The organism is Streptomyces sp. NPDC048566, assembly GCF_043199735.1.
Classification (GTDB): domain Bacteria; phylum Actinomycetota; class Actinomycetes; order Streptomycetales; family Streptomycetaceae; genus Streptomyces.
In genome coordinates this window covers 1-57671 of record NZ_JBICWL010000031.1, presented here as the reverse complement: position 1 = coordinate 57671, position 57671 = coordinate 1, and the positions used below count along the sequence as shown (strand labels likewise).

Annotated in this window: 30 protein-coding genes (1 of these 30 running past the window's edge); 10 read left to right on the top strand and 20 right to left on the bottom strand. The window is 74.2% G+C overall.

Features of this window, described 5'->3' with window-relative positions; genetic code table 11:
• The 6 genes in view from ACGFS9_RS29500 to ACGFS9_RS29475 are tightly spaced (at most 52 nt apart) and all read right to left on the bottom strand, a layout consistent with a single transcriptional unit that may run on beyond the window.
• Window positions 1-3580, bottom strand: the 5' portion of a protein-coding gene (locus tag ACGFS9_RS29500; protein WP_393257282.1) for a type I polyketide synthase. Its footprint begins 3053 nt before the window's first position; 3580 of the gene's 6633 nt are visible here — the first part of the coding sequence; the start codon lies at window positions 3578-3580; the stop codon falls past the left edge of the window.
• Between the two features lie 9 nt (window positions 3581-3589).
• Complete coding sequence (locus tag ACGFS9_RS29495; RefSeq protein WP_393257299.1) at window positions 3590-9268, bottom strand: type I polyketide synthase; 5679 nt, start codon at window positions 9266-9268, stop codon at window positions 3590-3592.
• A gap of 38 nt (window positions 9269-9306) precedes the next feature.
• Window positions 9307-12423 carry a type I polyketide synthase gene (locus ACGFS9_RS29490; RefSeq protein ID WP_393257281.1) on the bottom strand — a complete coding sequence of 1039 codons (3117 nt, stop codon included), beginning with the start codon at window positions 12421-12423 and terminating at the stop codon, window positions 9307-9309.
• Between the two features lie 52 nt (window positions 12424-12475).
• A complete protein-coding gene (locus ACGFS9_RS29485; protein ID WP_393257280.1) occupies window positions 12476-13210 on the bottom strand; it encodes a thioesterase II family protein in 735 nt (244 codons plus the stop codon).
• Window positions 13207-14457 carry a cytochrome P450 gene (locus ACGFS9_RS29480; RefSeq protein WP_393257279.1) on the bottom strand — a complete coding sequence of 417 codons (1251 nt, stop codon included), beginning with the start codon at window positions 14455-14457 and terminating at the stop codon, window positions 13207-13209. The genes ACGFS9_RS29485 and ACGFS9_RS29480 overlap by 4 nt, the downstream gene beginning before the upstream one ends.
• The gene (locus tag ACGFS9_RS29475; RefSeq protein WP_393257278.1) at window positions 14454-14768 is read right to left on the bottom strand and encodes a phosphopantetheine-binding protein; all 315 of its coding nucleotides are present in this window, start codon (window positions 14766-14768) and stop codon (window positions 14454-14456) included. The genes ACGFS9_RS29480 and ACGFS9_RS29475 overlap by 4 nt, the downstream gene beginning before the upstream one ends.
• 416 nt (window positions 14769-15184) lie before the next feature.
• Here ACGFS9_RS29475 and ACGFS9_RS29470 point away from each other — a divergent pair, with 416 nt between their 5' ends.
• Entirely contained in the window at window positions 15185-16684 is a 1500-nt protein-coding gene (locus tag ACGFS9_RS29470; protein WP_393257297.1) for an FAD-dependent monooxygenase, read from the top strand.
• A 386-nt stretch (window positions 16685-17070) separates the two neighbouring features.
• Here ACGFS9_RS29470 and ACGFS9_RS29465 read toward each other — a convergent pair whose 3' ends face one another.
• The 10 genes from ACGFS9_RS29465 to ACGFS9_RS29420 form a co-directional block, all read right to left on the bottom strand.
• Window positions 17071-17808, bottom strand: coding sequence for a thioesterase II family protein (locus tag ACGFS9_RS29465; protein WP_393257277.1), 738 nt, complete (start codon window positions 17806-17808; stop codon window positions 17071-17073).
• A 70-nt stretch (window positions 17809-17878) separates the two neighbouring features.
• Window positions 17879-21808 carry an amino acid adenylation domain-containing protein gene (locus ACGFS9_RS29460; protein WP_393257276.1) on the bottom strand — a complete coding sequence of 1310 codons (3930 nt, stop codon included), beginning with the start codon at window positions 21806-21808 and terminating at the stop codon, window positions 17879-17881.
• Window positions 21805-29553 carry an amino acid adenylation domain-containing protein gene (locus ACGFS9_RS29455; protein ID WP_393257275.1) on the bottom strand — a complete coding sequence of 2583 codons (7749 nt, stop codon included), beginning with the start codon at window positions 29551-29553 and terminating at the stop codon, window positions 21805-21807. The genes ACGFS9_RS29460 and ACGFS9_RS29455 overlap by 4 nt, the downstream gene beginning before the upstream one ends.
• 3 nt (window positions 29554-29556) lie before the next feature.
• The gene (locus tag ACGFS9_RS29450; protein ID WP_393257274.1) at window positions 29557-37332 is read right to left on the bottom strand and encodes an amino acid adenylation domain-containing protein; all 7776 of its coding nucleotides are present in this window, start codon (window positions 37330-37332) and stop codon (window positions 29557-29559) included.
• Between the two features lie 36 nt (window positions 37333-37368).
• Window positions 37369-38556 (bottom strand): NAD(P)/FAD-dependent oxidoreductase, encoded by a 1188-nt coding sequence (locus ACGFS9_RS29445; RefSeq protein WP_393257273.1) that lies wholly within the window; start codon window positions 38554-38556, stop codon window positions 37369-37371.
• Window positions 38557-38824: 268 nt separating this feature from the next.
• The gene (locus tag ACGFS9_RS29440) at window positions 38825-39055 is read right to left on the bottom strand and encodes an acyl carrier protein (RefSeq protein ID WP_393257272.1); all 231 of its coding nucleotides are present in this window, start codon (window positions 39053-39055) and stop codon (window positions 38825-38827) included.
• Between the two features lie 42 nt (window positions 39056-39097).
• Complete coding sequence (locus tag ACGFS9_RS29435; RefSeq protein WP_393257271.1) at window positions 39098-40681, bottom strand: amino acid adenylation domain-containing protein; 1584 nt, start codon at window positions 40679-40681, stop codon at window positions 39098-39100.
• Window positions 40682-40810: 129 nt separating this feature from the next.
• Window positions 40811-41521, bottom strand: a complete 711-nt coding sequence (locus ACGFS9_RS29430) for an LmbU family transcriptional regulator (RefSeq protein WP_393257270.1) — start codon at window positions 41519-41521, stop codon at window positions 40811-40813.
• A 219-nt stretch (window positions 41522-41740) separates the two neighbouring features.
• Window positions 41741-41956: an MbtH family protein gene (locus ACGFS9_RS29425; protein ID WP_393257269.1), complete on the bottom strand. Its 216-nt coding sequence runs from the start codon at window positions 41954-41956 to the stop codon at window positions 41741-41743.
• 596 nt (window positions 41957-42552) lie between these two features.
• Window positions 42553-42717 (bottom strand): hypothetical protein, encoded by a 165-nt coding sequence (locus ACGFS9_RS29420; RefSeq protein WP_393257268.1) that lies wholly within the window; start codon window positions 42715-42717, stop codon window positions 42553-42555.
• Between the two features lie 774 nt (window positions 42718-43491).
• On the opposite strand from ACGFS9_RS29420, the gene ACGFS9_RS29415 reads away from it, so the two are divergent.
• From ACGFS9_RS29415 to ACGFS9_RS29405, 3 genes are all read left to right on the top strand, one after another.
• Window positions 43492-44268 carry a thioesterase II family protein gene (locus tag ACGFS9_RS29415; RefSeq protein ID WP_393257267.1) on the top strand — a complete coding sequence of 259 codons (777 nt, stop codon included), beginning with the start codon at window positions 43492-43494 and terminating at the stop codon, window positions 44266-44268.
• Between the two features lie 63 nt (window positions 44269-44331).
• On the top strand, window positions 44332-45504 hold the full coding sequence (locus tag ACGFS9_RS29410) for a serine hydrolase domain-containing protein (protein WP_393257266.1): 1173 nt from the start codon (window positions 44332-44334) through the stop codon (window positions 45502-45504).
• 345 nt (window positions 45505-45849) lie between these two features.
• The gene (locus tag ACGFS9_RS29405) at window positions 45850-46554 is read left to right on the top strand and encodes an LmbU family transcriptional regulator (protein WP_393257265.1); all 705 of its coding nucleotides are present in this window, start codon (window positions 45850-45852) and stop codon (window positions 46552-46554) included.
• Between the two features lie 36 nt (window positions 46555-46590).
• Here ACGFS9_RS29405 and ACGFS9_RS29400 read toward each other — a convergent pair whose 3' ends face one another.
• Window positions 46591-47235 carry an FMN-binding negative transcriptional regulator gene (locus ACGFS9_RS29400; protein WP_393257264.1) on the bottom strand — a complete coding sequence of 215 codons (645 nt, stop codon included), beginning with the start codon at window positions 47233-47235 and terminating at the stop codon, window positions 46591-46593.
• Between the two features lie 336 nt (window positions 47236-47571).
• Here ACGFS9_RS29400 and ACGFS9_RS29395 point away from each other — a divergent pair, with 336 nt between their 5' ends.
• The 6 genes from ACGFS9_RS29395 (at window position 47572) to ACGFS9_RS29370 (ending at window position 53162) form a co-directional block, all read left to right on the top strand.
• Entirely contained in the window at window positions 47572-48924 is a 1353-nt protein-coding gene (locus tag ACGFS9_RS29395; RefSeq protein ID WP_393257263.1) for a lysine N(6)-hydroxylase/L-ornithine N(5)-oxygenase family protein, read from the top strand.
• A 621-nt stretch (window positions 48925-49545) separates the two neighbouring features.
• Complete coding sequence (gene argB, locus ACGFS9_RS29390; protein ID WP_393257262.1) at window positions 49546-50454, top strand: acetylglutamate kinase; 909 nt, start codon at window positions 49546-49548, stop codon at window positions 50452-50454.
• 130 nt (window positions 50455-50584) lie between these two features.
• The gene (locus tag ACGFS9_RS29385; protein ID WP_393257261.1) at window positions 50585-51631 is read left to right on the top strand and encodes a hypothetical protein; all 1047 of its coding nucleotides are present in this window, start codon (window positions 50585-50587) and stop codon (window positions 51629-51631) included.
• Between the two features lie 381 nt (window positions 51632-52012).
• On the top strand, window positions 52013-52267 hold the full coding sequence (locus tag ACGFS9_RS29380; protein ID WP_393257260.1) for a DUF6332 family protein: 255 nt from the start codon (window positions 52013-52015) through the stop codon (window positions 52265-52267).
• A gap of 137 nt (window positions 52268-52404) precedes the next feature.
• Complete coding sequence (locus ACGFS9_RS29375; RefSeq protein WP_393257259.1) at window positions 52405-52731, top strand: hypothetical protein; 327 nt, start codon at window positions 52405-52407, stop codon at window positions 52729-52731.
• Window positions 52728-53162, top strand: coding sequence for a signal peptidase I (locus ACGFS9_RS29370; protein WP_393257258.1), 435 nt, complete (start codon window positions 52728-52730; stop codon window positions 53160-53162). The genes ACGFS9_RS29375 and ACGFS9_RS29370 overlap by 4 nt, the downstream gene beginning before the upstream one ends.
• Window positions 53163-53425: 263 nt before the next feature.
• Here the strand turns inward: ACGFS9_RS29370 and ddaH are convergent, their stop codons facing one another.
• The 3 genes from ddaH to ACGFS9_RS29355 all read right to left on the bottom strand — a co-directional run bounded on the left by ddaH (window position 53426) and on the right by ACGFS9_RS29355 (window position 57241).
• Window positions 53426-54274, bottom strand: a complete 849-nt coding sequence (gene ddaH, locus ACGFS9_RS29365; protein ID WP_393257257.1) for a dimethylargininase — start codon at window positions 54272-54274, stop codon at window positions 53426-53428.
• A 208-nt stretch (window positions 54275-54482) separates the two neighbouring features.
• A complete protein-coding gene (locus tag ACGFS9_RS29360) occupies window positions 54483-55328 on the bottom strand; it encodes a 4'-phosphopantetheinyl transferase family protein (protein ID WP_393257256.1) in 846 nt (281 codons plus the stop codon).
• Window positions 55328-57241 carry a polyketide synthase gene (locus tag ACGFS9_RS29355; protein WP_393257255.1) on the bottom strand — a complete coding sequence of 638 codons (1914 nt, stop codon included), beginning with the start codon at window positions 57239-57241 and terminating at the stop codon, window positions 55328-55330. Before ACGFS9_RS29355 ends, ACGFS9_RS29360 begins: the two co-directional genes overlap by 1 nt.
• Window positions 57242-57671: the final 430 nt, after the last annotated feature.

Sequence of the window (57671 nt, the reverse complement as noted above, 5' to 3'; positions counted from 1 at the left end):
CGGTCGGCCCGGCGACGGCGTCGAGTTCGGCGCCGGACCAGGAGAACGGCATCCAGCCCTGCTCCCCGGTCACGTCGATGACGCCACCCGCGACCACCGCGTGCAGCACGGAGTCGAACAGGGCCGGGTGGAGGGCGAATCCGTCGCCGGCCGCGGTGTCGCCGGAGACCGGCAGGGTGGCCAGGGCGAAGAGGTCCTCGCCGCGGCGCCACACCTCGCGCAGGCCGCGGAAGGTCGGTCCGTAGTCGAAGCCTCCGTCGGCGAGGGAGTCGTACAGGCCCTCGACGGGGACCGCGGAGGCGCCGGCCGGCGGCCAGGCGGCGGGCACCGCGTCGGGTGCTCCGGCCGGGTCCGGCGTCCCGGGTGCGGTGTGCGGGGCGAGGGTGCCCATCGCGTGGCGGGTCCAGCCGCCGGGCGCCGCCGGGTCCCCGCCGTCCGCGGGGCAGGCGTACACGTCCAGCGAGCGGCGGCCCGTCTCGTCGGGGGCGCCGGCGACGAGGCGTACCCGTACCTCGCCCGGGTCGGGCAGGATCAGCGGCACTTCCAGGGAGAGTTCCTCGACGGCGGGGCAGCCGAGGCGTGCGCCCACCGACAGCGCGAGGTCCAGGTAGGCGGTCGCCGGGACGACGGCCGCGCCGAACACGCTGTGGTCGGCGAGCCAGGGGTGGGTGCCGAGGGACCACAGGTCGGTGTAGACGCTCTCGCCGGTGCCGGGGTGGTCGACCACGGCGCCGAGCAGCGGGTGCCCGGGGGCGGCGAGGCCCGCGGAGGCGACGTCGGCCGTCTGCGTGGCGGCCTGGAAGTCCAGCCAGTAGCGCCGGCGCTGGAAGGCGTACGTGGGCAGGTCCACGGTGCGGCGGGAGGCGAACAGGGCGTCGAGGGCGACGGGGTTGCCGTGCACGTGGAGGCGGGCGAGGGCCGCGACGAGGGCCTCGGGTCCGCCGCGGTCGCGGCGGGCCGCGGAGACCACCAGGCAGTCGTCGACGCCCTGCTGGGCGAACGCCTCCTGGGTCATGCCGGTGAGGTTCGCTCCCGGCCCGACCTCGACGAACACCCGGACGCCGGCCGTGCGGGCGGTCTCGACGGCGTCGTGGAAGCGGACGGGTGCGCGCACGTGGTCCACCCAGTGGGCGACGGACGCCAGTTCCGCGGCCGTGGCCTGGCGGCCCAGCAGGGTCGAGACGACGGGGATCGTCGCCTCGCCGGCCGTGAGCCCCGCGACGGCGCGCCCGAACTCGGCGAGGACCGGGTCCATCAACGGGGAGTGGAAGGCGTGGTCGACCGGGAGAAGCTTCGCCGAGGTGCCGGCGGCGACCAACTGGTCCCGCAGCGCGTGCACCTCCTCGCGCAGACCCGACACCACCACCGACTCCGGGCCGTTGACCGCCGCGATGCCGGTGCGCGGGTAGGGGGCGAGCAGGGCGCTCACGTGGTTCTGCGAGGCGCGGACGGCGAGCATCGCGCCGCGCTCGGTCACGGTCTGCATGATCCGTCCGCGGGCCGTGACCAGCCGGGCCGCGTCGTCGAGGCTCAGCGCGCCGGAGACGTGGGCGGCGGCGATCTCGCCGACCGAGTGGCCGATCAGCCGGTCCGGGGCGGGCAGGTGGTCGGTGAGCAGCCGGTAGAGGCTGACCTGGAGGGCGAACAGCGCCGGCTGCGCGATGTCCGTGCGCTCGCGTCCGGCCGGCTCCTCCGCCAGCAGGACGGGCTTCAGCGGGAACGGCAGGTGGGCGTCGAGGTGGGCGCAGACCTCGTCGAGGCTGCGCGCGAAGACGGGGAAGGCGTCGTGGAGCGCGCGGGCCGTGCCGGCCCACGGGGAGCCCTGGCCCGGGAAGAGGAAGGCGGTCCTGCCGGGGTCGCCGGTGACGCCCCGCACCACCGCGGGCGACTCCTCGCCCCGGCTCAGGGCGGTGAGCGCGGCGAGGAGTTCGTCGCGGGTGCGGCCGAGGACGACGGCGCGGTGCTCGAAGTGGGCGCGGCTCGACGCCAGCGACCAGCCGACGTCGGCGGGATCGGGCTGCGCGCCGTCCGCGACGGCCTCCAGCAGCCGGTCCGCCTGGGCGCGCAGTGCCTGCTCCGAGCGGGCGGACACGAGCCACGGGATCGGGGCGCGGGGGGCGGAGGCCATCGCCTCGGCTGCCGGGCCGTCCGCCGCAACCGTCTCGCCCGTGGCGGAGGCGGACTCCTCCTCGGGCACCTGCTCCAGGACGACGTGGGCGTTGGTGCCGCTCGCCCCGAAGCTGGACACCCCGGCGCGGCGGGGGCGGCCGTCGCGGGCGGTCCAGTCGCGGGGCTCGGTGAGCAGTTCCACCGCGCCGGACGTCCAGTCGACGTGGCTGGAGGGGCGGTCGACGTGCAGGGTGCGCGGCAGCACGCCGTGCCGCATCGCCATGATCGCCTTGATGATGCCGCCGACGCCGGCCGCCGCCTGGGTGTGCCCGATGTTCGACTTCAACGAGCCCAGCCACAGCGGCTCGTCCGCCTCCCGGCCCTGCCCGTACGTGGCCAGGACCGCCTGCGCCTCGATGGGGTCGCCGAGCGTGGTGCCGGTGCCGTGGGCCTCGACCATGTCCACGTCGGCCGCCTGGAGCCGGGCGTCGGCCAGCGCCGCGCGGATGACGCGCTGCTGGGCCGGCCCGCTGGGCGCGGTGAGGCCGTTGGACGCGCCGTCCTGGTTGACGGCCGATCCGCGGATCACCGCCCAGACCCGGCGGCCGGCCCGCCTGGCGTCCGACAACCGCTCCAGGACGAGCATGCCGACGCCCTCGGCGAAGCCGGTGCCGTCGGCCGCGTCGGCGAACGCCTTGCACCGCCCGTCCGCCGACAGGCCGCGCTGCCGGGACATCTCCCGGAACACCTGCGGCATCGCCATGACGGTGACCCCGCCGGCCAGCGCGAGGGTGCTCTCGCCCCTGCGCAGCGACTGGACCGCCTGGTGCACGGCGACGAGCGAGGAGGAGCAGGCGGTGTCGGTGGAGACCGCGGGGCCCTCCAGGCCGAGCGCGTAGGACACCCGGCCGGACGCCACGCTGAGCAGCGAACCGGTCTGCGCGTAGCCCGAGATGCTCTCCGGGGTGGAGAAGTGGTTGCCGTAGCCGAAGTAGGCGAGCCCGGCGAACACCCCGGTGCTGCTGCCGCGCAGCGAGTGCGGGTCGATGCCGGCCCGCTCCAGCGACTCCCAGGAGGTCTCCAGCAGGAGCCGGTGCTGCGGGTCCGCGGCGAGCGCCTCACGCGGGTTGATCTCGAAGAAGTCCGCGTCGAAGTCGCCCGCGTCGTACAGGAACCCCCCCTTGGCGGTGGAGGAGGTGCCGCTGCGGTCGGGGTCCGGGTCGGCGAGGCCGGCCAGGTCCCAGTTGCGGTCCTCGGGGAAGCCGGACACCACGTCCGCGCCGTCCCGCACCAGGTCCCACAGGGCTTCGGGGGAGGTCGCGCCTCCCGGGTAGCGGCAGGCGACGCCGACCACGGCGATGGGCTCGGCGGCTGCCTCCGTCACCTCCTTCAAGCGCTTGCGGGTCTCGATCAGTTCGATCGAGGTCCGCTTCAGGTAGTCGAGGACGTCGGCGTTGCTGTCGTTGGTCATCGCTCTCCCCTAGCCGAGCTCGCGGTCGAGCAGCGCGAGCAGGTCTCCCGCCGACGCCGCGCTGATCCGGTCGGCGACACCGGCCGGTGATCCGGCGCCCGCCAGTGAACGGACTCGGCCCTGGAGCTCGCCGAGCAGAGTGGAAATGGTGGTCTGGTCCTGCTCCCCGAGGCGGACGAAGGCGTCCTCCAGGCGGGCGCCCAACTCCTCGATGTCGCGCGCCAGATGATCGGCCGGCGACTCGGGGGCGGCATCGGGTGCGGGAGCGAGACAGGTCGTCAGGAATCCGGCGAGGTCGCCGGGGTTGGGGTGGTCGAACACGAGGGTCGCGGGCAGTTTCACGCCGGTTGCCGCGGCGAGCCGGTTGCGCAGCTCCAGCGCGGTGAGCGAGTCGATGCCCAGCTTCCTGAAGGTGGCCGCGGGGCCGATCCTGGTGGTGTCCGGGTGGCCGAGCACGGCCGCGGTCTGCGTCCGGACGGTGTCCAGGAGCAGGGCCTGTGCCTCGGCGGGCGGCAGGGCGGAGAGCTGTTCGGCGAGGCCCGCGCCGCCCGGGTCGCCGGCAGGCGTGCCGTCCGCGGCCGGTGCGCCGCTCAGGGCCCGCAGCAGCGGCGATCCCATGGGCGCCGTGCCGTGCGCGGGCAGGCACAGCCGGGTCGGCACCAGCACCGGCCGGTCCGTGCGCAGGGCCGCGTCGAACAGGGCGAGTCCCTCCGCCGACGCCATGGGCTGCACGCCCTGGCGTCGCAGGCGGACGATGTCCGCCTCCGCGAGGTCGGCGCTCATCTCGCTGCGCTGGGCCCAGAAGCCCCAGCACAGGGAGGTGGCGGGCAGTCCGGCGGTGCGGCGGGCCTCGGCGAGGGCGTCCAGGAAGGCGTTGCCCGCCGCGTAGTTGGCCTGTCCGGCGGTGCCGAGGGTGCCGGCGACCGAGGAGTACAGCACGAACGCCGTCAGATCGAGATGCCGGGTGAGTTCGTGCAGGTGCCAGGCGCCGTAGGTCTTGGGCGCGAGGACGGCGTCGGTCCGGTCCTCGGTGAGGGACTCCACGGTCCCGTCGTCGAGGGCACCGGCGCAGTGGATCACCGCGGTCGGCGGGTGCTCGGGCGGCAGGCCGTCGATCAGCGCGGCGACGGACGCGCGGCGGGTGACGTCGCAGGCGACGATCTCGGCGTGGGCGCCCGCCTCGGCGAGGTCACGGGCCAGCCCTGCGGCCTCGGGGGCGTCCGCGCCGCGCCGGCTGGTCAGGACCAGGCGGCGAACGCCGTGCCGGGCGACGAGATGGCGGGCGAGGAGGGCGCCCAGGCCGCTGGTCCCGCCGGTGATCAGGACGGTCCCGGTCCCCAGGTCGGGCGTGCCCGGCCGCTCGTCGGGCGCCGGGGACGGGCCGGTCAGGGCGGGGGCCAGGGCGGGGATGGTCACGGCGCCCTCGCGGATGCGGAGTTGGGCCTCGCCCGTGGCGGCGGCCCGCACGATCAGGGACTGGGAGGCGGGCAGGCCGTCGGTGTCGACGAGGGTGAAGCGGCCGGGGTTCTCGGTCTGCGCGCTGCGCACCAATCCCCAGACGGCCGCCGCGACGGGGTCCGGGGCCGCGCCCGGCCCGCCGCACGCGTCGCGGGTCACCACGACCAGCCGGCACCCGGCGAACCGGTCGTCGGCCAGCCACTCCTGGGCCCGGCGCAGCACCCGGCGCACGGCCCGGGAGGCGGCGGCGGGCGTGTGGTCGCCGGAGTCGGCTCCCGGGTGGTCCGGGTCCGCCGGCCCGCCGGGGCCAGCGTCCTGGTCCGCGGGGACGTCCGCGTCAAGACCGGTGAGGACGTACGCGGGAACGCCCGCGTCCGATGCGGCGAGTTCCGCGAGGGTGGCGGCGTGGACGCCCGCATCGCGGGCGGCGACGGCGCCGGGGGCCGCCAGGACCGCGTACGGTTCCGCGGCGGTGTCGGCCGGCAGCTCACGCGGGGTCCAGTCGACCTGGAACAGCGCGTCGCGGACGTCGAAGCTCAGCTCGGTCAGCCGGGCGGCGTCGGCGGGGCGCAGGGTCAGTGCGGCGACGGACGCGACCGGCTTCCCGGTGGTGTCGGACAGGCTGACCGACACGGCGTCCGGTCCCGCGGGCGCCAGCCGGACGCGCAGGGTTCCGGGGCGGGCCGGGGCCAGCCGCAGTCCCTCGTAGCGGAAGGGCAGGCCGCCCTCCGGCGCGGAGGAGGCGTCGGCGGCCGGGGCGAGGCCGGCCGGGAGCAGTGCCGCGTGCAGCGCCGCGGGGTGGATGCGGAAGCGCCCGCTCTCCGCGCCGTCGGCGGGCGGTTCGACCTCCGCGAACAACACGTCGCCCTGACGCCAGGCGTGTTTCAGGCCGCGCAGCAGCGGGCCGTGCCGGAGGCCGAGCGCCTCCAGGCGGGCGTACTCGGCGTCGAGGGGAATCTCGGTGGCGCCGGCGGGCGGCCAGGCCGCCGAGGGGTGGCCGGCCGGCGCGGCGTCGGTGGCGGCGCCCGTGCCGATCCTGCCCACCGCGTTGCGGGTCCAGCGGCTCTCGCCGTCGCCGCGCGAGTACACGCTCACGCTGCGGTCGGCGCCGACGACGACCCGCAGGTCGCGCTCGGTGCTGCGGGACAGGACCAGCGGTGTCTCCAGGGTGAGGTCCTCGACGACCGGGCAGCCGGACTTGTCCGCCGCCCAGGCGGCGAGTTCGGCGGGCACCGAAGCGGGCGCGAGGATCGCGCCGTGGACGGTGTGGTCGGCGAGCCAGGGGTGGCGTTCGAGCGAGAGCCGGCCCCGGGCCACCAGCCCCGTGCCGCCGGCTTCGGCGGCGTCGCCGGTGCCGCCGGGGAGGTCGATCACGGCGTCGAGCAGCGGGTGGTCCGAGGTGCTCGCCGTGGTGGACTCGGCGGGGGTGTCCAGCCAGTAGCGGCGGCGCTGGAAGGCGTAGGTGGGAAGTTCGGTCCAGGTCTCCTCGCGGCCGGGGAAGGCCGCCTCCCAGTCCACCGGGGTGCCGGCGACGAAGATCTCGGCGGCGGACCGGTAGAGGCGGGCGAATCCGCCCTCGCCGCGCCGCAGCGAGCCGACCGCGCGGCCGTCGGCGTCGGGCGTGGTGTCGATGATCTCCTGGATGTTGAGCGTGAGCAGCGGGTGCGGGCTGATCTCGACGGCGGTGCTGTCCCGGAGGTCGGCGGCGAGGCATCGCATGGCGGCCTCGAAGCGGACGGGTTCGCGCAGGTTGCGGAACCAGTAGGCGGTGTCGAGGTCGGCGGGGTCGACGAGGCCGCCGGTCACGGTGGAGTAGATGGGGACCGGTGTCGGCCGGGGCGTGATGCGGCCGAGCCCTTCGGTGAGGCGCTGTTCGAACCGGTCCATCAGGCGGGAGTGTCCGGGGACGCTGGACTTCACCAGGCGGGCGCGGGCGCCTTCCGCCTCGCAGGCGGCGACGAGTTCCTCGACGGCGGTGTTCTCGCCGGACACCGTCGTGGAGTTGGGCCCGTTGACGGCGGCGATGCCGACCCGGCCCGACCACCGCTCCAGCAGCCGGGCCACCCGCCGCTCGGGGAGCAGGACCGCGGCCATGGTGCCCTCCCCCGCGGCGGTGGCCAGCAGCCGGGACCGCAGGGCCACGATCCGGCAGGCGTCCTCCAGGGTGAGGGCGCCCGCGACGTGGGCGGCGGCGATCTCGCCCTGGGAGTGGCCGACGACCGCGTCCGGCGTCACCCCGAGCGAACGCCAGACCTCGGCCAGCGAGACCATCACGGCGAACAGGGCCGGCTGGACGACGGCGATGTCCTCCAGGTCGGCCGCCTCCGGGCCGCCGCACACGGTGTCGATGAGCGGCCAGTCGACCCAGGGTCGCAGCGCTTCGTCACAGGCGCGCAGCCGTTCGGCGAAGACCGGGGAAGTCTCGAAGAGTTCGCGGCCCATGGCGGTCCACTGGCCGCCCTGGCCGGGGAAGACGAAGACGGTGCGGCCGGGCTGTCCGGCGACGCCGGACACGAGGGAACCCGCGGTGCCCTCCTCGCCCGCCGCGGCGGCGGCGAGACCGGCGAGGAGTTCGTCGCGTCCGCCGCCGATCACCACCTGGCGGTGGTCGAAGAGGGAGCGGGTGGTCACCAGGGCGCGTCCGACGCCGTCGAGCGGTCCGGTGGAGGAGGCGACGGCGTCGTGCAGCCGGCGGGCCTGCTCGCGCAGCGCCTCCGGCGACTTGGCCGACAGCACCCAGGGCAGGGCGCCGCGAGGCGTGGCCTCCGCGGCGGCGGTCGCCGGCAGTCCCTCGGGGCGGGCCGGTGCCCCCTCGGCCGCCGACGGCCGTCCGGGGGCCGCGGGTGCCTGTTCGAGGATGAGGTGGGCGTTGGTGCCGCTGATACCGAAACTGGAGACACCGGCGCGGCGCGGGCGGTCGTCGCGGGCGGTCCAGTCGCGCGGCTCGGTGAGCAGTTCCACCGCGCCGGACGTCCAGTCGACGTGGCTGGAGGGGCGGTCGACGTGCAGGGTGCGCGGCAGCACGCCGTGCCGCATCGCCATGATCATCTTGATCATGCCGCCGACGCCGGCCGCCGCCTGGGTGTGCCCGATGTTCGACTTCAGCGAGCCCAGCCACAGCGGCTCGTCCGCCTCCCGGCCCTGCCCGTACGTGGCCAGCAGGGCCTCCGCCTCCATCGGGTCGCCGAGCCGGGTCCCGGTGCCGTGCGCCTCGACGGCGTCCACCGCGCCGGCCGGCAGCCCGGCGTCGGCGAGGGCCGCCTCGATGACGCGTCGCTGCGCCAGTTCGTTCGGTGCGGTCAGGCCGTTGGACGCGCCGTCCTGGTTGACGGCCGAACCGCGGATCACCGCCCACACCCGCCGGCCGTTGCGCACGGCGTCCGAGAGCCGCTCCAGGACGAGGACACCCGCCCCCTCGGAGAAGCCGGTGCCGTCGGCCGCGTCGGCGAACGCCTTGCACCGGCCGTCCTGCGACAGCCCCCGCTGCCGGGCGAGTTCCACGAACATCCCCGGAGTGGGCAGGGTGGAGACTCCGCCCGCCAGAGCCAGCGTGCACTCCCCCGACCGCAGCGACCGTACGGCCTGGTGGACGGCGACGAGCGAGGAGGAGCAGGCGGTGTCGGTGGAGACCGCGGGCCCCTCCAGGCCGAGGACGTAGGCGACCCGGCCCGACGCGACGCTGGTGTAGGTGCCCGCGATCGCGAACCCCTCCACCTCGCCCGCGGCCCCGCCGCCCATCCGCGGACCGTAGTCGACGGCGTACAGCCCGGTGAACACCCCGGTCGCCGAGCCGCGCAGGCGGGCCGGGTCGATCCCGGCGCGCTCCAGCGCCTCCCACGAGGTCTCCAGCATGAGCCGCTGCTGCGGGTCCATGGCCAGGGCCTCGCGCGGGCTGATGCCGAAGAACGGCGCGTCGAAGTCCGCGAGTCCGGGCAGGAAGCCGCCGGTGCGGGTATACGTCCTGCCGTGCGCCTCGGGATCGGGGTCGTACAGGGCGTCCAGGTCCCAGCCCCGGTCGTCGGGGAAGCCGCCCATCGCGTCGACCCCGTCGGACACGAGGTCCCACAGGGCTTCGGGGGACTCCACGCCGCCCGGGAAGCGACATCCCACCCCCACCACCGCGATGGGCTCGCGCGCGGACTCCTCCAGCTCACGTACCCGCTCGCGCAGGTCCCGCGCGTCGCCGACGGCGCGTCGCAGATAGGACCGGAGCTTGTCGACTTCCTCCACCAGGGCCTCCCCAACAGTTGACATGACGAACGGTGTTGCTACACGTATCCGCGGTCGATCAAGGCGTACAGGTCGTCGTCGCTGCGGCTCTCCAGGGCCAGGCCAGCGGCCTCCTCGGCCGCCTCGACCGCGCGCTGCGCCGGGTCCGGGGTGTCGGGCGGCGGCTGGACGAGGGAGAACAGGTGGAGCGAGAGCGCCCGCGGGGTCGGATGGCTGAACGCCACGGTGGCCGCGAGCCGCACCCCGGCCGCCGCGGCGAGCCGGTTGCGCAGCGCCACGGCCGTCGACGACTCGAAGCCCAGTGCCTTGAAGGTCTCGTCGGGCCGGGCGGCCACCTGGTGCGCCGTCACATCCCGCTCTTGCGTACTCATCAAGGCGGCCGCCTCGGCGCACACCAGCGCCAGGGCCGCGGCCGGCGAGTCGGGGCGGTCGGTCGCGGAGCCCGCCGCGGGTTCCCCCGCCGCGCCGTGTCCGGCCGCCGGGCCGTCGTCGGGCGCGGTCAGCCAGTACCGCGAGCGCTGGAAGGGGTAGTGGGGCAGTGCGATCCGGTGCGGACGGGAGGCGGCGAACGCGCTCTCCCAGTCGACCGGGACACCGCGCACGTGCAGCCCGGCCAGCGAGCCGAGGATCTGGCCGGCGCTGCCGTCGCCGCGCTGCAGGGTACTCGCGAGCAGCGGTGGGACGGCCAGCGCGTCGGCCGCCTCCTCCATCGCCACCTGGAGCACGGGGTGCGGGCTGACCTCGACGAACACACCGCCGGCCGACCGCATGAGGGAGCCGACGACGTCGCCGAAGCGGACCATGGAGCGCAGGTTGTCGTACCAGTAGGAGCCGCCCAGCGCGCTGGAGTCCAGGACGTCGCCGGTCACGGTCGAGTGGAAGGTGACCGCGCAGCGGCGGGGCGTGACCTCGGCGGTGTCGGCGAGCACCCGCTCGCGGATGCGCTCGACGTGGTGGGAGTGGGAGGCGTAGTCGACCTTGACGCGCCGCACCCGCACGCCCTCCTCGGCCGCCGCGGCGGCGAACGCGTCGAGCGCCTCGTCGTCGCCCGAGATCACCACGGATGCGGGCCCGTTCACGGCGGCGACCGACAGGCGTCCGGACCAGCTCTCCAGCCGGTCGGTCACCCAGGCGCGGGGCGCGGCGACCGCGCTCATCCCGCCGAGGCCGGCCAGTGAGATCAGGGCCTGACTGCGCAGCGCGACGATCCGCGCCGCGTCGGGGAGGGAGAGGGCGCCGGACACGCAGGCGGCGGCGATCTCGCCCTGGGAGTGGCCGACGACCGCGTCCGGCGTCACCCCGTGGGAGCGCCACACCTCGGCCAGCGACACCATCATCGCGAACAGCGCCGGCTGGACGACGTCCACCCGCTCCAGGGAGGCGGCCGACGGCTCGCCCCTCACCACGTCCTGCAACGACCAGTCCACCCAAGGCCCGAGGGCACGGGCGCAGGCGTCGATCGAGCGGGCGAACACCTCGGACTGGGCGTACAGCAGCCGTCCCATGCCGGCCCACTGCGATCCCTGGCCGGGGAACACGAACACGACCGGTCCGGCCGGTGCGTCGACCGTGCCGCGCACGACGCGTGCGCCGTCGCGGCCGTCCGCCAGCAGGCCGAGACCGGCCAGCGCCTCGGCACGGTCGTCGGCCAGCACGACGGCGCGGTGCTCGAACAGTGTCCGGGTCGCCAGCAGCGAGTGGCCCACGTCGGCCCGGGTCGCGGAGTGGTCGGCGGCCAGCCGGTCCCGCAACCGGGCCGCCTGCTGCTCCAGGGCGCCGGGCGAGCGGGCGGACAGCAGCCACGGCAGTGTTCCCCCGGCGCCGGCCGCGCCCGGTCGCGCGGGGGCGGCGGCCGGTCCGGGCTCCGGGGCCTGTTCGAGGATCACGTGGGCGTTGGTGCCGCCCATGCCGAACGCGGACACCCCCGCGCGCCGGGTCCGGCCGGCGGGCTCGGGCCAGGGCCGCGTGGCGCACGGCACGTCGAAGTCGTCGCCGAAGGAGGGGATCGCCGGGTTCGGCGTCGAGAAGTTGAGACTGGGCACCAGCTGCCCGTGTTCGAGGCACAGCGCCGTCTTGACGAAGCCGGCGATGCCCGCGGCCGGCTCCAGGTGGCCGATGTTCGTCTTGACCGAGCCGATGGCCAGCGGGCGGGTGCGGCCGTCGGGCCCGGCGGCCGCGCGGAGTCCGGCGATCTCGGCCGGGTCGCCCATCCGGGTGCCGGTGCCGTGGGCCTCGACGTAGTCCAGGCTGTCGAAGGGGACGTCGGCGCGGCGCAGTGCGGCCCGCACGGCCGCCGCCTGGCCCTCGGGGCTGGGGTCGGGCATCCGGGTCGTGGCTCCGCCGCTGCCGACGCCCCAGCCGCGGACGACGGCGTGGACGGGGTCGCCGTCGGCGAGGGCGAGGTCGAGCCGCTTGAGGACGACGAACGCGCCGCCCTCGCCGCGGGCGAAGCCGCTGGCCCGCTCGTCGAAGGTGAAGCAGCGGCCGTCGGGCGACAGGGCGCCGAGGTTGGCGAGGCCGAGGCCGGCCCGGGGGTCGGTGATCAGGTGCACGCCGCCCGCGATCGCCATGTCGACGGCGCCGGATGCGATCCGCTCGCAGGTGAGGGCCAGCGACACCAGCGAGGAGGACTGGCCGGAGTCGGCGCAGAAGCTCATGCCGCGCACGTCGAACAGGTTCGAGATGCGGTTGGCGATCAGGGCGCCGCTCGAACCGAGCGCCGCGTAGTGGTCGTCCTGGTCGCTTCCGGAGAGGGTGCGCAGCAGTTCGTAGCCGGAGGGCGCGGTGCCGACGACGACGTCGACGTCCCGGCCGGCGAGTGCGCCGGCCGGCATGCGCGCGTCCTCCACGGCCTCCCAGGCGAGTTCGAGGGCGAGTCGCTGGGCGGGGTCCATCGCGGCCGCCTCGGCGGCGCCGATGCCGAAGAAGCCCGCGTCGAAGCCGTCGACGGCGTCGAAGAAGGACCCGGTGGTCACGGTGGCGGCGTCCGGGTGGGCGGTGAGGTCGCCGCGGGCGTCGGCGGCCCGGCTTTCGGGGAACCTGCCCAGCGTGGAGCGGCCGTCGGACAGCAGGCTCCAGAAGGCGTCCAGGTCCTCGACGCCGGGGAAGCGGCAGGACATGCCGACGACGGCGATTCCGGTGGCTCGGCCACTCATGCGATTTCCTTCCCGTTCCCTCGGTGCGCCGCGGCGGCGCAGTGCACGGCGCTCACCGCTCGCGGGCGAGCGTCGCGAGCAGGTCCGCGGGCGCGTCCATGAAGTCGTAGTGGCCGCCCGGGACGACGTGGATCTCGACGGAGTCCGCGTAGCGGCGCCAGCCCTGGAGCTGCTCCAGGCTCACGTCGGGGTCCTCGCTCCAGTGCAGGACGACGACGGGGCAGTCGATCGCGGCGGGCTCGGTGCGCCGGTAGGCGGCCGCCGCGGCGTGGTCGCGCGCCAGGACGAACATGCCCATGTCGATCATGTCGGGGCGGGGCTCGATGCCCCGGCCGCGCAGGAACGCCGCCAGTTCGGCGCGCAGGCCGTCCTCGCCGAGGGTGAGCATCCGGTCGCCCGCGGCCTCGTGGGGAGCCGGCTGGCCGGAGACGAACAGGCGCTCCGGCGTGGGCAGGCCGAGTGCGGCCAGCCGCAGCACGGTCTCGTAGGCGGGCAGCGCTCCGGCGCAGTGGCCGAAGAAGGCGAACGGCTCGTCGAGCAGGGGGGCGAGAGCCTCGGCGAGCGAGGCCGCGAGGTCCTCGTAGGTGCCGTAGTGGGGGTGCGCCAGCCGGTTCTCCCGGCCGGGGAACTGGAGCGGGACGACCTCGGCGTCGCCCACCGTGGCGGGCCAGGCGCTGAAGGCGGACGCTCCGGACCCGGAGAAGGGGAAGCAGAACATGCGCGGCACGCCGGGTGTGGGCGGCCGGACGAACCACGGCGAGGTGGCGAGGGTGGATGCCTGGGTCATGGTGTCGGCCGTTTCTGGGCGGCGATCGGCAGGTGGGTCATTCCGGCGATGAAGTACGACCGCAGGTGCTGGGCCTCGCCGGCCGGTTCGACGGACGCGAACCGCTGGAGGAGTTCCTCGAAGAAGACGCGCAGGGTCAGGCGGGCCAGGGGGGCGCCGATGCAGAAGTGCGGGCCGAAGCCGAAGGCCACGTGCCGTTTGGCGTTGTCCCGGGTGATGTCGAAGGTGTGGGGGTCGGCGAACCGGGAGGCGTCCCGGTTGGCCGAGCCGATCCACGCGACGACCGCGCCGCCGGCCGGGATGGTGCCGCCGGCGATGTGCACGTCGTCGACGGCGTAGCGCATGAAGTTGCAGGCGGCCGAGGTCCAGCGCAGCCCCTCCTCCACCAGCTGGGGGACGAGGGTGGGGTCGGCCTGGGCCTTGTCGAACTGCTCGGGGTGCTCCATGAGGGCCTGCACGGTGCCCGAGACGGTGTGCGGCGTCGTCACGTTGGCCCCGAGCAGGATGCTGTAGCCGTCGAGGGCGATCTCCTCGTCGGTCAGCGGGGCGCCCCCCGGGCGGACGCTCATGAGGTGCTGGAGGAGGCTGTCGTCCTCCTGACCCGACGCCCGCCGCCGCTTGACCCAGTCGGTGACGTAGGTGACCAGTTCGTGGTGGGCGATGGCGAGGGTGGCGGCCTCGCTGCCCAGCAGGAAGTGCCGGTCCGACGGCGCCGTCACCATCGCGGTGAGCTGGACGAGTTCCTCCCAGTCCCGGCTCGGGATGCCCAGCAGGGGGCCGGTGACGATGGCCGGGAGGAGCAGGGCCCGCTCGGCCAGGTCGAACGGCTCGCCGTCGAGGGCCGGTTCGAGGAAGCGCACCACGGAGGCGCGGATGGACTCCTCCCAGGACCGGACGGCCCGGGCGGTGAGCTTGGCGCCCAGCGGCCGGCGGACCTCGGTGTGCCGGGGCGGGTCGGTGGAGGTGAGCAGGACCCCGGCGGCGACGTCGTCCTGCCCGAGATGGGTGGGGACGGTGCCGCGCTCGGAGGTGAACTCCCGGTGATCGCCCAGGACGCGGCACACGTCCTCGTAGCGGGTGACCGACCAGAACTCCCGCCCGTCCGGCAGGACCTGGTGGTGCAGGGGCGCCCGGTCGCGCATCACGTCCCAGACGGGGTGCGGGTCGCCGGAGCTGTAGAGGTCCAGGTCGAACAGGTCGAGGGCGTCGAGGTCGACGTCGCGCGCGGGCCCCGGCGTGAGCCTCACGCCGCCGCCCTCCCCTGCTCGATCAGCTCCGCGACCCGGGTCGGGGTCTGCGCGAGGTAGAAGTCGCGCACGGACAGCTGGACGCCGTAGTCCTGCGCCACCCGCTCGATGATCTTGATGCCGCTCAGCGAGTTGCCGCCGAGGGCGAAGAAGTCGTCCTCGGTTCCGACCTCGGGGCAGCCGAGCACGTCCGCCCACAGCCGGGCGAGATCCGCTGCCAGAGGGGCCTGCTCGTCCGGGGGCGCGGTCCGCCCTTGCGTGGTCGCGTCCTGTCCGTCCTGCGGGTGGATCACCTGCGGCGCCGATTCCATTCGACCGTGTTCCCTTCTTCCGCCGATCGGGAGTGCCAGCCCGCGACTCCGGCGCGATGCGCATCTGACGCACCGTCATTGAAGTCGCGGTCGCGGGAGGTCCGGTGCGCCGTCCCGCCGGCGAGACACTTCGCCGCGTGGCCGAAGGGAGTGTCACCCGCGGACGGCCCGGACCACACCGGGGTCGGCACCCCTCCCCCTGACCCGAGGTCCGGGTGGCGGACGCCGCGCATCTCCCGCGCCCCGCGGCCGGCCGGGCCCGTCCCGCCGGCGGGACGCGGCAAGGCACCCGGTGCGCCCCGGGCAGGGCCCCGCCCACCGCGTTGACCACCCGGTGCCCGCGCCCGAACGTGGGCACGGAACAACGACGTTGAAGGCCAGGCGGAGGCGAGGGGAACGACGTGACGGAGACCGGCATGGACGCCGAGGTGGTGATCGCGGGTGCCGGGCCGACGGGCCTGATGCTCGCCTGCGAGCTGCGGCTCGCGGGCGTCGACGTGATCGTGGCCGAACGGCTCGCCGAGCGCACGGGCGAATCGCGGGCCGGCGGGATTCATTCGCGCACCCTGGAGGTGCTCGACCAGCGCGGCATCCTGGACCGCTTCCTCGACGAGGGCGAACTCCAGCCGGTGGGGCACTTCTCGGGCCTCTACCTGGACTTCGAGGAGGCCGAGTCCCGGCACCCGTATCCGCTGATGATCCTTCAGTCCGCCATCGAGCGGCTGCTGGAGGAACGCGCCGCCGAACTCGGCGTCCGGGTGCGCAGATCCAGCGCCGTGAGCGCGATCGCCCAGGACGCACACGGCGTGCGCGTCACCCTGGAGACGGAGGGCGACGAGGCCGTCACGCTGCGCGCCCGCTACCTCGTGGGCTGCGACGGCGGACGCAGCACGGTGCGCAAGCTGGCGGGCATCGACTTCCCCGGCACCGAGGCCACGATGACCGCGCTCATCGGCGACGTCGAACTGCCCGACCTGCCCGAGGACTACGTCTGGATCCGGCGCTGCGCGGGCGGCGACTACTCGGCGATCGCCTTCGAGCCCGGCTGGTACCGGGTGATCACCTCCGAGTACGACCGGGTCGCGGACCGCGACGAGGCGCCCACGTTCGAGCAGCTGCGCGCCTCCCTGGTCCGGCTGGCGGGCACCGACTTCGGCATGCGCGCCCCGCGCTGGATCTCCCGGTTCAACGACGCGGCCCGGCAGGCCGACCGGTACCGCAGCGGGCGGGTCCTGCTGGCCGGCGACGCCGCGCACATCCACTTCCCGGCCGGCGGCCAGGGCCTCAACATGGGCGTGCAGGACGCGGTGAACCTGGGCTGGAAGCTGGCCTCGGTGGTGCGCGGCCGGGCGCCTGAGAGCCTGCTGGACAGCTACCACGCCGAACGCCATCCCGTCGCCGAGCGCGTGCTGAACAACACCCGCGCCCAGTCGGCGCTGGCCCGCCCCGGGCCGCAGTCGGACGCGCTGCGCGAGGTGTTCGGCTCCCTGATGGTCTTCGACGACGTGAACCGGCATCTGCGGCACATGCTGACCGCGCTCGACCTCCGCTACCCGGCGGACGACGGCCACGTGCTGTCGGGCCGCCGGGTCCCCGACGCCGACCTCAAGAGCCCGCAGGGCGCCACGGCCGTCAGCGAGCTGCTGCACGCGGGACGGCCCGTCCTGCTCGACCTGGGGGCGGGAGCGGCGGTGCGGGCGGCCGGCGAGGACTGGGGGGACCGCCTCGACGTGGTGGAGGCGCGCAGCGAGGACGAACACTGGTTCGTCCCGGCGGTCGGTGAGATACCCGCGCCCGCCGCGCTCCTGATCCGTCCCGACGGCCACGTGGCCTGGGCGACCGGTGACGGCACGCCCGACACGGCCGCCCTGCGCAGGGCGCTGACCACCTGGTTCGGGCCGGGCGGGAGCATCTGACGGCACCCTTGGCGAAGGCGGCCGGCGCGACCTCCACGGGTCGCGCCGGCCGCCTTCGCCGTGCCCGGACGGGCACGGCGCGCACTGCCGGGGCGGGGTGGCTCCGTGTCCGCGACCCGGCGGGGCGGCACCGGCGGGCGGCGCACGCACCGGCTGCCGGTCGGCCCGCCCGGGTACGCGGTCGGCGTTCCGTCCGAGAGGCGACGGATCGCCGCCGGCATGCCGGAGCCGTCCCGGCACGGCACGCCGGGACGGCTCGGTACGGACGGGGGCGGACGGCCGGGCGGGTCGGCCCTCCCGGGACGCGGCGCCGAGGCGACCGTCCCGGCCGGCCCCGGCCTGCGGGTCCGGACGGGACGGTGGCACCAGCCGGTGGAAGCCGGCTCTCAGGCCCCGTCGGCGGCGGACTGCGCCGCGATGGCGTCCAGTACCTCGCGCCCCTGGTCCACGAGGTACATGTGGTCGCCCGGGAACTCGGCGTAGTCGAAGCCCGCCGTGGTGGCCGCCTGCCACTGCCGGCCCTCCTCGGCGGTGACCAGGCCGTCCCAGGCTCCGCGCAGCGAGAGGATCGGCACGGAGACCGGAGTGTCGGTGCTCGGGACGTAGTTCTCGTGCATCTCGCAGTCGGCCTGCAGCACCGGCAGGATCAGTTCGCGCATCTCCGGGTGGTCGAGCGCCTCGTGACGGAAGCCCGCGAACTCCTCGACACGGGCGAGGAACTCCTCGTCGGGCAGTCCCGTCGCCCGGCGCTCCCGCTGGGTCCACGGGCCCGGTGAACCGCTGACGACGAGCCCTTCCACCCGCACCCCGCGGCTGCCCAGCAGATGCACCAGCTCGTAGGCGAGGACGGCTCCGAGGCTGTGCCCGAAGAGCACGGTGCGGGCGCCCTCGCCGAGGTCGGCGACGATGTCGTCGACGGAGCCCTTGGCGGCCTCCACGACGTTGCGGTACGGCGTCTCCAGGATGCGCCGTTCCCTGCCGGGCAGTTCGACCGACGTCACCCGCCACCGGCCGGCGGACAGGTCCCGCCAGGGGTGGAAGAACGACGGTCCCGCTCCCGCGAACGGCACGCACAGCAAAGTGGTCTCTTCCCGGCTCTGCGCCGGCGTTCCGGCTCCGCTCACCGCGGGCCACCCCCATCGGGTCGATGTGTCGGTCGGACGGACCGGTGCGGGGCACCGGGATGCCGGTGCCTCACGCGAGCCGGTCGCGGGCGACCGCGAAGAACTCGGTCACCGGCTGCGGCATGTGCATCTCGTGGTGCGTGGCGTTCAGGCTGTGCACGTCGAGCGAGCCCCGCACGTAGGGCCGCCACAGGTGGGCGTAGGAGGTGTCCTCCTGGCCGGCGTCGAAGTAGAGCACGTCACCGCCGTAGACGGGCGACTCGAAGTCCATCATCAGCGCGGCGTTGTTGGCGAGGATCGTGGCCATGGTGTCCAGGAAGCCCTGCCGTCCGCCCATGCGGATGTACTGGGTGAAGTCGTCCTCCAGCTCGGCCCGGTAGTCCTCCGACTGCTTTCCGGCGTGGACCTCGCGGAAGCCGTGCCCGCCGGGCTGCGCGTCGAGGACGGCCACCAGGGCGACCTCGTGGCCGAGCCCCTCCAGCGCCGCGGCGACGGCCTGCACGACGGTGCCGCCGTAGGACCAGCCGATCAGGTTGAACGGCCCCTCGGGCTGGATGCGCAGGATCTGGGCGACGTAGTCGTCGATCATCTCCCGTGCCGAGCCCGCCGGCGTCTCGACGCCGTCGGAGCCGCGGGACTGCAGGGCGTAGGCGGGCCGGTCCTGAAGGTGGGTCACGAAGCTGTAGTAGGCCCATCCCAGGCCGCCGCCCCCGTGGAAGAACCACACGGGCGCCTTGCCCGTGCCGGGGTCCTCGTTCAGCGGCAGCACCACCGCGAAGGAGTCGGCGTCGTCGGCGGGGACACCCCCGGCGAGCATCAGGGCGGCCAGCTCGGCGACCGTCGGGTACTTGATGATCGTCCTGATCGGGATGTCGATGTCGAACTCGCCGCGGATGCGGACGCTGAGCCGGGTGGCCAGCAGCGAGTGCCCGCCCAGGGCGAAGAAGCCGTCGTCGACGCCGACCCGCTCCACGCCGAGGAGCTCGGCGAACAGGGCGCACAGCCGTTCCTCGTAGGAGTTGCGGGGCCCGGAGCCCTTCGCCGCGAGGGCCGTGTCCTCGGTGGGCAGGGCCCGCCGGTCGAGCTTGCCGTTGGGGGTGAGCGGGATGTGCTCCAGCGCGATCAGCGTCGCGGGCACCATGTAGCCGGGGAGCCGCTCGTGCAGGTGGTCGGTGAGGTCCGCCGGTACGGTGCCCGCTGGTGTGGCGCCGGATTCGGGGACGACGTAGCCGACCAGGCGCCTGTCGCCGTCGCCGTTGTCGCGGACCAGCACGGCCGCCTCGGCCACGCCGGGGTGGGCGGCCAGGGCGTGCTCGATCTCGCCGAGCTCGATGCGGAACCCGCGGATCTTCACCTGCGAGTCGGCGCGTCCGACGTACTCCAGGTCGCCCTGCTTGCTGTAGCGGACCAGGTCCCCACTGCGGTACATCCGTTCGCCGGGCGCGCCGAACGGGCAGGCGACGAAGCGCCCGGCGGTCAGGCCGGGGCGGCCGTGGTAGCCGCGCGCCAGGCCGTAGCCGCCGACGTAGAGTTCGCCGGTCACACCGGCGGGGACCGGCTTGAGGCCGGCGTCCAGGACGTGGGCGCTGAGGCCCGGGACGGCCGGTCCGATCACGCTGGCCCGGAAGCGGGCCGCGGAGCCGGCGTCCAGGTCGACGCGGGTGACGTGCACGGTGGTCTCGGTGATGCCGTACATGTTGACCAGGACCGGGGCGTCGTCGGCGTGCCGGTCGTACCAGTCGGCGAGGCGGTTCAGGTCCAGGGCCTCCCCGCCGAACACCACGTACCGCAGCGCCAGGTCCCGGCCCGGTGTCCGGGCGTCCGCCTGGACGAGCTGGTAGAACGCGGAGGGGGTCTGGTTCAGGACGGTGACCCGTTCACGGTCCAGCAGCCGGAGGAAGTCCTCCGGCGAGCGGGAGACGTCGTAGGGGACCACGACCAGGCGCCCGCCGTGCAGCAGCGGGCCCCACAGTTCCCACACGGAGAAGTCGAACGCGAAGGAGTGGAACAGCGTCCACACGTCGTCTTCGCCGAAGCCGAAGTCCCGTGTCGCGGTGAGCAGTCCGACCACGTTGCGGTGCGGCACGAGCACGCCCTTGGGCCGGCCCGTCGACCCGGAGGTGTAGATCACGTACGCCGGGTGCCCGGGGCGCAGGGCGCCGCGGCGCTCGGCGTCGGTGAGGTCGGCGTCGGCTCCGGTGCCGCCGCCGGCGGGATCGGCGGCCGCCCCGCCGGTGGCCGTGTCCGGCTGTTCGAGGTCGAGGCGGGGCAGGCCGGGGGCCAGGTCCCGGGCGGCGGCGGTGGTGCTCGTCGTGAGCAGCAGGACCGGTGCGGCGTCCTCGATCAGGTAGGCGGCCCGGTCGGCCGGGGAGTCGGGGTCGATGGGCAGGTAGGCGCCGCCCGCCTTCAGGACCGCGAGGATCGCCACCACGAGGTCGGCGGAGCGGTCCAGGCAGACGCCGACCAGGGACTCGGGGCCCACTCCCATCGCGACCAGGCGGCGGGCGAGGCGGTTGGCGCGGGCGTTGACCTGCCCGTAGGTGAGGGTGGTGTCCTCGCAGACCACGGCGGGGGCGTCGGCGCGGCGGGCCGCCTGCCGCTCGAACAGTTCGACGAGCGTGACGTCCGGGATGGCGTCGCCGGCCCGGTTCACGTCGGTGAGGCGGCGGCGTTCCAGCGGGCTGAGGACGTCGATCTCGCTGACCCGCAGTCCGGGATCGGCGGCGAACTGCTCCAGGACCCGGGTGAGGCGGGCCGAGATCTCCTCGGCCGTGTCCCGGTCGAACAGGTCGGTCGCGTACTGGAGGTCGCCGCGCAGCGCCCCGGTGTCGTCCAGCGCGAGGAAGAAGGTGAGGTCGACCATCGCGGTCGCCGGGATGGCCTGCTCGAAGCGGACCTGAAGGCCGTCGAGTCCGAAGTCCGGCTTCTCGTAGCTCTGCCAGGAGAAGATCACCTGGAAGAGCGGCTGGTAGGCGGCGGAGCGTTCGGGGTTGATGGCCTCCACGATCGCGTCGAAGGGCACGTCCTGGTGCTCGTAGGCGGCCAGGGCCTTGTCCCGGACCTGGGCGAGCAGGCTGGTGAAGGTGGGGTCGCCGGTGAGGTCGGTGCGCAGCACCTGGGTGTTGACGAAGCATCCGATGAGGTCGGCGAGCGCCTCGTCGGTGCGGCCCGCGATGGGCGAGCCGATGGTGATGTCGTCGCCGCCGCCGAGCTTGCAGAGCAGCACCGACAGGGCGGCCTGGAGGAGCATCGACATGCTCGTGCCGCGCTCCTTGGCGAGGGACTGCAGGGCCGCCGCCGTGCCGGGCTCGACGTGGAGGCCCACCGTGTCGCCGTGGGAGCCGGCCTCGGCCGGCCGCGGCCGGTCCAGCGGGAGGTTCAACGGCTGGGGCACTCCCGCGAGTTCCTTGCGCCAGTACTCGACCTGCGCTGCGGCCAGGCTCTCCGGGTCGGCGACGTCGCCGAGGACCTCCCGCTGCCACAGCGCGTAGTCCTTGTACTGCACGGGCAGCGGCTCCCAGGCCGGTGCGCCGCCCTCGGCGCGCGCCGCGTAGGCGGTGAAGAGGTCGCGCATCATCGGGGCGCTGGAGGCACCGTCGGAGGCGATGTGGTGGATGACGAGGACCAGCACGTGCTCGCGTTCCGAGCAGCGCAGGACGTCGGCCCGCCAGGGAAGCTCCGCGGTGAGGTCGAACCGGTGCGCCACGGCCTCCTCGATCACGCCGGGCACCTCGTCGGCCGCCACGTCCACCACGCGCACCTGCGCGGCCGTGTCCGCGGCCGGCAGCAGCCGCGAGCACGGGGCGCCGGAGGCGTCGAGGGCGTACAGGGTGCGCAGGATCTCGTGCCGCTCGGCCACGTCGCGCAGGGCGGCGACCAGGGCCTCGTGGTCGAGGGGTCCGGTGAGCCGGAACGCGGCCGAGATGTTGTAGGTCGCCGCTCCGCCCTCCAGTTGGTGCAGGAGCCACATGCGGCGTTGGGCGTAGGACAGCGGGATCATTGCTTCACTCCTCTGGACATCTGGAGCAGGCTGGGGCGGCGCGGAGCGGCCGACTCCTGCGACCACGCGGCGAGCGCGGCCACCGTCGGCAGGTCGAAGATCTTGCGGATGGGTATCTCGATCTGCGCCTCGGCGCGGACGCGGCTGATGAGCCGGGTGGCGAGCAGGGAGTGGCCGCCGAGGTCGAAGAAGCCGTCGTCGACGCCGACCCGCTCCACGCCGAGGACCTCGGCGAACAGGGCGGCCAGCAGCTCCTCGCGCGGGGTGGCGGGCGCCCGGTAGGGGGCGCCGCCGTACTCCGGCTCGGGCAGGGCGGCCCGGTCGAGCTTGCCGTTGGGCATCAGCGGGAGCCGGTCCAGCAGGACGAGGGCGGCGGGGACCATGTACTCCGGCAGCCGCTCGGCCACGAAGGCGCGGATCTCACCGACCGTGGTCTCCCCCGCCGGGACGACGTAGCCGACGAGCCGGGTGGCGCCGCCGCCCCGGGTGACCACGGCGGCCCGGGCCACCTCAGGGTGCGCGGTGAGCACGGCCTCGACCTCGCCGGGTTCGACGCGGAAGCCGCGCACCTTGACCTGGGCGTCGCCGCGGCCCGCGTAGACGAGCCGGTGCCCGGCGTCGAGGCGGGCGAGGTCGCCGGTGCGGTACATCCGGGTGCCGGGCGGCCCGAAGGGGTCGGGCACGAAGCGGCCCGCGGTCAGGGCGGGCCGGTCGTGGTAGCCGCGGGCGACGTGACCGCCGACGTACAACTCGCCCACCGCGCCCGGCGGCAGGGGGGTCAGGTCCGGTCCGAGGACGTAGGCGCGCATGTTGCCGAGCGGGGTGCCCAGCGGGATGTCGCCCGCGGGGTCAGGGGTGCCGTCGACGGTGTGCGTGGTGGCGTAGAACGACTCGCTCTGGCCGTAGGCGTTGACGACCCGGACGCCGGGGAAGGCGGCGCGGGTGCGTTCGGCCAGTGCGGCGGGCAGTGCCTCGCCTGCGAAGACGACACTGCGGACGTCCGCGCGGCCGGCGAGCCGGTCGACGATCTCGGCGAAGGCGGACGGCACCGTGGACACCACGCCGCCGCTCCACTCCCCCCGCTCGCCCAGCACCAGCACGTCGCGGACCAGTTCCACGGTGCCGCCGGTGGCGAGCGTGGTGAAGATCTCGAACGCCGAGACGTCGAAGTTGACCGAGGCGCCCGCCAGCATCCGGGTGCCCGGGGACAGGCCCACCTCGTCGGCGAGCCGCAGGACGCCGTTCACCACGGTGGCGTGGCTGATCGCGACGCCCTTGGGCCGGCCGGTGGAACCGGAGGTGTACATCACGTACGCCAACTGGTCCGCGTGGACGCGCCCGTGGAGCGGCGCGGCGTCGTCGGAGGGGTCGAGCGTGTCCAGCAGGAGCGTGGGCACCCCGTGCTCGGGCAGGACCGCGGCGGTGACGGTGTCGGTGAGGACGAGCGCCGGCCGGGCGTCGTCCAGGATCGCGGCCAGCCGCCCCCCGGGATAGCGGGGGTCGACCGGCAGGTAGGCGGCTCCGGCCTTGAGGACGGCCAGGAGGGCGACCACCAGGTCGGCGGAGCGGGGCAGCGACAGCGCCACGAGGGACTCCGCCGCGACGCCGCGGGCCGCGAGCGCGCGGGCCAGCCGGTCGGCCCGGACGTCCAGCTCCCGGTAGGTGAGGGTGGTGTCCCCGGCTTCGACGGCGACGGCCTCCGGAGTGCGCGCGGCCTGCTCCGCCACCAGGGCGTCCACGGTGAGGTCCGGAGTGCCGGGGACCGCGGCGCCCGAGCCGTCGAGCAGCATCGCGCGTTCGGCCGGGCTGAGGATCTCCAGCCGGGCCGCGGGCAGTTCGGGGGTGGCCGCGATCTGCGCCAGGACACGGGCCAGCCGGGCGGCGTGGCCCTCGACGGTGGCCCGGTCGAGGGCGGCGCGCGCGTACTGGAGGGTCAGGCCGAGCCGCGGTTCGACCAGCGCCGTCAGCGTCAGCGGGTAGTTGGTCCCGGTGGCGTGGCGCAGGCCGGTGACGGTGAGCCCGCCGGTGGCGTCCGCCGCCGCGCCGAGGCCCTCCTGGTCGACGGGGTAGGACTCGAAGACGACCAGGGTGTCGAAGAGGGCGGCGAGGCCGGTGGGCTGCTGGATGTCGCTGAGCCCGACGTGGTGGTGCTCGGAGAGGGCGGCCTGCCGGCTCTGGAGGCGGACCAGGACGTCGGCGAGCGTGTCGCCGGGGGCGTGGGCGACCCGGACCGGGAGGGTGTTGATGAACATGCCGACCATGGACTCGACGCCGGGGACGTCGGCGGGCCGGCCCGAGACGGTGGCGCCGAACATGACGTCCCGCCGGCCGGTGAGCCGCCCGATGAGCAGCGCCCAGGCCCCCTGGAGCAGGGTGTTGACGGTGACGCCGAGGCCGGCGGCGCGGCGGCCCAGATCGCGGGCCACCTCCGGCGGGAGGTCGACCTCGACCTCGCCGAGCCCCTCGTCGCCAGCTTCCTCGGAGCCGGGGGCCAGCAGCGTCGGCTCCTCGACACCGTCGAGTTCGGCGGCCCAGGCGCGCGCGGACGCCGCGTCGTCCCGGCCGGCCCGCCAGCCGAGGAACGCGCCGAAGTCGCGTACCGGGGGCAGGCCGGTGGGATCGCCGCCGGCCGCGTAGAGCAGCAGCAGGTCCTGGAGCAGCAGGGGGGTGGACCAGCCGTCGAAGAGGGCGTGGTGGGCGGTCAGGACCAGTTCGGCGCGGCCGGGCTCCACGGTGACGAGCGCGAGCCGCATCAACGGGGGTGCCGTCGCGTCGAAGTGGTCGGCCCGGTCCGCGGCGAGGAAGTCCTCGAACGCCCGCGTCCGATCCCCGGGGGGCGCGGTGGTGAGGTCGAGATGCCGCCAGGGCAGGTCGACGTGTGCGGGGACCACCTGGACGGCCTGGCCGTCGGCGCGGTCCACGAAGGCCGCCCGCAGCCCGGCGTGACGGTCCAGCAGGGCCTGCCCGGCCCCGCGCATCCGCTCGGGGTCGGCCTCGCCGCTCAGGTGGAAGACGAGCTGCATGTGGTAGGCGTCGAAGGAGGACGCCGCGGAGAGCCGTGAGTGGAACAGCATCCCGGACTGCGCCGGGGTGACCGGCCACACCTGGTGCAGCGGACCGAAGCGGCTCTCCCAGCCGTCGATCTCCCGCTGGCCCACCTCGGCGAGGGGTGCGTCGCTCGGGGTGAGCCCGCCGGCGCCGGCGCTGCGCGCGTGCCGGGCCAGGCCGGCCAGGGCCCGCACCCACAGGTCGGCCAGCTCGCCGGCCTCGGCGCGGGAGAGGACCTCGCCGGCGTAACCGAAGTACGCGGTCAGCTCCTCGCCCTCGGGACCGGCCGCGGCGACCGCGTTGATCTCCAGGGCGGAGAGCACGGGCAGGTCCGGGTCGGGCGCGGCGATGAGGTCCGGGAGGCTGGTGTCCGGGGTGAAGCCGAGGCCCCGCAGGTGTTCGGGGACGTCCGCGGCGGAGGAGCGCCCGAGGTAGTTGAAGCCGATCTGCGGCTCGGGCAGGTCCGCGAGTTCGGCGCCGGTCTCGGGATTGAGGTGGCGCAGCGGGCCGTAGCCGAGGCCGCCGCCGGGGATCGCGCGCACCTGCTCCTTGACGGCCTTCAGCACGGCGCCGGCCGACGGGCCGCCGTCGAGGGCGTCCGCCAGGTCGATGCCGTCGAGGTCGAGACGGACCGGGAACATGGCGGTGAACCAGCCGAGGGTCCCGGACAGGTCCGCGCCGGGCACCAGGTGCTCGTCCCGGCCGTGCCCTTCGAGCCGGACGAGTGTCGCGGACCGGTCCTCGCCGCGGTCGCGCCGCCACTGGGCGACGGCGAGGGCGAGTCCGGCGAGCAGCGCGTCGTCGGCCTTGCCGCGGTAGAGGGCGGGCAGGGTGGTGAGCAGGGCGTGGGTGTCGGCCGCGGGCACGCCGACGCGCAGGGTGCCGGCGGTGGCGGCGACGTCGCGCCGGGGGTCCGTGCGGCGTGATCCGAGGGGCGGCTCGGTGTCGCGCAGGATCTCGCGCCAACGCGGGAGTTGCCCGGCCAGCTCCGGGGAGGCCGCCTGTTCGGCCACGGCGTGCGCCCACCGGCGCAGCGAGGTGGACGCCGGCGCGATCTCGGGGGTGCGGCCGTCGCGGACCCGCTGCCAGGCGGCGACGAGGTCCGGGAGCAGGATGCGCCAGGACACCCCGTCGACGGCGAGGTGGTGGACCACGATCAGCAGCCGGCCCGCGCCGGTCCCGCCGGCGAGGTGGACGAACTGGGCCATGACACCGGCGTCGGGGTCGAGTCGGCCGGCGGCGGCGTCGAGTTCGGCCTGGACGTCGGCCGACGCGTCGGGGACCCGGCGCAGCAGGGCGGCGGCCTCGACGGCGCCGGGGGGTTCGGTCCGCAGCCCCGGCGTGTCGCGCTCCAGGCGGGAGCGCAGCACGTCGTGCCGGTCCAGGACGGCCTGGAGCGTGGCCCGCAGTCCCGCGTGGTCGATGTCCTCGGGGAGCGTGAGCAGCGCGGACATGCAGAAGCGCCCGATGGTGCCGCCGAGGCCGAGGACGTGTGCCGCGGTCGGCGGCAGCGGGGCCCATCCGACGCCGCCGCCGGGGAGTTCGGCGAGGTGCGGGCCGGTCTCCTCGTCGCGGCCGTCGACCAGTTCGGCGAGCCGCGCGACGGTGCGGTGCTCGAAGATCTCCCGGGTGCTCACCGACAGGCCGCGCGCCTTGGCCCGGGCGACCACCTGGATGGAGCGGATGCTGTCGCCGCCGACGGCGAAGAAGTCGTCGTCCGCGCCGATCCGCCGGCCGTCGAGGACGTCCGCGTACACCTCGGCCAGGAGCCGTTCGGTGGCGGTCCGCGGGGCGCGGTGGCCCACGGCGGTGAACCGCGGGGCGGGCAGCGCCGCGCGGTCGATCTTGCCGCTCGCGGTCAGCGGCAGCCGGTCCAGGACCACGAGGGCCGCGGGCACCATGTAGTCGGGGAGCCGGCCGGCGGCGAAGGCACGCAGTTCGGTCTCGGAGAGCGCGGCCGGCGGTGCCGGGGTGCCCTGCCCGGCGGCCGGGGGCGCCACGTACGCGACGAGCCGGGGGCTGCCGGCGAGGTCGTCGCGTACGGTGACGGCGGCCTGGCCGACGTCCGGGTGCCCGGCGAGGACGGTCTCGATCTCGGTGGGCTCGATGCGGATGCCGTTGACCTTGACCTGGGTGTCGGCGCGGCCCGCGTAGACGAGGTGGCCGTCCCGGTCCCAGCGGGCCAGGTCCCCGGTGCGGTACATCCGGGTGCCGGGCGGCCCGAAGGGGCAGGCGACGAAGCGTTCCGCGGTCGCCGGAGCGTTGTCGTGGTAGCCGCGGGCGAGCAGACCGGCGACGTGGAGTTCGCCGGTCACGCCGGGCGGGACGGGGCTGAGGTCGGGGCCGAGGACGTGGGCGCGCAGGTTGGCCAGCGGCCGGCCGACGGGCAGGGCGCCGGCGGGCGGCGGCCCGGGCGGCAGGGTGTGAGTGGTGGCGTAGAAGCTCTCGGTCTGGCCGTAGGCGTTGACGATCCGGACGTCGGGCAGCACCCGGCGGACCTTGCGGACCAGGTCGGCCGAGAGGGCCTCGCCCGCGAAGACGAGGGTGTCGACGGTGAGCGGGAGGGTGTCGGGGTCCTGGCCGAGCTGGTCGAGGAGGGCGGAGAACACCGCGGGCACGGCGCTGACGGTGGTTCCCGACCAGGCCGGGCGCTCGGCGAGTTCCAGGACGTCCCGGACGATCTCCACACTGGCGCCGGTGGTGAGCGCCGTGAAGATCTCGAACACGGAGACGTCGAAGTTCACCGAGGTCGCGGCGAGCATGCGATCGCCGGGTCCGACCCGCACGACGCCGCTCAGGTCCTGTACGCCGTTGACCACGCCGGCGTGGGTGACGGCGACGCCCTTGGGCGTTCCCGTCGAGCCGGAGGTGAACATCACGTAGGCCAGGTCGTCCGGGGCCGCCTGGCAGCCGGCGGCGGGGGCGGGGGCGGCGCCGTCCGCGAGGTCGAGGTCGTCGAGGAGCACGGCGGGCGTGCCGTCGGAGGGGAGCGTGCCGGCGACGGCGCGGTCGGTCAGGACCAGGGCGGGGCCGGCGGTGCCGAGGAGCAGTTCGATGCGGGCGGCCGGGTAGCCAGGGTCGACGGGCAGATAGGCGCCGCCGGCCCGCAGGACCGCGAGGAGGGCGACGACGAGGTCCGCCGACCGGGGCAGGGCGACCGCGACGAGAACGCCGGGGCCCACCCCGCGGTCGCGCAGCGTCGCGGCGAGGCGGGCGGACCGGGCGTCCAGTTCGCGGTAGGTCAGCTCCGTGCCGCGGCAGACGACCGCGGTGGCGTCCGGCGTGCGGGCGGTCTGCGCGGCGACGCGTTCGGGCACCGTGGTGCCCGCCACCGGCGCCGTGGTGTCGTTGAGCCGGGCGAGCCGGTCGCGTTCGGCGTCGGTGCGGACGTCGAGGCGGGCCAGGGGGGCCCGCGGGTCGGACACCACCTCGCGCAGCAGGCGCACGAAGCGGTCCGCGACGCCGGCGGCCGTGTCGTGGTCGAAGAGTTCCGCGGCGTACTCCAGGCGCCCGTAGGCGCCTCCCTCGGCGTCCGGGACGACGTTGAAGAACAGGTCGAACTTCGCGGAGCGGGTGTCGGCCGCGACCGGGGTGGCGCGCAGGCCGGGTATCTCGATGCGCGGCCACACGAACTGCCAGGCGAGCATCACCTGGAACAGCGGCTGGTAGGAGGTCGCGCGGTCCGGGCCGAGGAGCTCCACCAGGCGCTCGAAGGGCATGTCCTGGTTGTCGTAGGCGGCCAGCGCCTTCTCCCGCACCTGTTCCAGCAGGTCGGTGAAGGCGAGGCCGGCCGAGAGGTCGGCGCGCAGCACCCAGGTGTTGACGAAGAAGCCGATGAGGTCGTCGAGCTGTTCGTCGGCGCGGCCCTCGATGGGGCTGCCGATCGTCACCTCCCGGCCGCCGCCCAGTTTGTGCAGGAGCAGCGCGAGGGCGGCCTGGGCGGCCATGGGCGCGGTGGCGCCGTGGTCGGCGGCCAGCTTGCCGAGACCGGTGAGCAGGTCGCGGTCGAGGGCGAAGGACACATGGCCGCCCCGGTGGTCCGCCAGGGTGGGGCGGGGCCGGTCCAGCGGCAGCTGGACCGGCTGGGGAACGCCCTCCAGTTCACCGCGCCAGTAGTCGATCTGCGCGGCGGCGATGCTGTCCGGGTCGTTCTCGTCGCCCAGCAGCTGGCGCTGCCACAGCGTGTAGTCCTTGTACTGCACCGGCAGCGGTGTCCAGCGGGGTGCCTCGCCCCGGCCGCGTGCGGTGTAGGCGTCCACCAGGTCGCGCAGGAACGGCGCCATGGAGGCCCCGTCGACCGCGATGTGGTGGAACACGAACGCCACGACGTGCTCGTCCGCGGACAACCGGAACACGGTGGTGCGCAGCGGCGGTTCGGACTCCAGGTGGAAGCCGCGGCGCAGTTCCCCGTCGAGGGCGTCGTCCAGGTCCCGGGCGGTGACGTCGGTGACGCGGTACGCCAGGGGGGTGTCCGGCGCGGGCAGGATCGTCTGCTCCGGTGTCCCGTCGGCGCTCTCCGTGATCAGGGTGCGCAGGGTCTCGTGGCGGGTGACGACGTCGGTGACGGCCGTGGCGAGGACTGCGGTGTCCAGCGGTCCTTCCAGCCGCAGGACGAAGGGGATGGTGTAGGTCGCGGACGGACCCTCCAGCCGGTGGAGGAACCACAGGCGGCGCTGGGCGAACGACAGCGGAATCATCGGTTACTCCTGCCCGGTCATCTGACGCAGCTGGGGGCGGTTCCGCCGGCGTGGACGCTCCTGCTCCCCCTCGGTCAGCTCCTGTATGTGCAGCGCCAGTTGGGCGACGGTCGGGTTGCGGAAGACCATCGTGACCTTGGAGTCGACGCCGAACTCGCCGCGGATGCGGCCGCTGAGCCGGGTGGCCAGCAGGGAGTGGCCGCCGCAGGCGAAGAAGTCCTCGTCGACGCCGATCTCCTCGCGGCCGAGGAGGTCGGCGAACAGCCGGCACAGCACCTCCTCGTGGTGGTTGGCCGGCGCCCGTCCGGTGGCGGCGGTGCCCTGGTCGGGGGCGGGCAGTGCGGCCCGGTCGAGTTTGCCGCTCGGTGAGGTCGGCAGCGCCGCGAGGGCGACGACGGCGGCCGGGACCATGTAGTCGGGCAGCCGCTCGCGGAGCAGCGCGGTGAGCGCGCCGGTGTCGAGCGAGGCCGGGTCGGCCTTGCCGCCGGGCACCACGTAGGCCACCAGCCGCTGGTCCCCCTCGCGGTCCTCGCGGACGACGGCGACGGCCTGGGCGACCTCGGGGTGCTCGGCCAGGACGTGCTCGATCTCGCCGAGTTCGATGCGGAAGCCGCGGACCTTCACCTGGAAGTCGGTGCGCCCGATGTAGTGCAGGAGGCCGTCCTCGCCCCAGCGCACCAGGTCGCCCGTGCGGTACATGCGGGTGCCGGGCGCTCCGAACGGGCAGGCGACGAAGCGGGGCGCGGTCAGGTCCGGCCGGCCCTGGTAGCCGCGGGCGAGGCCGTCGCCCGCGATGTACAGCTCGCCCTGGACCCCGCGGGGCACGGGGGCGAGCCGGGCGTCGAGGACGTAGACGCGGGTGTTGCCGATGGGCGCGCCGATCGGCGGCACGCCGCCGTCGGAGCCGACCGGCGCGCTCGTCGACCAGATCGTCGTCTCGGTGGGGCCGTAGACGTTGGCGACGTCGGCCGCCTGGGCGGCCAGGGTCCGCGCGAGCGTGGGCGGCAGGGCCTCGCCGCCGACCAGGACGCGCAGGCCGCGTGCTCCCTGCGGTTCCTCCATGAGGAGGATCTGCCAGAAGGCGGGGGTCGCCTGGACGACCGTCACGGCGTGCCGGCGCATCGTGTCGACCACGGCGGCGGGCTGGGCCACCGTGTCCTTCCCGGCGAGGACCACCGCCGCGCCGCAGATGAGCGGGAGGTACAGCTCCAGGCCCGCGATGTCGAAGGAGACGGTGGTGACGGCGAGCAGCCGGTCGGCGGGACCGAGCGGGAAGCGCCGGCGCATGGTCGCCAGGAAGTTGGCCAGGCCGCGGTGGGTGACACTGACGCCCTTGGGCTTTCCGGTCGAGCCGGAGGTGTAGATGACGTAGGCCGCCTGGTCGGGCAGGAGCCGTGTGCCCGGCGGGGTCGCCGGGAGCCCGGAGACGTCGGCGGCGGCGAGGGTGTCCGCGTCGAGGACCAGGGCGGGCCGGGAGTCCTCCAGGATGTGCTCGATGCGGGAGCGCGGGTGCTCGGGGTCGATCGGGACGTAGGTGGCGCCGGCCTTCAGCACGGCCAGCAGGGCGACCGCGAGGTCGGCGCAGCGGGGCAGCCGGACGGCGACCAGCGCCTCGGGGCGCACCCCTTGGGCGGCCAGCCAGTGCGCCAGCCGGTTGCTCTCCTCCTCCAGTTCGCGGTAGGTGAGCGTACGGTCCTCGGCGGCGACCGCGAGTGCGTCGGGGGCGGCCTCGGCCTGCCGTGCGACGGTCTCCACCAGGCCCGGGTCCAAGGTGGGCTCCGCGGTGTCGTTGACCTCGCGCAGCAGCCAGTCGCGTTCGCCGGCGCCGAGGACGTCGACGGCGTCGATCGGGGTCCGCGGGTCCTTGAGGAGCTGGTCGAGGACGCGGACGAGACGGGCGGCGATCTCCTCGGCCTCGGGACGGCCGTAGAGGTTGTTCTGGTAGTCGAGCGAGAGGCGCAGGTAGGGGTCGGCGGAGTTGAGGGTGAGCGGGTAGTGCGAGCCGGCGAACGGGCGGATCCGGTCGATGGTGAAGCCCGCCGAGGTGTTGGCGTCGACGATGCCCTCGCGGTCGATGGGGTAGTTCTCGAAGACGATGAGCGTGTCGAACAGGGCGGGCAGCGCGACGTCCCGCTGGATGTCGGCCAGTCCGTAGTGGTGGTGGTCGAGCAGCGCGGTCTGACGGTCCTGGAGGTCGGTGATGACCTCGCCCATGGTGCGGCCCGACGTGCAGCGCACCCGCGTGGGCAGGGTGTTGATGAACAGTCCGACCATCTCGTCGGAGCCGGGCAGGTCCGCGGGCCGGCCGTTGACGGCGGCGCCGAACACCACGTCCTGCTGCCCGGTGAGCTGGGAGAGCAGGATCGCCCAGGCTCCCTGGAGCAGGGTGTTGAGGGTGACGCCGAGCTGGGCGGCGCGCCGTGCGAGGTCCCGGCCCTTGTCGATCGACAGCGGCACCTCGACGCGGCCGAGGGCGGAGGAGGTGCCCCGCAGAGCGGCGTCGGGGGCGACCAGCGTCGGCTGGTCGAAGCCCGCGAGCTCCTCCTTCCAGCGGGCCGAGGACGCCTGCTGGTCCTGCGCGGACAGCCAGGTCAGGTAGTCGCCGTAGCTGCGCGCCGGTTCGAGGTCCCCGGTCGCGGAGTACAGCCGGATCAGGTCGGTGATCACCATCGGCGACGACCAGCCGTCGAAGAGGGTGTGGTGCGCGGTGACGATGAGCTTGGCCTGCTGCGGTCCGCAGGTGAGCAGGGCGAGGCGGATCAGCGGGGGCCGGGCCGGGTCGAGCTGGTCGGCCCGGTCGGCGGCCAGCGCCCGGTCCAGGGCGGCGTCCTGCTCGGCCGGAGTGCTCCCGGTCAGGTCCAGGTGACTCCACGGGAGGGTGACGTGGTCGGCGATCACCTGGACGGGGTCGCCGCTGTCGGCGGCGACGAACGCGGCACGCAGGTTCGGGTGGCGGTCCAGCAGGGCCTGGCCCGCCGCGCGCATCCGCGCCGGGTCGACGTGTCCGCTCAGATGCAGCACGAACTGCATGTGGTAGACGTCGAAGGTGCCGTCGGCGAGGGCTGCCTGGAACTGGATGCCGGACTGTCCCGGGGCCTGCGGCCACACCTCGCTCAGCGGGCCGTAGGTCTCCTCCCACGCCTCGATCTCCTCCTGGCGGACGGAGACGAGCGGGGCGTCGGACGGGGTGAGTCCTCCCGTGCCGGGCCGGGCGGCGTGCGCGGCCATGCCGTGCAGCACCTCCACCCACAGGCGGGCCAGTTCGCGGGTCCGGTCCCGGGTGAGGACGCCGGTGGGGAACATGAACGCGGCCTGCAGCCGGGTCCCGTCGGGTCCGTCGGTGGCGACGGAGTTGACCTCCAGCGCGGAGAGCGCCGGCAGGTCGGGGTCGGGCGCGGGGACGAGGTCGGCGGACCAGGAGGAGGGGCCCCATCCGTCGGCGCGCAGGTGCTCGGGCACGTCGGCGGAGGAGATGCGGCCGAGGTAGTTGAAGCCGATCTGCGGGGCCGGGTACTCGGCGAGCTGGTCGGCGGTCTCGGGGTTGAGGTGGCGCAGCAGCCCGTAGCCGATGCCCTTGTCGGGGACGCCGCGGAGCTGTTCCTTGACGCGCTTGACGGCCTGGCCCGCGGCGGCGCCGCCGGCCAGCACCTCGGACAGGTCCAGTCCCGCCACGTCGACGCGCGCCGGGTACATGCTGGTGAACCAGCCGACGGTGCGGGAGAGGTCCGCGCCGGGCACGGCGTCCTCCTCGCGGCCGTGGCCCTCCATGCGGACCAGGGTGGAGCGGTCGGCGCCGCTCCAGCGGTTCAGGGCGAGGGAGAGCGCGGCGAGCAGCACGTCGGTGCCCGTGCCGTTGTACGCGGCGGGCAGCGTGGTCAGGACGGCCTCGGTGACGTCGGCGGGCAGCTCCACCCGCACGGTGTCCAGGGTGGACATCACGTCCACACCGGGATCGAGGAGGCGGCTGCCCAGCGGGGGGTTCGGCGCTTCGAGCAGGTCGCGCCAGTAGTCCAGTTCCGCCTCCCGCTCCGGGGTGAGGGCCGCGTCCTGGAGGGCCTGCGCCCAGCGGCGGGCCGAGGTGCCGACGGCGGGCAGTTCGGGGGTCCTGCCGTCGCGGACCTGCTGCCAGGCCTCGGCGAGGTCGGACATGAGGATGCGCCAGGACACGCCGTCCACGACGAGGTGGTGCAGGACGACCAGCAGCCGGCCGGCCCCGGAGTCGGCGGCGAACCACACGAAGTCCGCCATGACGCCGGCCCGCGGGTCCAGCCGGCCCACCGCGGCGTCGAGTTCGGCCTTCGCCGCCTCCAGTTCGGCGGGCTCCTCCCACCGTCCCCGGCAGGCGACCCGGCGGATCAGCCCGGCGGCCCGGACGGTACCGGCCGGCCGCACCACCAGGGTGGGGTCCGTCCCCGGTTCGAGGTGGGAGCGCAGCAGGTCGTGCCGGTCCAGGACGGCGTCCAGGGTGGCGGCCAGGGAGTCCGCGTCGATCCCGTCGGGCAGGTCGAGGGCCATCGCCATGGCGAACCGGTCGGTGCCGCCTCCTCCCTCGAAGATGTGGCGGGCCACCGGCGGCAGCGGCACCGGGCCGACGCCGCCGCCCTCGGGCTCGGCGAGGACGGGCACCGTCTCACGGCGCGCGGCGGCCGTCTCGGCGAGCCGGGCGGCGGTCCGGCACTCGAAGATCTCCCGGGTGGTCAGGTGCAGGCCCTTGGCGCGGGCGCGCGCCACCACCTGGATGGAGCGCAGGCTGTCGCCGCCGACGGCGAAGAAGTCGTCGTCGATGCCGACGCGCTCGACGCCCAGCACGTCGGCGTAGGCGGCGGCGATCACCGTCTCCGCCTCGGTGCGCGGCGGCCGGTAGGCGGCGCCGAGGAACTCCGGCTCGGGCAGGGCGGAGCGGTCCAGCTTGCCGGTCGGCCCGAGCGGCAGCCGGCCGAGGGCGACGAACGCGGCGGGCACCATGTAGTCGGGCAGGCGCTGGGCGACGAACTTGCGCAGCTCGGCGGCCGAGGCGCCCGACTGCACGTCGACGTCGCCGATGCCGCCGGCGCCGTCGTCGCCGACCGCTCCCTCACCGGTGTGCACGACATAGCCGACGAGCTGCCGCCCGCCGGAGGCCACCTCGCGGCTGACGACGACGGCCTCGCTGATGCCGGGATGGCGGGTGATCGCCGCCTCGACCTCGGCGGTCTCGATGCGGAAGCCGCGGACCTTGACCTGGCCGTCGCCGCGGCCCACGCATTCCAGGCGTCCGCCGGCGCCTCTGCGGGCGAGGTCGCCGGTACGGTACATCCGCTCGCCGGCCGGGCCGAACGGGTCGGCGACGTAGCGGTCGGCGGTCAGGGCGGGGCGGCCGTGGTAGCCGCGGCCCAGGCAGGAGCCCGCCACGTACAGTTCGCCGATCACGCCGGGCGGCACCGGGGCCAGGCCGGGGCCCAGGACGTAGGCGCGCATGGTGCCCAGCGGGGTGCCGATGGGCGTGACCTCGTCGTGGGCGAACTCCTCGCCCGCGCCGAGGGAGAACGCGGTGGCGTAGAAACTCTCGCTCTGTCCGTAGGAGTTGACGATCCGCGCGTCGGGCAGTGCCTCGCGGACCTGCCGGACGAGCCGGGCGGGCAGGACGTCGCCGGCGAAGACGACCGTGCGGACGTCCGGAGTCCTGTCCAGGTGGCCGACCAGCTCGCCGAGGACGGAGGGCACGGCGCTGAGGATGTGGCCGTCCCAGCCGTCGCGCTCGGCGAGGGCCAGCGCGTTGGGCACCAGCTCCGCCGTGCCGCCGGTGGTGAGAGCGGTCAGCAGCTCGAACACGGACACGTCGAAGTTGACGGAGGTGCCGGCGAGCATGCGGCGGCCCGGGGCGGCGTCCACGATCCGCGCCAGCTCGCGGACGCCGTCGACGACGCCCCGGTGGGTGATCGCGGCGCCCTTGGGCTTGCCGGTGGAGCCGGAGGTGTACATCACGTAGGCGAGGTTGTCCGGGGCCGGCGCGCGCAGCGCCACCGCGTCCGGGGTGTGCCACGCCTCCTGCTCGTCGAGGCGCAGGGCCTCGACGGAGTTCGGCGGCATGTCCTTCCAGGTCGCGCCGTCGGTGACGGCGAACCGCGGGGCCGCCTCGGCGAGCACGGTCGCGGCCCGCCCGCTGAGGTACTGCGGGTCCATCGGCACGTATCCGGCACCGGATCGCAGGATGCCGAGCAGGCCGACGACGAGGTCCTCGGTGCGCGGCAGCGCGAGCAGTACCAGGTCCTCGGGGCCGGCGCCGCGACGGGCCAGCTCGCGGGCGAGGCGTCCGGCGCGGTCGTCGAGTTCCCGGTAGGTCAGGGTCCGCCCGTCGCACACGAGCGCCGGGGCGTCGGGTGTGCTCCGCACCTGGCGTGCGAACAGGTCGGGGACGGTGAGCCCGGACTCGTCGGGCGTGCGCGGGGCGGACGGCGCGAGCAGTTCCTCGCGCTCGGCCCCGTCCAGGACGTCGATGCTGCTGACGCCGCGTCCCGTGTCCGAGGTCAGGCGGCCGAGGACGCGCACGAAGCGGGCGGCGAGGGTCTCGACGGTCGCGCGGTCGAAGAGGTCGGTGGCGTACTCCAGGCGGACGCCCGCGCCGCCGGCGCTGTCCGGGATCATGTTGAAGAACAGGTCGAACTTGGCGGTGCCGGTCTCCAGCGTCTCGGACGTCACGTCGAGGCCGGCGAACTCCAGGTCTCCCAGCGGTTCCTGCCAGGCGAGCATGACCTGGAAGAACGGGTGGTAGGCGGTGGAGCGGTCGGGGTTCAGGCGCTCCACGAGGCGTTCGAAGGGCATGTCCTGGTTGTCGTAGGCGGCCAGCGCCCTGTCGCGCACGCGGCGCAGCAGCTCCGGGAAGGTCGGGTTGCCCGAGAGGTCGACCCGCAGCACCCAGGTGTTGACGAAGAAGCCGACGAGGTCGCGCAGTTCCTCGTCGGTGCGGCCCGCGATCGGCGCGCCGAGCGGTACGTCGTCGCCGCAGCCGAGGTGGTGCAGCAGGACCGCGAGCGCCGACTGCATGACCATCGAGACGGTGATGTCCTGCTCGGCGGCGATCTTCTCGACGGCGCGCAGCAGGCCCGGCTCCACGGGGAACCGGACCAGGTCGCCGCGGGAGCTCGTCACCCGGGGGCGCGGCCGGTCCGTCGGCAGCGCGAGCGGCTGGGCCAGGTCCGCCAGGGCCTCGCGCCAGTAGGCGAGTTGCCGGGCGGCCAGGCTGTCGGGGTCCGACTCGTCGCCGAGGACGTCCTGCTGCCACAGCGTGTAGTCGGCGTACTGGACCGGCAGCGGCTCCCACTGCGGGGCCCGGCCCTCGCGGCGGGCGGCGTAGGCGGTGGTGAGGTCGCGCAGCAGGGGGCCGAGGGACTCGCCGTCCAGCGCGATGTGGTGGACCACCAGGACGAGGGTGTGGTCCCGCGGCGCGCAGCGCACCAGGCGGGCCCGGATCGGCACGTCGCGGGCCAGGTCGAAGGTCTCCTTGGCCACCCGGTCGACGGCCGCGGCCCGCTCCTCGTCCGTGACCTGGACGACGGGCAGGGTGACCTGCTCACGGCCGGAGGACAGGACCTGCTGGTGCGGGACGCCGTCACCGCCTTCGACGATCACCGTGCGCAGCACCTCGTGCCGGTCGACGACGTCGTGAAGCGCGGCGTGGAGGGCCCCCACGTCCAGATCACCGGTCAGCCGCAGGGCGAACGCGCCGTTGTAGGTCGGCGAGGGGCCTTCGAAACGGTCCACGAACCACAGCCGGCGCTGCGCGAACGACAACGGGATCATTGTGTCTCCAAATCGGGCGAACCAGGGGGCGGGTCGTCAGCTCTGGTCGAGCAGGGTCAGCAGTTCGTCGTTGTAGAAGTCGTCGATGGAGCACGCCCCCGACAGCGTCGAGAAGTAGCGGTCGATGTGCTCCTGGTGGCCGACCAGCTTGCGCAGCATCTCGGTGCGGCCCTCCGGCTTGAGCTCGGCCACGTTGAGGGCGCCCTGGTAGTGGTTGAGGGCCTCGTCGCCGAGGCTGTTCTCGTAGCGGCGCAGCGCCGACCTGAGCGCGGTGTCGTCGTGCAGGTTCTCGCCGATGGCGTCGGTGAGCGTCTGCGACTGCACGAACGCCTCGGTGATGCCGCGGGCGGTGATGGAGTCCTTGTGGTTGACCGCGTCGCCGACCAGGACCCAGCCGGGGCCGTACGCCTTGCGGAAGTAGTTGTCCTGGTGGCCGGTGCCGTAGAGCTGCTCGACCCGCTCGCCGGCCTGCATCCGTTCGTACAGCTCGGGCGCGGTCGTGCGGAAGGCGTCGAGGTAGGCGGGCTCCACCGCCTTGCGCACGTGCCCGAAGTCCTCCTGCGGGAAGTAGGCCATGAGGAGGGTGAGGTCGTCGTTGGTGGGCAGGACGCCGATCCACCGTCCGGGACGCTCGTAGAGCTCGAAGTCGGCGGGCACGCCGGCCCAGTAGCTGTAGTACGTGCACGTCATCCGCGGGTGCTCGATGACGTTCTGGGCGCCGGTCTTGCGCGCCACCAGCGAGCGCATGCCGTCCGCGCCGACCACCAGGCGGGCGCGGTCGGTGGCCTCGGCTCCGCCGGGGGTGGTGTAGCGGACGCCGACGACCCGGTCGTCCTCGAACAGCAGGTCGTTGACCGCGCAGCCCTCGCGGAAGTCGACGCCGGCCGCGACGGCGCCCTGCGCGAGGATGGGGTCGAGGACGTAGCGGCGGGGGGCGTAGGTGGTGCGCAGGCCGTCGATGGGCAGCGAGAAGCCCTCGATGCGCACGCCGGGGCCCTCGTAGCGCTGGTGGGTGATGGGCTGGGCACCGGAGTCGCGGATCGCGTCCAGCAGTCCCCAGCGGTTCAGCAGCGCCACGCCCTGCTGATGGAGGTAGTGGGAGGACAGGGTGTCCTGCGGGAACCGCGCCTTCTCCAGGAGCAGGACACGGTAGCCCTGCCGTGCGAAGAGCATGGCCGTCGGCGATCCCGCACAACGGGCACCTATGACAATCACGTCGTACATGGCGCCTCTCTTACCGAATAGTTTTGGGCACAACGCGGCCGCAGCCGGAAAGCACGACCAAGGAAATGCACGGTTCCCCAGGGGCGGGCGCGTATCAGCCTTCGCCGGGAACTCGATCGAGGTTATCGGCCCCCGACCCGCCCCATAAAGGGGATCGGGGGTCGGGGTGGGAGTGCGTCAGCGGGTGGACCGACGGCAAGTGCGGTGGGGGCTTCCGTGTGTCCCGCCGGCGGGACACGCGGGCCCCTCGCGGCGGGAATGCCCGCTTCTACCGGGTGAGGGCGCCGGTGGAATCGATGTAGGCGGCGATCGACGCCACCGTCGGATTGCGGAACATCTGGTCCATGGGAACCTCCGCGCCCATTTCCTCGATGAAGGCGCTCTGGATTCGGACCATGATGAGGGACTGGCCGCCCAGGGCGAAGAAATCGTCGTCGTCCGCTATGGCGTCGCGGTCGAGTTCCCGGCACCAGATGGCACGGACGCGTTCGGTGGTCATCACATTCCTCTCGGTCGTCGACAAGGATTCGCCGCATCCGCTCTAGACGGGGGAGCCGGCGGCGGACCGCTCGCGGCAGATGTCGGTCAGCGCCGCGCGGTCCACTTTTCCGTGCGGGCTCAGCGGAATGCGCAGGATGCTGGTGAACCGCGTCGGGACCATGTTCCGCGGCAGGGACCACAGCAGGCGGGTGCGCAGGTCGTCCTCGGCGAGGTCCTTGCCCGAGGGCACGACGAACGCGTTCAGTTCGGCCTCGCCCGCGTCGTTGCGGGTGACGACGACGGCGGCCTCCCGCACGCCGGCCAGCCGGCCCAGCGCGCGCTCGACGTCGGTCGGGTCGATGCGCATGCCGCGCACCTTGACCTGGGCGTCCATCCGTCCGGCGACGACGAGTTCACCGCTCTCGTCGACCCGGCCGCGGTCTCCGGTGCGGTACAGGCGGCGCGGGGAGCCGTCCACGTCGATCGTGGTGAACTTCGCGTTCTCGGGGCCGCTGCCGTTGAGGTAGCCGGCGCCCACGCTCACCCCAGAGATGCAGATCTCGCCGTACTCCCCCGCCGCGACCTCGCGGAGCCGGTCGTCGAGGAGGTGGATGTCGGTGTTGTGGGCGGGCCGGCCGACCGGGGCGATGTCGTGCTCGCCGGGACGGTAGTGGGCCAGGTCGTAGGAGGTGGCCACGTCGGTGCACTCGGCGACCCCGTACTGGTGCAGCAGCGTGCAGGTGTTGCCCTCGCGGCGGGCCCAGCGGGTGACGCGCTCGGTCTTCAGCGGCTCGCCGCCGAACAGGATGTAGTCGAGCCGCGCCAGGGCGTCGCCGCCGCGCGCGTTCTCCCAGTCGACCAGCAGGTACAGGGTGCTGGACGCGCAGTGCACGACGCGGATGTCGTGCCGGTCGAGGGTGCGGTAGGTCAGCATGGCGTCGAAGTTGCGGGTGTCCATGAGGTGCTGGGTGGCCCCGCAGAACAGCGGTGTCATCAGGGCGCGCTGGGACAGGTCGAACCCGAAGGCGCTGACGACCAGGTTGTGCGAGCCGCGGTGCAGGCCGTATTCGAGCTGGAGCCAGTTCATGAGGTTGAACCAGCCCTCGTGGCGCACCGCCGTGAGCTTGGGGGTGCCCGTGGAGCCGGAGGTGAACACCGCGTAGCACACGTCGTCGCCGGTGACCTCGACGTCGGGGCGGGTGGCCGGGAGCGCGGCGAGCTCGCCGGCCAGCAGGTCGAGGTCGACGACATCGGTGCCGGCGGACTCCACCATCGCCGCGGTGGCGGGCGAGGCGACGATCAGGGCGAGGTCGGGCACCTGGCCGAGCAGCAGTTGGAGGCGGGCGGCGGGGTAGGCCGGGTCGAAGGGCACGTAGGCCGCGCCGGCCTTCAGCGTCCCGAGGATCGCGACGACCATGTCGACGGAGTAGTCGAGGCAGACGCCGACCTTCGCGCCGCGGCCGTGTCCCCGCCCGGCGAGGAAGTGGGCGAAGCGGTTGGCCCGCACGTCCAGTTCGGCATAGGTGACCTGTGTTCCGGCGTGGACGACGGCGACGGCGTCGGGCGTGTCCCGGACGTGGTCCTCGAACCGGCGGTGCACCACGGGTGAGGGTGGCAGGTCGACCCGCTTTCCCTGAAGGATCATCAACTGGCTCCGATGTGTGAGGTGTCCTGTGGGGCGTACGCCGGATGCTCGTCCGGCGCTGAGGGGCGGCCGCTCGCGTTCGATCCCGGCGGGGTGCGGCCTTGCGGGACGGGACGTCCGCAGGGGGGCTCAGGCGCTCTGCCGCTCGTCGGCCTCGAGCATGCGGGCCACCCACTTGTCGACCGACAGGCCGTGCGCGGCGGCGGCCTTGGAGAGGTCTTCGAGCCGGTGGGCAGGCAGCTCGATGGTCAGCCGGGTGACGCCGGTCTTCCCCGCGTCGGCCGGGCCGCCCGCAGGGGCCGCGTCCTTCTTCTCTCCACCGGCCGCCGGGAGCTCGGCCTCGTCGTTCTGCACCGCGAGGCTGGCGCGCACCGCGCGGCGCAGTTCGTTGCGCGACCACTTCTGCTGCTCCGCCTTGCGCAGCCAGTAGTCCTGCTCGGGCGGGGACAGCCGGGTCACCTCCGCATGGTGGGCGAAGCTCAGGCCGTCGCGCCGGCGGTGCTGCTCGAAGCGGCGGGCGACCCAGGCGTAGTTGCGCAGGGTCTGGTAGTCGAGCCCGGTGCGCTCCACGGCTTCCTTGTAGCGCCGCCAGCCGTAGGTGGTCTCGCCGTAGATCAGCCAGTCGGCGAGCCACCAGGCGGAGGAGTTCACGAACTCCCGCAGATTGGTGCCGATCTGCTCCCAGGACCGCTCCGAGAGGTTCTGCGGGAAGACCATTCCCGACTTCTGCACCGTGGCGTGCGCCCCCACGAAGGACAGGACCCCGTCGCACCGGGACGGCTCCCCCGCCGCGTGCGGCCTCGTCTTGTGCCTGCTCGCCGTACTCACAGCGCCCGTCACAGCCCTCATCTCCCAACTCACAGTGCTTGCCCTGGGTGTGGACCGGTCCCCGGTCCCCCGGCCGAGCGGCCGGACGGTGTTCGTCGTCGTGGTGTCCGCCGGCCCGGACCGCCGGCACGCGTACTCGGCGGCGGCGCGGGCCGGCAGACCCGTACGGCCCGTGTCCCGCCCGCCCCCCGTAAGTGACGGTTCGTCAGACACAAGGCCGGGGTGTGGACCTCAGTCCGCCGCCATCGCCTCGCGCAGACTGCGCGGGCGCAGGTCGGTCCAGTTCCGCTCGACGTACTCCAGGCACTCGGCGCGACCGGCCGCGCCGTGGACCACGCGCCAGCCGGCGGGGACGTCGGCGAACGCCGGCCAGAGGGAGTGCTGCTCCTCGTCGTTGACCACGACGTGGAAGCGGCCGTCCTCGTCGTCGAAGGGGTTCGTGCTCACCTGGCACCGTCCTAACCGTCATGAGGTGACTGGGATGTGCTGCGCCGGACCGGGTGCGGGTGCACCGGGCGGGGGTTCGCCGTTCGGGCCGTCCCGTCGACGGGACGTGGGGCTGTCCTGCCGACGGGACACTCGGCGGTCCTGTCGGGGGTGGGACACCCGGCGTCGGAGGCGACCCCGGCGCTGCCCCATCACCGTAGAGACCGTCCGGACGGCGGAACAAGGGTCGCCGGACCGCCGCCGACGGCGGGCGCCCGGCCTGCCCGTCCGCCCTGTACCGGAGCCGGTCGGTGTGCCACGATGCCCGGCCGTCCGCGCCGGGGCGAGGCGGCCGGAGTCCTGGTGGAGGGCGGGTTCAGCGCGACTGGACGACGGGGTGAGCGCGACTCGCGACCACCACCGCGCGAGGGCCGCCGGCGCCCTCCGGCACCCGGTACCGGACACCGGCTCGCGGCACTCCGCGCCGGCAACGCACGGTCGCGGGTCCCGTCCACCCGTCCCCCCGCCCCCGTCCCGGCGTCCCACCGGGAGACACGACAAGGGCACCTCGACCGGGGTGCCGGTCGAGGTGCCCTTGTCGCCACGGGGAGCCGAACTCAGTCGATGCCGCGGATGATGTGCGTGTCGCGCGCGGTCGCCGCGTCGTCGTCGGCCCCCGCGAGCTGGAGCGGCGGGGCAACGGCCTGAGCCGCGCCGCGGAGGTGGCCGGGGCCGTGGTTGTGGCGCGCCGGCCGGTCGGTCTCTGCGCAGTCGTCGTTCACCGGTTCGTCCCTTCGCCGGACTTCACTGTCCTGGGCGCGGATCCGCCGATCGGGCACCACGGCGTCGCGGGGCGCTCGGTCGGACTCGGGAGCGGCCCGGTCCGGGGCGCTGCCTCCGGACCGTGACGTGCGCGGTTGCGAGATCGTCTGCCTCGCCGTGCTGGAGCGGGAAAAGTGCGGTGGCCGGGCCTGCCCGCCGTCCGCTCGGATGAGAGCGATGGGGCGCGACCTCGGGCCTCGTGGGTGGAGTCGCGGTGGTGATGCGAGCCCGGCCGACCGCGTCGCTGGCGCCAACACGGCCACGCTAGCGAGCCGGTATGGGGGGCCGGTGGAGTGCGGGTCGAGCAGCAACGCCGACACCCGTCCCGTTCGCACGGACAAGCGACCCACCGCGTCGGCACGTACCTCTCCGCCCGGTGGGCGGGCCGCCCGACACCGCCGCCGGGCCGCCGAGCCGACTCACGGCCCCGGACCCTCCGGTGTCGGGCGGGCCCGCCGCCCGAGGCTTGGCGCCGCGGACCGGGAGCCGGCCGCGGGGAGCGGGCCGCCCGCGAACGAGGCCCGCTCCCGCCCGTCCCGTACGAGGCGGAAGCGACCGTCCGGCGGCCCGCGCCTCCGACGGACGGCCCGCCCGCGGGGCGGGTCCGCGGCCGGGTGCCTGAAGGCCGCTCAAGAGCCGCCACAGTCGCGGCGGAGGTGGCACCGTGCCCGCGCCACCACGGGCGCGCCCCGTTCTATGGTCCCGGAACGTGGCTTGATCCGAGGGGGAGAACGATGGCCGGCACACCACCAGTCCTGCGCCTGTTCGTCCTGCACCACGCGGGCGGCTCCCATCTGTCGTACCGCCGGTGGCCTGCGGGCCTGCCCCGCTCCTGGGACGTGCGACTGCTCGACGCTCCCGGTCACGGCATGCTGCTCGACCAGCCGCGGATCACCGACGCCGGAAAGCTCGCCGACCGGCTGTTGGCCGACATCGAGCGGGAACTGACCGCTCCCTACGCCCTGTTCGGGCACAGCATGGGCGGCCTGCTGGCGTACGAGGTCACCCGGCGGATCGTCGCCCGGCGTCTGCCCCTGCCGGTGTGGGCCGGGATCTCGGCACGGCCCGCGCCGCAGTTCGCCGGTCTCGGCCGGACCCTGCACACGCTGTCCGACGAGGAACTGCGGTTCCGGCTGCGGCACCTCGGAGGCACGCCCGGCGCGGTCCTCGACGACCCGGACCTGTGGGCCCTGTTCGCGCCGCTCGTCCGATGCGACCTGCGTCTGGTGGAGACCTGGCGGCCGGCGGCGGACGCCGGTCCGCTGCCCGTGGCGCTGTCCGCCTACGCGGGCGGCACCGATCTCTCCGCGCCGCCCGCCCGGATGGCGGGCTGGGCGCGGCACTCGGACCGCTTCCTGGGCCTGCGGGTCTTCGACGGCGGTCACTTCCACTTCGACGGCGACCCCTCGGCGCTGTTGCGGCAGATCCGGCTGGACGCCACCGCGGCCCTCGACGGGGCCGCCGTCCGGCGGTCCGGCTCCCCTGCCCCGGACCACTTTGGCGCCGCGTAGAAGCGGCGCCCCACCCACTTCGTGCGGCGACGGTCCGTGCGGACGACTCCCAGGAGCGAGAACATGACGATACGCAAGAGATCCCGGGCCGCCGCGGTCGGCGTGGCCGCCCTCGCGCTGACGGCGACCGCCTTCAGCGCCCCCGCCCAGGCGGCCCGCCACGCCGCTCCCTCCTCCCACCAGGCCACCCGGGAGGCGATCGAGGCGGCCGTCGCCGCGGGTGTTCCCGGGGTTACCGCCGAGGCGCGGGACACGGGCGGCGTGTGGAAGGCGGCTTCCGGTGTCGGGGACCGCAGGACGGGCGCGCCGCGCGGCAAGAACGACCGCTTCCGCGTCGGGAACATCACCGACACCTTCGTGGCGACGGTCCTCCTCCAGATGGAGGCCGAACACCGGCTCAGCCTCGACGACACCGTGGACCACTACCTGCCGGGACTGGTGAGCGGCAACGGCAACGACGGCCGTGCGATCACCGTGCGGCAGCTCCTCAACCACACCAGCGGCCTGTTCGACTACGTATCCGACGCGCGGTACGGCCAGACCTACCTGGCAGGCGACGGCTACCTGACCCACCGCTACGACACCCTGACGCCCGAGGCGCGCGTACGGGTCGCCCTGGCCCACCAGCCGCCCTTCCAGCCGGGTGAACGCCACTGGTTCTCCAACACCAACGACGTCCTGGCCGCGCTCGTCGTCGAGAAGGTCGGCGGCAGGACGTACGAGGACGAGGTGCGCCGGCGCATCATCAAGCCGCTGGGTCTCGACGCCACGTCGAACCCCGGCGAGCGGACGGGGCTGCCCGGACCGAGCAGCCGCGCCTACTCCAGGCTGTTCGCCGACCAGCCGGAGCGGATCGACGACGTGACGGCGGTGAACGGCTCGCAGAGCTGGGGCAACGGCGACATCATCTCCAGCGCCGGGGATCTGAACCGCTTCTTCGGCGCCCTGCTGAAGGGCCGGCTGCTGCCGCCGCGGCAGCTCCGGGAACTCACGACGACGGTCGACAACCCCGACTTCCCCGGCTCCTCGTACGGACTGGGCATCGAGCGGCTCACCCTCGGCTGCGGCACCACCCTCTGGTACCACGACGGAGGCGCCGTGGGGTGGCTCTCGCTGACCGCGCTCAGCGAGGACGGCAGCCACCGGTTCACCTTCAACTACAACGCCAACTGGGGTGCGGAGACCGTCCTGCCCCTGCTGGACGCCGAGTTCTGCGGAGACTCGTCCACCGGGTGAGGTGCCGCCGGCCGGGTGGTGCGTCCCGCCGGACGGGAGCACCACCCCCGCCCCGGTGACCGTGCCGCGCGGTGCCCCGGTGCGGGTACCGCCGTCGGAGCGCTCCGCGCGGCACGCCCCTCCCCCGCGGCAGGTCCAGTACCACTCCGCTTCGTCTCCAGCCCGCGCTGGAACAGTTCTCGCCGATTCTGCGCACCATCTACTTCTGGAGGCACGATGGAAGGTCAGGCCGGTCGAACCGCGGGGTCGGGTGGCGGCCCGGCGTCCACTCCAGCGCCGCCGGGAAGCCGGCAGCCACGAGCCGACGAGGCGGGTCCGCGCCGGGGCCAGGTACTCACCACCCGCGTGGGTCTGCAGATGCCGGCCCTGATGGCGTACGACGAGTGGGAGCGGGCCGGACGCCAGCTCGCCGACGTCCTCGACTCGTCCTCGTGGTGGCTGGGCGACTGGCTCGTCTACGGCAAGGACCACTACACGGACCGCTACCAGCGCGGGATACGCGCCGTGGGCCTGTCGTACCAGACCCTGCGCAACTACGCCTGGGTGTCGCGGCGTTTCCCCCTCGCCCGGCGCCGCCCGGCGCTGAGCTTCCAGCACCACGCCGAACTGGCCTCGATGCCGGTCGACGAACAGGACCGCTGGCTGGACCGGGCCGAGCTACAGCAGTGGACCACCAAGCAGCTGCGCAACGCCCTGCGGGCCGCCCGCCGCGGCGAGCCGCGGCCGGCTGCCGCGGAGGCCGAGCCGAACGAGCGGCTGGACCTGCCCGGCAGCCGCCTCCAGTGGTGGCATCAGGCCGCCGAACGCCTGGGCGTCGACTTCGAGCAGTGGGTGACGGCGGCCCTGGACAGCGCGGCCGCGCACGCACTGGAGGACTCCGGCGGACCCGGCCACGCCCCGCAAACCCCCGCCGGCCCGGCTGCGACCGCCGCTTCGGGACCGGCCCGGACCCGCACGGCGGCCGTCCCGCAGTCCGGCGCCACCGGGGCGGCCGTGCCCGTCGCCGGTGGCGGGCACGGCCGGATGCGGGCGGTGGCCGTCGGCGCCTGAGGACGCCGACGGCACGCCGGGCCGCTCCGAGTCCCGTCAGGGCAGCCGGTTCATCAGACCGGCGGTCTCGCGCTTGTACGCGCACGCGCTCTGCCCGAAAGAGTCCCTGACCCGCTCCCGGACCTCACCCGACTGCTCCTGGCTGAGCTTGAACATGCCCTCGGCCCCGGTGACCGTGAACCGGAAGGCGCCCACGGCGGGCACGATCTTGCGGAAGTAGCCGAGGGAGGCGGTCATGTCCCACCCGTCGCCGAACCTCCCCTCGAAGGCCCGCACCGTCGACTCCACGACGCCGAGGGTCTCCTCGACCGAGTCGATCTTCTCGATCACTCCCCGCACGTGCACGGCGGTGAAGTTCCAGGTCGGCGCCGCCGGCGAGATGTCGTAGACGGTCGGCGAGACGTAGGAGTGCGGGCCGGTGAACGTCAGCAGCAGCACGCTGCCCGACTCCAGCGCCGTCCAGTGCGGATTCGCGCGATTCAGGTGCCCGAGGAGGGTCGCTCCGGGGAGGTCGCCGGTCCAGTCGCCGGAGGACTCCGGGTCGAAGATGACCGGCAGATGGGTGGCGAACGGACCGTCCTCGGGGCGTCCGTTGGAGACCGCGAGGGCCAGGGGGTTGGCACGGATCAGGTCCACCATCCACGAACTGTCCGGTTCGCGGTAGAACTTGGGCACGAACATGCGGATTCACCCTTTCGGTAAGAGATGCGGGACGCGACGGCGGCGCGGAGCACGGCTCCGAATCGGGCAGGACCGATCGAACGGCGCGCTGGTCGCATTGCTCCGGGCACCTGCTCCATCGGCGGTGTCGCGCGGAGATCCGGAAAATCCGCGCCGACCATATCGCCGTCCCGCCGGCAGGACAACGCTTTCCCGGCGCCGTCGCCGAAGTGACCTTCTCGATCGCCCTTCATGCCATCTTCGAGTTGCCTTTGAGACGCTCCGCTGAGCACCACTGCAGAACGGTCTCTCGGGCCGACGGCCGAGTTTTCCAGACGCACAGCGGGAGAGTTTTCTATGGGCATAACGGGCAGGCGCAGCCAGGAGATCTACGACGTGGTCGGAATCGGGTTCGGCCCGTCCAACCTGTCGCTCGCGATCGCCTTGGAGGAGCACGGGGCCAGCGCTCCCGAGCATCCGGTCACGTCCCACTTCTTCGAGCGGCAGCCCACGTTCGGCTGGCACCGGAACATGCTGCTGCCGTCGACGACCATGCAGATCTCCTTCCTGAAGGATCTCGCGACCTTCAGGAATCCCATGTCGCGGTTCAGTTTCATCTCGTATCTGCACTCCGCGAACCGGCTCGTGCAGTTCGTGAACAACCAGGACTTCTTCCCCACCCGGCAGGAGTTCCACCAGTACCTGGAATGGGCGGCCGGGTCCCTGAGCGACCGGGTGACCTACGGGGCCGAGGTCGTCGCGATCCGGCCCGGCACCGAGGGCGGGGCACCGGCGCCCGACCTGGTCGAGGTCGAGGTACGCACGGGCGACGGCACGGTCAGCCGGGTCACCGCGCGCAACGTGGCCATCTCGACGGGCCTCGTGCCGCGACTGCCGGAGGGGATCACCGCCGACGAACGCGTCTGGCACAGCTCCCAGTTCCTCGGCCGCTTCCACGAGCACGATCCCGCCACGCTCAAGAGCGTGATGGTGGTCGGCGCCGGCCAGAGCGCCGCGGAGATCACCCGGTTCCTGCACGACGCCCTGCCGCACGCCCAGGTGTCGGCGGTCATCCCGTCCTACGGATACTCCGTCGCGGACGACACGCCCTTCGCCAACCAGATCTTCGACCCGGCGGCCGTGGACGACTACTACTTCGGAGCGGAGCGCGCCCAGGACGCCTTCTGGCGGTACCACCGCAACACGAACTACTCGGTGGTGGACGCCGACGTCATCCAGTCCCTGTACCAGCGCCTGTACGACGAGGAGGTGCGCGGCAGCAAGCGCCTGCACTTCCGCAACCTGACCCGGGTCGCGGAGGTCAAGCGCGCGGGGACCGAGACACGGGTCGCACTGCGGTCGCTGCTCGACGACCGGACGGAGGAAGCGGCCGTGGACGCCCTGGTGTTCGCCACCGGATACGACGGCCTGGATCCGGCGGGTCTGCTGGGGGACTTCGACCGGCACTTCCAGCGGGACGCCGCGGGCCGGCACAAGGTGGAGCGCGACTACCGGCTCGTCCCCGCCTCGGACCTGACCTGCGGCGTCTACTTGCAGGGCGGCACCGAGCACACCCACGGACTGTCCTCGGCACTGCTGTCGAACATCGCGGTGCGCAGCGGTGAGATCGCCGACTCGATCGTGCTGGGGCGCACCGAACGGGAACTGGACCGCGGCTGCCCGGTGCAGGCCGCGCCGTCCTCCGTCTGATCCGTACGCCCGCACGGCGGACCCGGTGCCGTCGACGCACCGGGCCCGCTTCCCCGGCCCTCGTTCTCCGTGCGACCCTCGCGTGCGGTCCCCGGCCTGCGATCGGACCGCGTACGCGCTCGCCTTCCGTCCACCCGATGCACTGTCCACGCCTTCCACGACTCTGCTTCACCACCATGGAGTCGGGGCGAGCGGGCACGACACCGGACCGCATTCCACCTTTCCTCTTTCCTCCATCGACCGGCGCACCCTTTCCTCGGGAAATCCGCTTCCACGCAAACACCCGTGGGAATACCCCGGATTCCGGAGAGCCGTTCGAGAGGAATCCGGCGTCCGCCGACGGCTTTTCCGCCCACGCGCCTCCACGGATCCCCGGCGCAAGCCACCGGGGACGGCGTGTGTGCGGACACCCCGCATCGGGCGCCGTCTCCGCACGGCTCGGGCCGGCGTCCGCACGGCGGGCACCGTCCGGTGCCGCCACGTCGCCGCCCACCGTCCCCACGCATCGGTCCACCGCTCACCCGGCCTCGCTCCGCGGACCGGGTCCCGCACAGAAGGAGTCGTGCCCATGAGCGCCATCCGCCCGGCCGGCGGTCCCTCCCTCCGGCCCAGGAGGTTTTCGTGACCTCGCCCGCGGAAGCCGTCCTGGCCCAGGCCCACGCGGTCTCGGAGGCCCTGCCGTGGCTCGCCCGCCACCAGGGGCGCACCGTCGTCGTCAAGCTCGGCGGCCACGCCATGGTGGACGGCGGCCTGACGGCGGCCTTCGCCCGTGACATCGCCTTCCTCCGCTGCGCCGGGCTGCGGCCGGTCGTGGTCCACGGAGGCGGTCCGCAGATCGACGCCGAGCTCGCCCGGCGCGGACTGGAGCGCGAGTTCCGCGCCGGTCTGCGGGTCACCTCACCGGCCGCGCTGGAGGTGGTCCGGATGGTGCTCGCCGGCCGGGTGCAGCGTGAACTGGTCGGCCTGATGAACCGGTTCGGCCCGCTGGCGGTCGGGCTCACCGGCGAGGACGCCGGCACACTCGTCGCCGAGCGCCATGTGCCCTGGATCGAGGGCGAACCGGTGGACATCGGCCGGGTGGGCGACATCAAGGCCGTCGACACCCGTCTGGTGGAACGACTGCTGGCCGACGGGCTCGTCCCCGTCGTCTCCCCGCTCGCCCGCAGCGCCGAGGACGGTCTGGCGCTCAACGTCAACGCCGACACCGTCGCCGCCGCGCTCGCGACCGCGCTCGGCGCCGACTCCCTCGTCCTGCTGACCGACGTCGCGGGCCTCTACGCGGGATGGCCGCACAGCGAGGAGGTCATCGAACGGCTGACGGCGGGAGAACTGGAGAAGCTCCTGCCGGAGCTGAGCGAGGGCATGCTGCCCAAGATGACGGGCTGCCTGGAGGCCGTGCGCGGCGGTGTGGGGTCCGCCCGGGTCGTCGACGGCCGGGTGCCGCACGCGGTGCTGCTCCAGATGTTCGACGCCGACCGCAGCGGAACCCTCGTCGTCGCGGACCCGGACGAGGCGGAGTCGCGGCCGTGAACGCGCGGCGGCGGTACCGCACGCACCAGCGACCGGGCGGCGCGGGGAGTCCCGGCAGGAGACACGCCGGGCCGGCCCGTCCGACCCGTTCGGTCGAACACGACACGCGAGCGAAGGCGAGGAAGTGCCCGTGACGACCGGTTCCCTGGCCCCTGCTCGGGCCGACGCCCTCCTCCCGGGCCCGGCGCCCGAGGCGCACGTGCGGCACTCCGTACGGCCGCCGGCAAACGCCCCCGTCCCGCACCCGGCCGGGCCCCGGGACACGGCGCCCGCCCCCGGCCTCACCCCGCTCGCCGCCGCCGAACTGGCCGTCGCCGCGGAATCCGGCGACGAGGCGTCCCGGACGCTGGCGCGCCGCCTGGTCCTCTCGCTGTCCCCCGAGGCCAGGTGCGTCCTGCTCGGCGCGCTCGCGGAGACCGGGACCCCTCTGACATCACCCGCCCCGCACGGGCCCGCCCGCGGCACGGCCTACCCGGTCGGCGACGACGGGGGCGGCGACGGCAGAGGGGACCCCTACGGCGACTTCCGGGGCCGGGCGGAACGCGCCGTCACGGACGTCCTCGACGACAGGGACGGGTGGGACGCCGGCCTGGCCCCGTACGGCGACCGCCGCGGCGAGGCCGCTCGCGCCGGCGGTGGCACCGGCAGCGGCCTCCAACGCGCCGACGACGCGCCGCCGTGCGCGCCGCCAGTGCCGCCCGTGCTGCCCGTGCCGAAGCCGGTCGCCCCCGCGGCCCTGCGCCTCGTGCCGTCGCCCGCCACGCGACCGGCGCATGAGAGCGCGCTGCCCGGGTGGCCGGAGGGCGAGGACGTGCCGCCCGGACGGCCGGGCCTCCGGTCGGGGTCCGGCACGCCGGCGCCCGGTCCCTGGAGTGCCGGAGCGTGGGCGATGCGCGTGGACGAACGGCCGCCGGAGGGTGTCGTGAGGCTGCGGTTCGCCGACGAGGCGACCCTGGAACGCGCCAGGGCGGCCTTCGCCGCCGGGCCGGGGCAGGCACCCGGCGGCCTGCGGACCGACCCCGGCTCGCTCACCCTCCAACTCGACGGGGAGGCGGGCACCGACACACTGCGCGCCGTCCTGCACGTCCTGGACACAGCCGCGGTGGACGCCCGGTCGCTGACGGTCCACTCCCGCGAACTCGGCGACATCGTCGCGGCGTTGACCTGGCCGTCCTGACGTAGGAGTCTCATGAAACCCGTCTGACGACGTGCTCGGGCCGGGGCGAGGCGGTCGGGCGGGGCGGCTCGTAGCCTGCACACGCCCCAGGGGATCGTCGCCCCCGTCCGGCGGGTACCTCAGGGAAGCGACGTCTCTGACGGCACATCAAATGTGCTCCGAGCCAGCTCGGATCACGACCGCCGAGGCCGGCAGCAGTCCATCCCCGGCCGTGGAGGGACGCTCGCAGTGATGATTCCCGCGGTCCTGCAAGAGGACCGCGGGCCTCCGCGCCGGGTATGACCGTTGCCCCTGATCTCCCCCGGCACGTACTCATCCGCGCGTGAGAGCCAGGTTGTCCGGTCAGGTGTCACCGCCTGACCGCGATGCGAAGATCGCAGCATGGACATGGGGCGTGAGTCGCGGTGGGAAAAGGACGCCATGACCGTGGAGATCGGTTTCGCGTTGGTGACGGCCGCCGCACTGGCCGCGTCGGTCTTCGCCGTCGCGCCGGCGATCGCGCTGGCCTTCGGCATCTCTGGTCCGGCGAGAAGGGTCGTCCTGGTGGGGGGTGCCCTGCTGGGAGCGACGGCCGGGATGTGGCGTCTGGTCCGGGTGCTGCTGCGGTTCGACAAGCAGCGCCGAATGGGCCGCTGACCGCGGACCTCTTCCTGGCGTCGGTCTCCGCCTTGCGGACGTCGCGCGGCCGCGTCCGGAACAGGCCGAGACAGCTCTCGCCGGACCTGCGGCTTCGCGCCTTGCTCAGATCGGTCACAGCGGTCGATCATGCGGAGATGAGACCCGAGGTTCAGACGTTCGTCGGCGATGGCCGCCTCCCTGACGGGGACGCCGACGAGGAGGAGATCGACCGGCGAGTCGAACAACTCGACGCCATAGCCGCTCCCGTCACACGCGACGAGGCGCGGGCCCTGGGTGCCTGCTTCGGCCCCGACGACTGCTACGGCGTCGCCTGGTCGCTGCTGCACCTGATCGAGACCAGTCCAGGCCCGGTACCGGCGATCGCACCCCCCGGACCGGATGCCGATGACTGGCACCACACACTCTGGAACCGCTGGGGGAACAACGGGCCCTCCGATAAGGACTACCTTCCTGAGCCATGACCGACAGCGTGTATGTGGGCAACGCCGGCAGGGACGCGGCGCTGGACCGGGGATGGTTGCTGGGACACTTCGTGGACACCTCCGATCCTCGCCACAGCGAGGACGTGGAGATCAAGTGGGGCGTCCACCCGCAAGGCGATGAGCGGGCTCAGTGGGTGACCGGCGAAGAGCGCACCGCCCTGCTCGTCCTCATCAGCGGGCGCTTCCGAGTGGACCTGCCCGAGCGCACGGTTCTCCTCACCGAGCAGGGGGACTACGTGGTGTGGGGCCGCGGCGTCGATCACTCGTGGTTCGCGGAGGAAGCGTCCGTGGTTCTGACGGTTCGCTGGCCCTCCGTCCCCGGTTACAAGGTGGTCGAAGAGGGCGAATCCGCGGCCGGCCACCGCCATTCGTCCGGGACCGGCACCGGCACCGGCACGAACCCCTCGTAGAGGACCGCCAACCAGTCTTGGCGAACGGCGACCGCACGGTGGCGCTTGAGGCGATCGATGCCGAGTACAGCCACGTGGCATTCCCGGCGGTCGGCTTGTCGGCCTTCGGCAGCCGACCGGCAAGGCGTCACGCTGAAGCCGAGCAGGTGTGCGTGGACCAGCCGACGTGGCGTCTTCCCGGCCCGCGCACCCGGGCTGCGGTCGGGCCGGCGTGTCGGCGCCGGCCCGACTGTGGGCAGCCCTGCGTGCGCACTCAGGTCAGGTCAGCTCAGCGCCAGCGTGCAGCACTTGACGCTGCCGCCTGCCTTGAGCAGCTCGCCCAGCGACACGCCGACGGGGCGGAAACCGCGCTCCTTCAGCTGCCCGATGAGACCGGTGGCGGCCTGCGGCAGCAGCACGTTGAGCCCGTCGCTGAAGGCGTTCAGCCCGAAGACCGCCGCGTCCTCGGACGAGGCGATGACGGCGTCGGGGAACAACTCCCGCAGCACGGAGCGGCTGCCCTCGGTGAACGCGGCCGGGTAGTACATGATCTCGTCCGGGGACAGGACCGCGAGCGCGGTGTCCAGGTGGTAGAAGTTGGGGTTGGTCAGCGTCAGGCTCGTGACGGGCAGGCCGAAGAACTCCTGCGCCTCGGCGTGGGAACGCGGGTCGGTGCGGAAGCCGGTGCCGGCCAGGATGCGGCGTCCCACGCGGAGGTAGTCGCCCTCGCCCTCGTTGATGTGCTCGGGCCAGAGCAGTTCGTCGAATCCATTGCGGGCGAACCACTCCAGGTAGGCCGGCCCCTCCGCGGTGCGCTCCCGGTGCCGGAAGCGAGCGCCGAGGACCTTGCCGTCGACCACCGTGGCCCCGTTGGCGGCGAACACCATGTCCGGGAGGCCGGGGACGGGTTCGATGACCTCCACGGTGTGTCCGAGGGACACATACAGCTCCCGGAGGTGCTCCCATTGCAGGAGGGCCGTCGCGGTGTCGGTGGGCTTCTCGGGGTTCATCCACGGGTTGATGCTGTAGGTGACGTCGAAGTACCGCGGGCGGCACATGAGCAGACGGTGTGCCACCGCCGTCCTGGGCGGGCGCTGGCCGCTTTCGTGGGTGGGGGTGCCGGTCGACGGCATGGGGCCTCCTTGTGTCTTCGTGGGAGAAGGGGTGCGCGCCGGACGCCGCGGGGTGTGCGGCGTCCGGCCGTCGGGTCTTGTTGCGGACCCTCGTCGGTGTGCCGGGCGGAGCGGCCCGGTCTCATGGTGCGGTCGTACGGCGACGGTGGCCGCGTCCGGTGACGACGGCGCGGGCACCGGGTGGAACGCGGGCGGGAGGGCCGGTCGCTCAGGGCAGGATCGGTGCGGGATCGGGGAGTGCGATCAGCTGGGGCACGCCGCGGCTCCAGGGGAAACCGTGGTGCAGTTGGAGTACGGCCGGCGCGCCGGGGTCGACGATGACGGCCACGGCGGCCAGCACGTCGGGGGCGGGCTCCAGTTCGAGGAACCGCCAGCGCGGGACGCCCTCCCGGTCGTCCTCGGGTGGCCGGAAGCCGAGAACGCCGTGGTCCTCGGCGAGTTCGAAGGCGAACGAGTCGAAGGGCAGCCCGAGGCCCAGACCGCGTGCCTTGGAGTAGGCCTCCTTGAGCGTCCACAGCCGCAGCACCCGGCGATCCTGCGGGCGCCCCTCGGGCGCCATCGCCACCCACCGCTGTTCCTGCGGAGCGAAGGTCTCCACGACGGTGTTCAGGCCGCGTTCCCCGCGGTCCAGGCGCTCGACGTCGACGCCGATCCGGTGCCGCCGCACCAGGCCGAGCAGGTTGTGCCCGTGGGTGTGCGAGAGGTTGAAGTCGAGCTTCCTGCCGCCCCGCAGCACTCCCTCGGGAGGCTTGCGGAAGAAGGGGCGGCCCCGGGGCGACCGCCAGATCACGGCCTCCGACTCCGGTACACCGGTCTCCAGTGCCAGTACCCGGCGCACCAGGACGTGGGCGATGACGTACTGGTGGCGGTCGCGCTCGAAGAGGAACCGCTCGGCCAGCTCGCGTTCGGGTGCGTCCAGCCAGGCGCCGGCCAGGATGTGGGCGAAGTCCGCGACGAGTTCCTCGTTCGTGCAGAACCACAGTTTGACCGCGGGCGGCCGGTCCGGCTCGCCGTGGGCGGCCGGGTGATCCCGGCGAAGGGCTGCGGGCATCATCAGGTGCACTCCCCCGTCGGGCCCGCCGGGCCGGAGGCGCGTTCCGGCGCATCGGTGAAGGGCTCGTCGTCAAGCCACAGCGGACGGCGCAGGAAGACCGAGGCGGGAAGTGGTACCACCATGGCGCCGGCGCCGCTCCGCCGTTCGATGGCGGCCCAGTCGATCGACACGCCGGACAGCCACAGGCCGGCGAGTTGGTCGAGGCGCCCGCCACGCCACAGCGCGCCGAGATACGCCTCGGTCTCCGGTGCCTCGGCGAGTCCGTGCGGATCACTCGGCCCCGACCGCAGATCGGCCTGCCGGAAACGGCGGTCGGGCACGGCGTGGGGGGCAGCGGCGAATGCGGTGAGGTCGCCGTGCAGCCCGGCGAGGTCGCTGACGGTGAGCGCGAGCCGGCAGGGAAGGGCCGCCCGTCCCGTGCGAAGGGTCCGGGCCAGTGCGTCGAGGCTCGGCGGAGCCGCGGCTGCGTCCTGCACCGTGCTCGTGCGCCGGGTCGGGGTGTTCCCGGTCTCGGTGCCGTCCGACGGTGTGTCGGAGGTGTCCGAGGTGGGCACGTCGGGCGGGTCGAGATCGCCGGCCTCGTGGAAGGCCGAGGTCGGGTGGTGCGGAGCGGTGTCACCGGTGGCGTTCTCGGCGGCGGCCGGGGCAAGCCACCGGGCGAGGCGGGCGGCCAGCGCGGTCAGGTGGTCCGGGGTGGGTGCCGAGAGCAGCACCAGTTCGGTGGGCACCCCGGACGGGGCGTCGACCGCGCGCGGGGCGATGTCCCGAACACCGTCCGGGGGCAGGTACTCCTCCAACTCGACTGTTTCGCAGCGGCCTTGACGTGCCGTGAGTTCGACGACGGCCGTTCGGGGCAGCGCCTGCCCGTGCGTGTCGCGCGGGCCGTTCCAGGGGACCGACACGCCGGGTGCGGTGGTGGGCGCGATGGTGCCGCTGCGCAGTTGGAGGACGGCTGCGGTCAGGGCGGCCATGCCGGTGGCCGCCCCGGCGTCTCCCACGCGGCGAGTCGTCGTCTCGTAGGTCTCCCGAAGCACCGGGGCGGTGGCCGGCACCTCGCCCGCGGCTGCGTCGTCCGCTTCGGGCACGGTTCCGGCCCCGGTCGCGGGGCGGGGTCCGGTGGGCGGGGGGCCTGTCGGATGCGCGCCGCGCGTCGCGTCCGGCGCGGGACCGGTGGAGCGCGCAGGCCGTCCGGAGCCGGTCCGCCGCAGAACGGCGTGCACCTGGTCGCCGTCGGCGAGAGCTGCGGCGAGTGGCTTGAGCACCACCGCGCCGATGCCCTCTCCCGCCCCTTCCCGGGCGCGCGAGGGATGCAGCAGCAGTTCGACGCCGCCGGCCACGGCCGCCGCGCACTCCCCGCGGCGCAGCGCGGCGACGGCGAGGTGGACGGCCGTGAGAGCGGAGGCGCCGCCGCTGTCCACCGCCTGGGCGGGACCGCTGAGACGCAGTCGCGCCGCCAGACCGGCCGCCAGGTCGCCGTGGCCGCTTGCCGGCATCCGCCGCAGCCCCCGCGCCCAGCCCTCGGCGGCCAGCAACGCGTAGTCGGCGGATTCGACGCCCACGAAGACCCCCACCGCGCGGGAGCGGCCGTCGGGCCCGGTCAGGGCGTCGAGCCGGGAACCGGTGCACCCGGCATCCTCCAGGGCCTCCCAGACGGTCTCCTGGAACAGCCTGGCCTGAGGATCCGTCAGAGCCGCCTCTGCGGGGTCCATTCCGAAGAAGTCCGCGTCGAACTCGGCGACGGCGGGCAGGAGATGACCGCGTCGGCCCGGCAACAGGACCGTCCCGCCCGGCCGGTCGACCGGGCCGGCCGACGAGGCGTCCCGGCCCTCCCGCACGGTGTGCCAGTAGGCGTTCAGGTCGGCCGCTCCCGGATAGCGCCCCGCGAGGCCCACCACGGCGTACCGGTCATGCATGGCGTCGGCGCCTTGGCCGACTCCGTCACCGGGCCCGGTGACCGGCCGCGGGTCATCGGTGGCGGTCGGCGTCGGCAGGGCCACGGCGGAAGGCCGAGGCTCCACGTGGCCGGGCGCGAGGCTCGTGCCGCCACCGGGAAACGTCCTTGTCGTCGGGGCAGGCACCGCCGACAGCGCCTGCCCCCACGCCACCTCCCCCGCCGCCTCGGCAGGCGCGGCGCCGGGTGAAGTGCTCTCCCCGGCGCCGACGGCCGGATGTCGGGCGCCCGTGAGAACGGCACCGGCAGGAACGGGCTGCCGGGCGCCGGGCAGCGGCCGAGAGGGGCTTCCCCCGACGGGCGGGCCGGCGGACATCAGGGCGGTGAGCATCCGGACGGCCTCTCCCCGCTCCAGACGGCCCGCCTTGAAGCGGGTGAGGACTTCGCGTTCG

Bases quoted from the DNA above. Each gene is read 5' to 3' on its own strand.
- ACGFS9_RS29490 (WP_393257281.1), bottom strand. From the start codon at position 12,423: ATGAGTGGCCGAGCCACCGGAATCGCCGTCGTCGGCATGTCCTGCCGC.
- ACGFS9_RS29485 (WP_393257280.1), bottom strand. From the start codon at position 13,210: ATGACCCAGGCATCCACCCTCGCCACCTCGCCGTGGTTCGTCCGGCCG.
- ACGFS9_RS29475 (WP_393257278.1), bottom strand. From the start codon at position 14,768: ATGGAATCGGCGCCGCAGGTGATCCACCCGCAGGACGGACAGGACGCG.
- ACGFS9_RS29470 (WP_393257297.1), top strand. From the start codon at position 15,185: ATGGACGCCGAGGTGGTGATCGCGGGTGCCGGGCCGACGGGCCTGATG.
- ACGFS9_RS29460 (WP_393257276.1), bottom strand. From the start codon at position 21,808: ATGATCCCGCTGTCCTACGCCCAACGCCGCATGTGGCTCCTGCACCAA.
- ACGFS9_RS29455 (WP_393257275.1), bottom strand. From the start codon at position 29,553: ATGATTCCGCTGTCGTTCGCCCAGCGCCGCCTGTGGTTCCTCCACCGG.
- ACGFS9_RS29450 (WP_393257274.1), bottom strand. From the start codon at position 37,332: ATGATCCCGTTGTCGTTCGCGCAGCGCCGGCTGTGGTTCGTGGACCGT.
- ACGFS9_RS29445 (WP_393257273.1), bottom strand. From the start codon at position 38,556: ATGTACGACGTGATTGTCATAGGTGCCCGTTGTGCGGGATCGCCGACG.
- ACGFS9_RS29440 (WP_393257272.1), bottom strand. From the start codon at position 39,055: ATGACCACCGAACGCGTCCGTGCCATCTGGTGCCGGGAACTCGACCGC.
- ACGFS9_RS29435 (WP_393257271.1), bottom strand. From the start codon at position 40,681: ATGATCCTTCAGGGAAAGCGGGTCGACCTGCCACCCTCACCCGTGGTG.
- ACGFS9_RS29415 (WP_393257267.1), top strand. From the start codon at position 43,492: ATGGCCGGCACACCACCAGTCCTGCGCCTGTTCGTCCTGCACCACGCG.
- ACGFS9_RS29410 (WP_393257266.1), top strand. From the start codon at position 44,332: ATGACGATACGCAAGAGATCCCGGGCCGCCGCGGTCGGCGTGGCCGCC.
- ACGFS9_RS29400 (WP_393257264.1), bottom strand. From the start codon at position 47,235: ATGTTCGTGCCCAAGTTCTACCGCGAACCGGACAGTTCGTGGATGGTG.
- ACGFS9_RS29395 (WP_393257263.1), top strand. From the start codon at position 47,572: ATGGGCATAACGGGCAGGCGCAGCCAGGAGATCTACGACGTGGTCGGA.
- ACGFS9_RS29380 (WP_393257260.1), top strand. From the start codon at position 52,013: ATGGACATGGGGCGTGAGTCGCGGTGGGAAAAGGACGCCATGACCGTG.
- ACGFS9_RS29375 (WP_393257259.1), top strand. From the start codon at position 52,405: ATGAGACCCGAGGTTCAGACGTTCGTCGGCGATGGCCGCCTCCCTGAC.
- ACGFS9_RS29370 (WP_393257258.1), top strand. From the start codon at position 52,728: ATGACCGACAGCGTGTATGTGGGCAACGCCGGCAGGGACGCGGCGCTG.
- ddaH (WP_393257257.1), bottom strand. From the start codon at position 54,274: ATGCCGTCGACCGGCACCCCCACCCACGAAAGCGGCCAGCGCCCGCCC.
- ACGFS9_RS29360 (WP_393257256.1), bottom strand. From the start codon at position 55,328: ATGATGCCCGCAGCCCTTCGCCGGGATCACCCGGCCGCCCACGGCGAG.
- ACGFS9_RS29355 (WP_393257255.1), bottom strand. From the start codon at position 57,241: ATGCATGACCGGTACGCCGTGGTGGGCCTCGCGGGGCGCTATCCGGGA.